This is a genomic window from Enterococcus sp. AZ079, assembly GCF_050547255.1.
Lineage (GTDB): Bacteria > Bacillota > Bacilli > Lactobacillales > Enterococcaceae > Enterococcus_D > Enterococcus_D casseliflavus.
On sequence record NZ_CP172955.1, the window covers coordinates 2011541 to 2068547 of the forward strand.

At 43.5% G+C, this 57007-nt stretch carries 55 protein-coding genes, 1 tRNA gene, 2 pseudogenes and 2 other annotated features (1 of these 60 only partly in view); of the genes and pseudogenes, 25 read left to right on the forward strand and 33 right to left on the reverse strand.

The window, feature by feature from the left end; translation table 11 throughout:
- On the reverse strand, positions 1-915 hold the 5' portion of the coding sequence (locus IGJ15_RS09665; RefSeq protein WP_010747979.1) for a 2-isopropylmalate synthase. The gene continues 606 nt to the left of window position 1, outside the view; the window shows 915 of its 1521 coding nt (coding positions 1-915); it begins with the start codon at positions 913-915; the stop codon falls past the left edge of the window.
- A gap of 574 nt (positions 916-1489) precedes the next feature.
- Here IGJ15_RS09665 and IGJ15_RS09670 point away from each other — a divergent pair.
- Together IGJ15_RS09670 and IGJ15_RS09675 are read left to right on the forward strand one after the other, a co-directional pair.
- Entirely contained in the window at positions 1490-2188 is a 699-nt protein-coding gene (locus tag IGJ15_RS09670) for an O-methyltransferase (protein WP_010747978.1), read from the forward strand.
- A 145-nt stretch (positions 2189-2333) separates the two neighbouring features.
- Positions 2334-2407 (forward strand) — tRNA-Arg (locus IGJ15_RS09675).
- Here the strand turns inward: IGJ15_RS09675 and IGJ15_RS09680 are convergent.
- The gene (locus IGJ15_RS09680) at positions 2408-2554 is read right to left on the reverse strand and encodes a hypothetical protein (RefSeq protein ID WP_270792350.1); all 147 of its coding nucleotides are present in this window, start codon (positions 2552-2554) and stop codon (positions 2408-2410) included.
- A 312-nt stretch (positions 2555-2866) separates the two neighbouring features.
- Here IGJ15_RS09680 and IGJ15_RS09685 point away from each other — a divergent pair, with 312 nt between their 5' ends.
- Entirely contained in the window at positions 2867-3115 is a 249-nt protein-coding gene (locus tag IGJ15_RS09685; RefSeq protein ID WP_010747977.1) for a hypothetical protein, read from the forward strand.
- 361 nt (positions 3116-3476) lie between these two features.
- Positions 3477-4333 (forward strand): annotated as a pseudogene (locus IGJ15_RS09690) (PhzF family phenazine biosynthesis protein).
- Positions 4334-4482: 149 nt separating this feature from the next.
- On the opposite strand, the gene trpA reads toward IGJ15_RS09690, so the two are convergent.
- Genes trpA through trpE form a run of 7 tightly spaced genes read right to left on the reverse strand, consistent with a single transcriptional unit; the run spans position 4483 to position 10891 of the window.
- Positions 4483-5259 carry a tryptophan synthase subunit alpha gene (trpA, locus tag IGJ15_RS09695; protein ID WP_010747975.1) on the reverse strand — a complete coding sequence of 259 codons (777 nt, stop codon included), beginning with the start codon at positions 5257-5259 and terminating at the stop codon, positions 4483-4485.
- The gene (gene trpB / locus IGJ15_RS09700) at positions 5256-6449 is read right to left on the reverse strand and encodes a tryptophan synthase subunit beta (RefSeq protein WP_010747974.1); all 1194 of its coding nucleotides are present in this window, start codon (positions 6447-6449) and stop codon (positions 5256-5258) included. The genes trpA and trpB overlap by 4 nt, the downstream gene beginning before the upstream one ends.
- The gene (locus IGJ15_RS09705) at positions 6446-7093 is read right to left on the reverse strand and encodes a phosphoribosylanthranilate isomerase (RefSeq protein WP_010747973.1); all 648 of its coding nucleotides are present in this window, start codon (positions 7091-7093) and stop codon (positions 6446-6448) included. The genes trpB and IGJ15_RS09705 overlap by 4 nt, the downstream gene beginning before the upstream one ends.
- Entirely contained in the window at positions 7090-7848 is a 759-nt protein-coding gene (gene trpC / locus IGJ15_RS09710; RefSeq protein WP_010747972.1) for an indole-3-glycerol phosphate synthase TrpC, read from the reverse strand. Before trpC ends, IGJ15_RS09705 begins: the two co-directional genes overlap by 4 nt.
- 26 nt (positions 7849-7874) lie before the next feature.
- Positions 7875-8909: an anthranilate phosphoribosyltransferase gene (gene trpD, locus IGJ15_RS09715; protein WP_010747971.1), complete on the reverse strand. Its 1035-nt coding sequence runs from the start codon at positions 8907-8909 to the stop codon at positions 7875-7877.
- 16 nt (positions 8910-8925) lie between these two features.
- On the reverse strand, positions 8926-9504 hold the full coding sequence (locus tag IGJ15_RS09720; RefSeq protein ID WP_010747970.1) for an anthranilate synthase component II: 579 nt from the start codon (positions 9502-9504) through the stop codon (positions 8926-8928).
- Complete coding sequence (trpE, locus tag IGJ15_RS09725) at positions 9485-10891, reverse strand: anthranilate synthase component I (protein ID WP_010747969.1); 1407 nt, start codon at positions 10889-10891, stop codon at positions 9485-9487. The genes IGJ15_RS09720 and trpE overlap by 20 nt, the downstream gene beginning before the upstream one ends.
- Before the next feature lie 58 nt (positions 10892-10949).
- Positions 10950-11196: a binding site (T-box leader), on the reverse strand.
- A 66-nt stretch (positions 11197-11262) separates the two neighbouring features.
- Positions 11263-11475 (reverse strand) — a binding site (T-box leader).
- A gap of 862 nt (positions 11476-12337) precedes the next feature.
- Between trpE and IGJ15_RS09730 the strand changes: the two genes are divergently transcribed.
- Entirely contained in the window at positions 12338-13789 is a 1452-nt protein-coding gene (locus IGJ15_RS09730; RefSeq protein ID WP_010747967.1) for a helix-turn-helix domain-containing protein, read from the forward strand.
- 16 nt (positions 13790-13805) lie between these two features.
- Here IGJ15_RS09730 and IGJ15_RS09735 read toward each other — a convergent pair whose 3' ends face one another.
- Positions 13806-16370 carry an HAD-IC family P-type ATPase gene (locus tag IGJ15_RS09735; RefSeq protein WP_430599039.1) on the reverse strand — a complete coding sequence of 855 codons (2565 nt, stop codon included), beginning with the start codon at positions 16368-16370 and terminating at the stop codon, positions 13806-13808.
- A 269-nt stretch (positions 16371-16639) separates the two neighbouring features.
- On the opposite strand from IGJ15_RS09735, the gene IGJ15_RS09740 reads away from it, so the two are divergent.
- Positions 16640-16978, forward strand: a complete 339-nt coding sequence (locus tag IGJ15_RS09740) for a RidA family protein (protein ID WP_010747965.1) — start codon at positions 16640-16642, stop codon at positions 16976-16978.
- 74 nt (positions 16979-17052) lie between these two features.
- On the opposite strand, the gene IGJ15_RS09745 is transcribed toward IGJ15_RS09740, so the two are convergent.
- Positions 17053-18204 carry a glycerate kinase family protein gene (locus tag IGJ15_RS09745; protein WP_010747964.1) on the reverse strand — a complete coding sequence of 384 codons (1152 nt, stop codon included), beginning with the start codon at positions 18202-18204 and terminating at the stop codon, positions 17053-17055.
- A 170-nt stretch (positions 18205-18374) separates the two neighbouring features.
- On the opposite strand from IGJ15_RS09745, the gene IGJ15_RS09750 reads away from it, so the two are divergent.
- Genes IGJ15_RS09750 through IGJ15_RS09765 form a run of 4 tightly spaced genes read left to right on the forward strand, consistent with a single transcriptional unit; the run spans position 18375 to position 21454 of the window.
- A complete protein-coding gene (locus IGJ15_RS09750; protein ID WP_430599040.1) occupies positions 18375-19565 on the forward strand; it encodes a helix-turn-helix domain-containing protein in 1191 nt (396 codons plus the stop codon).
- Positions 19558-19785 (forward strand): PLD nuclease N-terminal domain-containing protein, encoded by a 228-nt coding sequence (locus tag IGJ15_RS09755; protein WP_010747962.1) that lies wholly within the window; start codon positions 19558-19560, stop codon positions 19783-19785. Before IGJ15_RS09750 ends, IGJ15_RS09755 begins: the two co-directional genes overlap by 8 nt.
- Positions 19782-20693: an ABC transporter ATP-binding protein gene (locus IGJ15_RS09760; RefSeq protein WP_010747961.1), complete on the forward strand. Its 912-nt coding sequence runs from the start codon at positions 19782-19784 to the stop codon at positions 20691-20693. Before IGJ15_RS09755 ends, IGJ15_RS09760 begins: the two co-directional genes overlap by 4 nt.
- A complete protein-coding gene (locus IGJ15_RS09765; protein WP_010747960.1) occupies positions 20690-21454 on the forward strand; it encodes an ABC transporter permease in 765 nt (254 codons plus the stop codon). Before IGJ15_RS09760 ends, IGJ15_RS09765 begins: the two co-directional genes overlap by 4 nt.
- A 52-nt stretch (positions 21455-21506) precedes the next feature.
- On the opposite strand, the gene IGJ15_RS09770 is transcribed toward IGJ15_RS09765, so the two are convergent.
- The 4 genes from IGJ15_RS09770 to IGJ15_RS09785 form a co-directional block, all read right to left on the reverse strand.
- Entirely contained in the window at positions 21507-22124 is a 618-nt protein-coding gene (locus tag IGJ15_RS09770) for a YitT family protein (RefSeq protein ID WP_008378566.1), read from the reverse strand.
- Between the two features lie 168 nt (positions 22125-22292).
- Entirely contained in the window at positions 22293-22853 is a 561-nt protein-coding gene (locus IGJ15_RS09775; protein WP_430599042.1) for an NAD(P)H-binding protein, read from the reverse strand.
- Positions 22854-22919: 66 nt separating this feature from the next.
- Positions 22920-23324, reverse strand: a complete 405-nt coding sequence (locus IGJ15_RS09780) for a MerR family transcriptional regulator (protein ID WP_005235261.1) — start codon at positions 23322-23324, stop codon at positions 22920-22922.
- An 88-nt stretch (positions 23325-23412) separates the two neighbouring features.
- The gene (locus IGJ15_RS09785; protein ID WP_005235260.1) at positions 23413-24393 is read right to left on the reverse strand and encodes an aldo/keto reductase; all 981 of its coding nucleotides are present in this window, start codon (positions 24391-24393) and stop codon (positions 23413-23415) included.
- A 209-nt stretch (positions 24394-24602) separates the two neighbouring features.
- On the opposite strand from IGJ15_RS09785, the gene IGJ15_RS09790 reads away from it, so the two are divergent.
- The 3 genes and pseudogenes from IGJ15_RS09790 to IGJ15_RS09800 form a co-directional block, all read left to right on the forward strand.
- A complete protein-coding gene (locus tag IGJ15_RS09790; RefSeq protein WP_430599043.1) occupies positions 24603-24902 on the forward strand; it encodes an HIT family protein in 300 nt (99 codons plus the stop codon).
- Positions 24903-25015: 113 nt separating this feature from the next.
- Entirely contained in the window at positions 25016-26311 is a 1296-nt protein-coding gene (locus IGJ15_RS09795) for an ISL3-like element ISEfa11 family transposase (RefSeq protein WP_275851999.1), read from the forward strand.
- 83 nt (positions 26312-26394) lie between these two features.
- Positions 26395-26490, forward strand: a pseudogene (locus IGJ15_RS09800) (HIT family protein); the annotation flags it as partial.
- A gap of 67 nt (positions 26491-26557) precedes the next feature.
- On the opposite strand, the gene IGJ15_RS09805 reads toward IGJ15_RS09800, so the two are convergent.
- From IGJ15_RS09805 to IGJ15_RS09815, 3 genes are read right to left on the reverse strand one after another with little or no spacing between them, the layout of a single operon-like run.
- Positions 26558-27406: a PRD domain-containing protein gene (locus tag IGJ15_RS09805; protein ID WP_010747958.1), complete on the reverse strand. Its 849-nt coding sequence runs from the start codon at positions 27404-27406 to the stop codon at positions 26558-26560.
- Between the two features lie 20 nt (positions 27407-27426).
- Positions 27427-28890 (reverse strand): glycoside hydrolase family 1 protein, encoded by a 1464-nt coding sequence (locus tag IGJ15_RS09810; RefSeq protein WP_430599044.1) that lies wholly within the window; start codon positions 28888-28890, stop codon positions 27427-27429.
- Between the two features lie 46 nt (positions 28891-28936).
- A complete protein-coding gene (locus IGJ15_RS09815; protein ID WP_010747956.1) occupies positions 28937-30769 on the reverse strand; it encodes a beta-glucoside-specific PTS transporter subunit IIABC in 1833 nt (610 codons plus the stop codon).
- 336 nt (positions 30770-31105) lie between these two features.
- On the opposite strand from IGJ15_RS09815, the gene IGJ15_RS09820 reads away from it, so the two are divergent.
- From IGJ15_RS09820 to IGJ15_RS09855, 8 genes are all read left to right on the forward strand, one after another.
- Complete coding sequence (locus IGJ15_RS09820; protein ID WP_010747955.1) at positions 31106-32029, forward strand: dihydrodipicolinate synthase family protein; 924 nt, start codon at positions 31106-31108, stop codon at positions 32027-32029.
- On the forward strand, positions 32019-32678 hold the full coding sequence (locus IGJ15_RS09825) for an HD domain-containing protein (RefSeq protein ID WP_010747954.1): 660 nt from the start codon (positions 32019-32021) through the stop codon (positions 32676-32678). The genes IGJ15_RS09820 and IGJ15_RS09825 overlap by 11 nt, the downstream gene beginning before the upstream one ends.
- A gap of 314 nt (positions 32679-32992) precedes the next feature.
- A complete protein-coding gene (locus IGJ15_RS09830; protein WP_005235249.1) occupies positions 32993-34057 on the forward strand; it encodes an ABC transporter permease in 1065 nt (354 codons plus the stop codon).
- A gap of 11 nt (positions 34058-34068) precedes the next feature.
- Positions 34069-34785, forward strand: coding sequence for an ABC transporter ATP-binding protein (locus IGJ15_RS09835; RefSeq protein ID WP_005225713.1), 717 nt, complete (start codon positions 34069-34071; stop codon positions 34783-34785).
- Positions 34782-36269 (forward strand): phytoene desaturase family protein, encoded by a 1488-nt coding sequence (locus IGJ15_RS09840; protein ID WP_010747952.1) that lies wholly within the window; start codon positions 34782-34784, stop codon positions 36267-36269. Before IGJ15_RS09835 ends, IGJ15_RS09840 begins: the two co-directional genes overlap by 4 nt.
- On the forward strand, positions 36259-37182 hold the full coding sequence (locus tag IGJ15_RS09845) for a phytoene/squalene synthase family protein (protein ID WP_010747951.1): 924 nt from the start codon (positions 36259-36261) through the stop codon (positions 37180-37182). The genes IGJ15_RS09840 and IGJ15_RS09845 overlap by 11 nt, the downstream gene beginning before the upstream one ends.
- A 2-nt stretch (positions 37183-37184) precedes the next feature.
- Positions 37185-37745 (forward strand): TetR/AcrR family transcriptional regulator, encoded by a 561-nt coding sequence (locus tag IGJ15_RS09850; protein ID WP_010747950.1) that lies wholly within the window; start codon positions 37185-37187, stop codon positions 37743-37745.
- 99 nt (positions 37746-37844) lie between these two features.
- On the forward strand, positions 37845-38423 hold the full coding sequence (locus tag IGJ15_RS09855) for a TMEM175 family protein (RefSeq protein WP_010747949.1): 579 nt from the start codon (positions 37845-37847) through the stop codon (positions 38421-38423).
- 106 nt (positions 38424-38529) lie between these two features.
- On the opposite strand, the gene IGJ15_RS09860 is transcribed toward IGJ15_RS09855, so the two are convergent.
- The 10 genes from IGJ15_RS09860 to IGJ15_RS09905 all read right to left on the reverse strand — a co-directional run bounded on the left by IGJ15_RS09860 (position 38530) and on the right by IGJ15_RS09905 (position 48267).
- On the reverse strand, positions 38530-39534 hold the full coding sequence (locus IGJ15_RS09860) for a sugar kinase (RefSeq protein WP_010747948.1): 1005 nt from the start codon (positions 39532-39534) through the stop codon (positions 38530-38532).
- 9 nt (positions 39535-39543) lie between these two features.
- Positions 39544-40293, reverse strand: a complete 750-nt coding sequence (gene dagF / locus IGJ15_RS09865) for a 2-dehydro-3-deoxy-phosphogluconate aldolase (RefSeq protein ID WP_010747947.1) — start codon at positions 40291-40293, stop codon at positions 39544-39546.
- Positions 40290-41396, reverse strand: coding sequence for a DgaE family pyridoxal phosphate-dependent ammonia lyase (locus tag IGJ15_RS09870; protein WP_010747946.1), 1107 nt, complete (start codon positions 41394-41396; stop codon positions 40290-40292). The genes dagF and IGJ15_RS09870 overlap by 4 nt, the downstream gene beginning before the upstream one ends.
- Entirely contained in the window at positions 41380-42492 is a 1113-nt protein-coding gene (locus IGJ15_RS09875) for an amidohydrolase/deacetylase family metallohydrolase (RefSeq protein WP_010747945.1), read from the reverse strand. The genes IGJ15_RS09870 and IGJ15_RS09875 overlap by 17 nt, the downstream gene beginning before the upstream one ends.
- A 4-nt stretch (positions 42493-42496) precedes the next feature.
- Positions 42497-43591, reverse strand: a complete 1095-nt coding sequence (locus tag IGJ15_RS09880; RefSeq protein ID WP_034695473.1) for a DUF871 domain-containing protein — start codon at positions 43589-43591, stop codon at positions 42497-42499.
- A 1-nt stretch (position 43592) separates the two neighbouring features.
- Positions 43593-43844, reverse strand: a complete 252-nt coding sequence (locus IGJ15_RS09885) for a hypothetical protein (RefSeq protein ID WP_005225703.1) — start codon at positions 43842-43844, stop codon at positions 43593-43595.
- 28 nt (positions 43845-43872) lie between these two features.
- Entirely contained in the window at positions 43873-45171 is a 1299-nt protein-coding gene (locus tag IGJ15_RS09890) for a PTS sugar transporter subunit IIC (RefSeq protein WP_005225702.1), read from the reverse strand.
- 140 nt (positions 45172-45311) lie between these two features.
- A complete protein-coding gene (locus tag IGJ15_RS09895; protein ID WP_010747943.1) occupies positions 45312-45557 on the reverse strand; it encodes a hypothetical protein in 246 nt (81 codons plus the stop codon).
- Between the two features lies 1 nt (position 45558).
- On the reverse strand, positions 45559-46863 hold the full coding sequence (locus tag IGJ15_RS09900; protein ID WP_121261710.1) for a PTS sugar transporter subunit IIC: 1305 nt from the start codon (positions 46861-46863) through the stop codon (positions 45559-45561).
- Between the two features lie 12 nt (positions 46864-46875).
- Complete coding sequence (locus tag IGJ15_RS09905) at positions 46876-48267, reverse strand: glycoside hydrolase family 1 protein (protein ID WP_010747941.1); 1392 nt, start codon at positions 48265-48267, stop codon at positions 46876-46878.
- A 171-nt stretch (positions 48268-48438) separates the two neighbouring features.
- Between IGJ15_RS09905 and IGJ15_RS09910 the strand changes: the two genes are divergently transcribed.
- The gene (locus IGJ15_RS09910) at positions 48439-49209 is read left to right on the forward strand and encodes a MurR/RpiR family transcriptional regulator (protein ID WP_231434968.1); all 771 of its coding nucleotides are present in this window, start codon (positions 48439-48441) and stop codon (positions 49207-49209) included.
- Positions 49210-49232: 23 nt separating this feature from the next.
- On the opposite strand, the gene IGJ15_RS09915 is transcribed toward IGJ15_RS09910, so the two are convergent.
- Together IGJ15_RS09915 and IGJ15_RS09920 are read right to left on the reverse strand one after the other, a co-directional pair.
- A complete protein-coding gene (locus tag IGJ15_RS09915; RefSeq protein ID WP_010747939.1) occupies positions 49233-49970 on the reverse strand; it encodes a MurR/RpiR family transcriptional regulator in 738 nt (245 codons plus the stop codon).
- A 30-nt stretch (positions 49971-50000) separates the two neighbouring features.
- Entirely contained in the window at positions 50001-50489 is a 489-nt protein-coding gene (locus IGJ15_RS09920; protein ID WP_010747938.1) for a GNAT family N-acetyltransferase, read from the reverse strand.
- 168 nt (positions 50490-50657) lie between these two features.
- On the opposite strand from IGJ15_RS09920, the gene IGJ15_RS09925 reads away from it, so the two are divergent.
- Complete coding sequence (locus IGJ15_RS09925) at positions 50658-50921, forward strand: hypothetical protein (protein ID WP_010747937.1); 264 nt, start codon at positions 50658-50660, stop codon at positions 50919-50921.
- 116 nt (positions 50922-51037) lie between these two features.
- Here the strand turns inward: IGJ15_RS09925 and IGJ15_RS09930 are convergent, their stop codons facing one another.
- From IGJ15_RS09930 to IGJ15_RS09940, 3 genes are all read right to left on the reverse strand, one after another.
- Positions 51038-51208 carry a hypothetical protein gene (locus IGJ15_RS09930; protein ID WP_005225698.1) on the reverse strand — a complete coding sequence of 57 codons (171 nt, stop codon included), beginning with the start codon at positions 51206-51208 and terminating at the stop codon, positions 51038-51040.
- Between the two features lie 131 nt (positions 51209-51339).
- Positions 51340-52215, reverse strand: coding sequence for a cation diffusion facilitator family transporter (locus tag IGJ15_RS09935; protein ID WP_005225697.1), 876 nt, complete (start codon positions 52213-52215; stop codon positions 51340-51342).
- 200 nt (positions 52216-52415) lie between these two features.
- Positions 52416-53441, reverse strand: coding sequence for an NAD(P)/FAD-dependent oxidoreductase (locus tag IGJ15_RS09940; RefSeq protein ID WP_010747936.1), 1026 nt, complete (start codon positions 53439-53441; stop codon positions 52416-52418).
- A gap of 266 nt (positions 53442-53707) precedes the next feature.
- On the opposite strand from IGJ15_RS09940, the gene IGJ15_RS09945 reads away from it, so the two are divergent.
- Together IGJ15_RS09945 and mprF are read left to right on the forward strand one after the other, a co-directional pair.
- The gene (locus IGJ15_RS09945) at positions 53708-54433 is read left to right on the forward strand and encodes an alpha/beta fold hydrolase (protein WP_005225694.1); all 726 of its coding nucleotides are present in this window, start codon (positions 53708-53710) and stop codon (positions 54431-54433) included.
- A 2-nt stretch (positions 54434-54435) separates the two neighbouring features.
- On the forward strand, positions 54436-56982 hold the full coding sequence (gene mprF / locus IGJ15_RS09950; protein ID WP_010747935.1) for a bifunctional lysylphosphatidylglycerol flippase/synthetase MprF: 2547 nt from the start codon (positions 54436-54438) through the stop codon (positions 56980-56982).
- Positions 56983-57007: the final 25 nt, after the last annotated feature.

A 57007-nucleotide genomic window follows, 5' to 3' on the forward strand; every position in this document is an offset into this window, starting at 1 on the left:
TTTCAAGACGCCATCTTGATGAATCCCAGATTCATGAGCATAGGCATTGCCGCCGACGATCGCTTTGTTTTTCGGTACCGTGATCCCAGACAAACGTGCCACCAGATCGCTGGTGCGTTTTGTTTCGTTTAACTTGATGTTGGAGGTAGCCTGATAGAAATCATTGCGAATATGCAACGCCAGCGCCACTTCTTCTAGTGCGGTATTGCCCGCTCGTTCGCCGATCCCGTTGATCGTTCCTTCCACCCGATCAGCACCATTTTCGATAGCTGCCAGCGCATTGGCTGTCGCCATTCCCAAGTCATCATGACAATGGGAAGAAAAAATGATCGGCTGCTCACTCTTGATATTGGCGATCAAATAGGCAAAAAGCGCACCATATTCCGTAGGATTGGTAAACCCTACTGTATCGGGCACATTGATGATCGTCGCGCCGGCATCAATTGCTGTTTGAACCGCCTCAAGCAAGAAGGGCTTATCGGTGCGGGTGGCATCTTCTGGCGAGAATTGGACTTTTTCAAAGCGTTCACGGGCATAAGCCACATGTTCTTTGATGGAAGCGAGTACTTCTGCTTTCGTCATATTCAGCTTGTACTGGCGATGTACCTCACTCGTTGCTAAAAAGACATGGATCTGGGGATCGACGGCTTGATGAAGAGCTTCATAGGCACGATCAATGTCTTTTTTCTGACAACGGGCAAGTCCTGCAACGGTCATTTTCGTCACCGCCCCAGCAATCGCTTGGACTGCTTGAAAGTCTCCTTCTGATGCAATCGGAAAGCCTGCTTCGATCGTATCGATCCCCCATTTTTCTAATTGCAGCGCCAGTTGAACCTTCTCTTTTGTATTGAAGTTGACTCCCGGCGTCTGTTCACCGTCTCTCAATGTGGTGTCAAAAAACTGGATTTTTCTCATCACTATTTCCTCCTTGGCAGTGGCAGGGGCACGCTTGGCGCGACCTCATTCAAACAAATTGAAAAAATGGTATAAAAAAAGCACTCCATAAAGGGTTTCCTTCATGCAATGCGAATAGGACTCTTCAAATGATGCCTTAAAAAGGCGGGTCATAGAAAAAGAGTCCTTACGATAATAATAATAAAAATGCAGCTGTTTGTTTCAATCGTTTATCCATCGTCGTCACCTATCACTTTTTTTATCTTGTTATGAAGATACCAAACAGCAGGTTCCTCTGTCAACACTTTTCCCTGAATTTTCTGAATATTTCGACAAAAAGTTCGTTTTCGCCCTGATGATGGGTTGCTTTTCTTCCTTGATGAAAATTTAAGCAGAACCTGACGAGATCTTCACAGGATTTTAACCAAACCTCCACATAACATCGTTATGATAGAAATATCCCAAAAATATTTTTCACCCCTTTATCCTGCCAGTCGTATGACTGGTTTTTTTGTTGTTCCAAAGACTCGAAAAGATTGAACTTAAGGTGAGTTATTCGTATAATAAGGGGCAGCGATAAATGAGGAGGATGAAGATGCGCAACGAAATGATGCATCGTCCAGTAGTCAAACCAGAACTAGTGGCGTTTATGCGTGAAAAACAAAAACAATTACCCGGCGAACTTGGTGAAATCGAGCAAGCCGCTCATGAAAAAGAAGTGCCAATCATCCCACATGAAACTGTGGTCTTTTTGCAGTTTTTATTGGGACAGCTTCAGCCAAAAGAAATCCTTGAGATCGGCACAGCGATCGGTTTTTCTTCAAGCTTAATGGCACAATGTGTGAAAGAGGGTCATGTCACAACGATCGATCGCTTTGACGTCATGATCCGCAAAGCCAAAGAAACCTATGCTCGCTTAGGAAATGAAGACAAAATCACGCTATTAGAAGGACAAGCGGCAGACGTCCTGCCTACATTAAGTGGCCCTTATGATTTTATCTTCATGGATAGTGCCAAATCGAAATACATTGAATTTTTACCAGAATGTCTGCGTCTATTACGCAAAGGCGGTGTGCTGATGGTGGATGACGTGTTTCAAGCTGGAACGATTCTACAACCCATCGAAGAAATCCCGCGCAACCAGCGAGCGATCCATCGCAAGTTGAATCTTTTCTTGGATACCGTGATGAACCATCCTCAATTGACCTCCACCCTCGTCCCTTTAGGAGATGGCGTGATTCTCATTACGAAAGAAGCAGATAGCGTAATCCTTGAGGAACCTGAGAAAGGTTGAGGGCAGCTGCGCTTCCTTTTTTCAAAGAAAAAATAAGAAAAGGGCGAAAAGAGATTGACATTGCTGCGCCCTTTTTCTATAATGTTATTTGTTGCTGATTGATTTCAACAGCTTAGGCGAAGTGAGCATTCGCTGAAATTTATTTGTTCCAGTAGCTCAGCCGGATAGAGCATTCGCCTTCTAAGCGAACGGTCGGGGGTTCGAATCCCTCCTGGAACGTTATTTAACCGTCGAGAACCCTTGTTCTTGGCGGTTTTTGTTTGTTCTTGTGCCAAATTGATCTAATTTTTTTGCCATAGCAATTTGGTGACTAATCAACAGCCTGTTCCCTTCCTCATCAAAAGCAATCAAACGATCGCTTCCCATCCGCTTCAATCTTCAGCAAATTTCTTTCATTGGCATCATCGTTTCCGTATTTATTCTAATTGTCAGCAATTTCTCTCCCTAAAATACTCATTCTCTAGTTAAATGATACCTCGCCGTTTTATTTAGTAGACACTGTTCTAACAAACGAAGACTTGGCTTTGCCTGTATGATCGATGAGATCTATAAATCGTTCCATTTAAACAGCTTAGTTTCTTCAATTTCACAATTCCAAGAAATATCTGATTTACTTAACTCGATGCCGTCATGCTATACTTATTAGCTAATAATCTAATTTATTAAAGGAGACGAACTATGAAAAAAACGAATTTCGTTGTTGTTTTTTGGCTGATTCTTACACTTATTTCTTTCATTGTCTTTCTGTTCAACTTCAATTCCTTCTGGCAATACCTCTCTTCCTTGATTTTTCCCATTGATGGCAGCTACTTAGATAAAAATCGTTATTATCGTCAACTGTTTTCTGTGACCCCTATGTTGATAGTTACAGTCGGATTTTTTTACGCTGGTCTCAAACAAGCATTGAAAGTTTACAATCAAAGTTAAACTATTTCCGCCTCGCAGTAAGGTTATCATTTTTATATGCAGCAATGATTTTAGCATAACCTCAACGCTTTTTACCAAACGATCTAAGTAAATGAGAAAGCAACAGGGATGCTACGTTCTCATTTGCTTTTTTGATAGCTAAAATATTTACTGGTACCTATAAGATAATAGTTGACGAGAAAGGTTGGCATGCTCAAAGGAACGTTTTTGCTATAGTATGCTTACATACCGCACTCTTCGATCACTCATTTTTTTCATTTTATCGTACCTTCAGTATAACACGCTCAACCAATCCGTTTTCTTATCCTCCTCCTGCAAAAATTATGCTATGCTTGACAAGGATTAAGAAAGCAGGTGTCCTATGGAGATAACGGTACATATCGCAAGCGGTTTTAGTAAAAATCAAACAGGTGGCAACAAGGCTGGAGTCGTTTTGCTGGAACAGCCCCTTACACCACAACAAAAGTTAGCCATCGCAAAAGAGTTAGGCTTTTCAGAAACAGCTTTTTTATCGAAATCCCCGGAGGCCGATTTCCGATTTGACTATTTTACACCAAAAGAAGAAGTTGACTTATGCGGACATGCAACAATTGCTTCCTTTGCACTATTATCGTATCTAAACAAACTTTCCAAGCAACAGTATCACATCGACACCAACGCCGGACGTTTGTCGATCACCCTCAAAGATGGTGTCATTTTCATGGAACAGAACAAACCGCTGTTTTCAGATGTCCTTTCACTAGAACAATTAGCTGACTGTTTTGATACCAATGCTATCAATGATCAAATTCCTATTCAAATCGTTTCTACAGGATTAAAAGATATCCTTGTTCCAATCAAAACAACGGCCCAGTTGCAGCATGTTGTACCTGATTTTGAGGAAAAAAAAAAGTAAGCGCGCTGCAACAAGTAGTTGGCATACACTTATATGCAATGGAAAAAGAACGAATCATTTGCCGTAACTTTGCCCCATTGTTTGGCATCAATGAAGAATCTGCTACAGGTACTTCCAATGCCGCTTTGGCTTGCTTCTTGTATCAAAAGTGTTCCCTTGATAAAGAAGTGTATCGCTTTGAACAAGGCAGCAATTTAGGTGAACCTTCTGAAATCTTTGTCAAACTAGCTACGACTTCGCGAAAGGAAATCCAACATGTTTACGTTGGGGGCAGAGGGCATTTTTGCGAGACAGTCACCATCGACACCGATACACTGGCATAATCAAAATAATTTAGGCTGATCTTCCATCAGCCTTTTTTCCTCTTCACACATCGTGTTCTTTTTTCCATAGCAGCCCATCAGTATCTCGAATACTAGTTTTCTCATAAAAAAAAGAACCCAACTCGGGTTCTTTCCTTCACCTTGATTTTCTATGAAATACCAACAAGTTCTGCTAACAGCTCACTGACTTTAGGCAGTGGCTCGTTCTGTAAGGCTGCTACGATTTTTGAACCGATCACTACCCCATCGCACACTCGGGCAAAGCGCTGCACGTCTGCGTGGGTCGAGACCCCGAAACCAGCTAGTACAGGAATCGGACTTTTTTCCGAAATGGCTTGCAAATGCTGATCCAGCTGTTCGTTGTATTGGCGATCTTCTCCAGTGACACCGTTCACTGTCACAGCATAAACGAATCCTTCTGCGTCTTCGATCAGCGTCTGAATTCTGTCTGGAGAACTGGTCAAAGAGACCAGTGTGATCAGCGCGAGATCCGCCGCATCAAAAGTAGGCGTTACTAGTGATCGATGTTCAAAAGGTAAATCTGGAATAATCAACCCTTTCACATTTGTCGCTTTTAACTCATTTGCTAACTGTTCAATCCCATAATGAAAGAATGAATTGGCATACCCCATCAATACCAGTGGAACCTCGGAATGGATTGTTTGCAGCAAAGCAATGATCTTTTTTAAAGTGGTCCTATTGGCTAATGCCTGCATTCCAGCTGCTTGGATGACCGCTCCATCTGCGACTGGGTCTGAAAAGGGCACGCCGATTTCAATGGTGGCTGCGCCATGTGTCGTCAACAGTTCGATTTCTGCTGGCAGGCGTTCCAGTCCGTTGGCACCCGCCATAATATAAGGAACAAATAGTGGCTTGCCTTGTTTTTGGCGCTCCTTTAGTTTCATCGTCAATGTTTTGCTGGTCATTTCGCTGCTCCTTTCCGGTCTTTGATTTGTTGAACATCTTTGTCCCCTCGCCCAGACAAGCAGATCACTAAGCGTTCTTCGGGTGTCATGATTGGGGCTAGCTTTAGGGCATAGGCAACGGCATGAGCACTTTCCAAAGCAGGAATAATGCCTTCGATTTGAGACAAGAGATAAAAGGCGTCAACGGCTTCTTCATCAGTGACAGCGAAATACTCCGCTCGCTCAATCTCCTTCAAGTAAGAATGCTCGGGACCGACCCCTGGATAATCCAAACCAGCTGAAATCGAATAAGGTTCGATCACTTGCCCATCATCGTCTTGCAGCAGATGCATTTTGGTACCATGTAAAATACCGATACTGCCTTTCGTCAAGGTCGCCGCATGCTCAGTAGTATCCACACCTTTCCCAGCTGCTTCAACGCCAATCAAACGAACGGTCTGATCATCGATAAAAGGGTAAAACATTCCCATCGCATTGCTGCCGCCGCCAACACAAGCAACGACTGTCGTCGGTAGTCGACCTTCTTTTTCTAATAGTTGCCGTCGTGTCTCACTGCCAATCACACTTTGAAAATCTCGAACGATCTCTGGAAAAGGATGCGGACCGAGTACGGAACCCATCACGTAATGGGTGTCCTCGACGGTTGCGACCCAGTAGCGTAGCGCTTCATTGACAGCATCTTTCAACGTCTGATTGCCTGAAGTGACTGAAACCACTTTCGCTCCCAACAATTCCATTCGAAAGACGTTTAGTGCTTGCCGCTGAACATCTACCGCACCCATAAAAATCGTGCATTCCATACCGAACAACGCGGCCGCAGTCGCTGTGGCGACGCCATGCTGTCCAGCACCGGTCTCCGCTACCACTTTCTTTTTCCCCATCCGCTTTGCTAATAACACTTGCCCTAGCGCATTATTGATTTTATGGGCGCCCGTATGATTCAAATCTTCTCGCTTCAGATAAATTTTGGCACCGCCTAAGTGTTGTGACAAGCGCTGTGCATGATAAAGGGGGGTCTCTCTTCCTACATACTCTTGCAAATATTCCTGTAATTCTACTTGAAAACTTGCGTCCGCTTGTGCTTCACGATAGACAGTTTCCAATTGCTTGACTGCATACATCAATGTCTCTGGCACAAACTGGCCACCATAGGGACCATAAAATCCTGCTTCTGTGGGGTATTGGGTCATTTTATCTTCTCCTTTACTAAGTAAATAAATTGTTCGATTTTCCGACTGTCTTTCTTGCCCTGGGTTTCCACGCCTGAAGAAACATCGACAGCATAGGGCCTAAAAAATTGGATCGCCTCTTCTACATTTTCCGCGTGCAAACCGCCAGCAATAAAAAAACGCTCAGACAACGGCAACGGTTTTCTCGCCGCTTTTTGCCAATCAAAGGATTGGCCGTTGCCGCCAGCATAAGGGTGATCTCTTACTGGAGCGTCCAATAACCCAAAATCTGCATCGCAGCTTAGGAAATCTTGTTCTAAAGTCTCAGCTTCTCCATCAAAGGCTTGGATCACTGCGATCTTTTGATGCGCAAAAATGCCTGTCTGGATGGCTGTTTGCAAAGATGGCAGAACCTTTCCATGGAGCTGAATCGCTGTCAGCTGGGCGGCTTGAATTGCCGCTTGCACTTCTTCAAAACTTGGAGAAACGAAAACCCCAACTTTCCCTACATTTTGGGGTACTTGCTCCGTTATCTTGCGGACTTGTGTCGGATCGATTCTCCGACGGCTTTCGGCAAAAACAAAGCCAAGGTAATCTGCTCCTGCACTGATGGCAGTTTCGACATGCAGCCGTTCGGTGAGTCCACAAATTTTCACTTTGGTCATCGGCGGCTCACCTGCAAATCTGCAGCTGTTTCAGCAATTCGATTGCTTCTCATCAACGTTTCTCCAACGAGGACTCCATGATAAAACGGTGCAAGCTGCAGCACATCGGAGGCAGTTCGAATACCAGATTCACTGATGTAAACCGCCTCTGACGGCTGAGGTGCTAAAGCAACACTGACATCCAAGGAAACGTCAAAGGTTTTTAGGTCACGATTGTTGACGCCGATGATTTTGGCCCCTAAGGCTTGGGCTTGTTGAAATTCAGCCGCATTATGAGTCTCAACGAGTACTTCCAACCCTAGTGCTATTGCCTCTTGATGAAGTATGGCTAAGCGTTCTGGTTTTAAAGCGGCCACGATCAATAAAACAATACTGGCACCCGCATTCTTGGCGCGAATCAATTGTTTTCTGTCGATAATAAAGTCTTTGCATAGTATAGGCACCGAAACGGCATTACTGACTGCTTCAAGATCTGCCAGCGAGCCTTTAAAAAACTGCTGGTCGGTCAAAACGGAAATCCCGCTGACACCCGCGGCTTCATAAGCTTGCGCTTGTGTGACTGGGTCAATCCCTTGGTTGATATCTCCTTTTGAGGGTGAAGCACGCTTGATTTCAGCAATGAGGTGCATCTTTTGTGGTTGGTCCTTGACTTGCTGATAAAATGATGGACGTTTCGCTACGACCTTTTCGATTTCTTGTGGCATCGCGGCAACTTCTTCAACTTTTTTCTGGATGATCGTTTCTAAAAAATCCATGATTCTCCTCCTTACAGCTTTCGTAGTTAATGGCTATTTGACTGACGAATCAGCATCTGCAGTTTGTCGTAGGCCGCGCCCGAAGCGATACACGCTCGTGCCATCGCAAAGCCTTCCGCTAGGGTGGCGGCTTTGCCGTTGGTATAAAAGCCTAACCCTGCATTTAAGACCACTGTCTCTAGATAAACGGAAGGGTGATTTTTCAAAACTGCTGTTAAGATCGCGGCGTTTTGAGCCGCATCTCCGCCGACGATCGCCTCGATCGGTGCTGGCGTAAAGCCATACGCTTGCGGATCAAAAGAAAAATTCGTCACCTTTCCTTCGTGATAAAAACTGATCGCCGTTTCACCAGCCAAATTGGCTTCATCCATCCCATTACATCCATGGATCACCATTGCTCGTTGCCGACCAAGACTGCCTAACGCCTGAGCGGTGTCTACCAAGCTCTCGCCAGCGTAAGTACCGATCAGTTGCGTAGTCAACGGAACAGGATTGATCAAAGGGCCTAATAGATTAAAAATCGTTGGTGTCGCTAATTCTTGCCGTATTTTCATCACTGCTTTCATGCCCGGATGCAACGACGGGGCGAAGAGAAAAGCGATGCCGACTGTCGCTAATAGATCGGCGATTTTTTCTGGTGATGCTTGGATCGATACCCCCAAGCAGGCTAAGACATCGGCACTGCCTGAACGACTAGAAATACTGCGATTGCCGTGTTTTGCCATCGTGATTCCCCCGGCTGCTAAAACGAAGGCAGCCGTAGTGGAGACATTAAAACTATTGGAGTGGTCGCCGCCAGTGCCGCAATTGTCCATGGCGTCTCCTCCTTCATAAGGAATGGTCACGGCATGCTCTAACATAATTTCTGCTAAAGCAGTCAATTCGGCAGCTGTGATGCCGTTGATCTTCATCGCAACTAATGCTGCGCCCAATTGACTTTCTGAAAACACCCCGCTTAAAATTCCTTGAGCAAAGTGACGCATCTCCTGATAACTTAAATGACGGCCATTAAAAAGCTGCTGGGTGATTTGCTGCGGCTGCTGTATTTTGACTGCTTCCATAAATGTTCCTCCTTTTTCATTTGCTGCTTTTTGCTGAGTTTTCTGGAATGAGTTCAAGAAACCGTTGGATAAAAAATGCCCCTTCGTTTGTCCCCATTGACTCAGGGTGGAATTGAAGTCCTACGATCGGCTTTTGTCGATGCTGGATCGCCATGATGATCCCTTTTGTTTCAGCCAACACCTCAAATTGTGTAGGAAGGGTCGCTGGCTCAATGACCAGCGAGTGATAGCGCATGACAGTCATGTCTCCTAGGTAGGTTTCGAATACGCCTTTTTTCTGATACGTAAGGCTCGATTGCTTGCCGTGCATAATGGCTGGTGCTTGGACCACTTTGGCACCAAACGCTTCTCCAATGGCTTGATGACCTAAGCAGATCCCTAGAAGCGGCTTGCTATTGTGATATGTTTTGATCAAAGGAATCATAAATCCTGCCTCTGCGGGACGTCCTGGTCCTGGAGAAAAAATGATGGCTTCTGCTTCTTCAGCAACAAGGAAAAGGTCTGGATCATCATTTCGCAAGACGACTGTTTCTTCTGGACAGAGCTGGAGAAGATTGTAAGTAAACGAATCATAGTTATCGACGAGTAAGATCATTGGCTGACACCTCCAATAGTGCTTTGGCTTTGTGTAAGGTTTCGTGGTATTCAGATGAGGGATCAGAATCATAAACGACACCCGCCCCTGCCTGGACATAAGCGATCGCGTCTTTCAAAACCATTGTCCGAATCCCGATGGCAAAATCCGCTTGATCGTTTCGAGAAAAATACCCAACGGCTCCCGCATAGACCCCTCTTCGAACAGCTTCCCATTGATAGATGCGAGTCATGGCACGAATCTTTGGTGCCCCGCTGACCGTGCCTGCTGGCAGGGTTGCTTTCAAAGCATCCATTGCCGTCACACCTGCTCTGCGCTTGGCAGCCACCACCGAAACGATATGCATGACATAGCGGTATTTCTCGATCACCATGTATAAAGGAACATGAACCGTGCCATGTTCAGCGATTCGTCCCAAATCATTGCGCCCCAGATCGATCAGCATTTGGTGCTCTGCACGTTCTTTTTCATCTGCTAATAGTTCCGCCGCCAAAGCTTCGTCTTCTGCTTTGGTTGCCCCTCGTTTGCGGGTACCAGCGATTGGATTTGTGGTGATCGTTGTTCCTTGAACCCGAATCAAGCTTTCAGGTGAACTGCCGATCACTTTGAATCCGTGATCGAAATCAAGATAATAGAGGTAGGCAGACGGATTCGTCACTCGCAGTTTTCGGTAATAGTCAAAAGGATCTTGTGTAAATGCTGCTTGCAGACGTTGGGAAGGAACCACTTGAAACATATCCCCTGCCGTAATTCGGGCTTTTGCCTCACGAACGATCGTTTCATAGGCATGTTGGGTAACATTACTTGTAAAATGCAGCTTTTCATTCGATAACCCACGGGTCTCAGCTGCGACCGGTGTCCTTAATTGCTGCTGCACCGCTTGGAGTACCTGCTTCATCTCGGCGGTCCCCCTTTGGCTGTAGCAATTTTCAAGGATGATCGTCAAGGTTTCCCTTTGATGGTCCAAAACGAGAAAGGTTTCAAAAAGCCAAAAGGCCATATCAGGCACTTGTAATTCATCTGCGGGCAGTTGTCCAATGTCTTCATAGCAAGCAGCGATATCGTAACCCGCATACCCGATAGCCCCACTTTGCAACGGCAGATCAGATAAAGCGGTGGTTTCTTTTTTGACTACATACCGTTCCATTTCTTTTAAAGGGTCCTGACAGGGATACTTGTTGACCGTTTTTTCCAAAAGATCCTCCACTTGAAAAACACCATCTTTAAATGTCAGTTTCTGAACAGGATCAAAGGTGAGGATCGAATAGCGTCCGGTATCTTCTTCTCTGGGAATACTTTCCAGTAAACATTTATGCGCCCCTTGAATCCGTAAAAACACTGAGACAGGTGTCAAACAATCGCTGTTGATTCGTTCCATTCGATACATAAGCTGCTCCTTTCTTTGTAAACAAAAAGCCCTCAAGCAAACATCATAAAAACGTCTGCTTGAGGGCGAATGACCGCGGTACCACCTCAATTGAAAGTTGCCGAAAGAAACAACTTCTTCTCTATCAACCGTCTAACAACGGTCTTCCTCTATAACGGGAGTTCCCGCATTTTCCTACTGCCAAAAAAGGGTTCAAAAAATGATCGGCTAAGGCCATTTCCTTGATTTCTTGGTATCGGACTCTCATCACCGCCGACTTTCTGTAACCAAAAAAGACTCAAGTACTTCTCTTAGTTTGATTTTACGTTTATTTTTCTATTGGTTGAAGGGCAAGAAAAACAAAAAAGCCCTCATGCAAACAAACTCGTCTGCATGAGGGCGATTACTCACGGTGCCACCTCAATTGGTTCTCTAGATCGTCTATCAACGATCGTTCTCTGTAACGGGAGATCCCGAAAAAAGCCTACTGATTTCAGCCTTTCGACACAAAAGTCCATTTCTGAAGCGTCAATCTGCTGATTTGCACCACCATCAGCTCTCTGCAAGACGAACGTCCTCATACTTCTCTTTTGTTTGGTCTTTACTAGTTATTGGTAGCTATATTACGTGGCTTTTGCTGATCTGTCAACAGGAAAAAGCGAATTTTATTTTTTTGACTCCTTTTGACAATACAAGAAAACAACCTACAATGGGTTGCCTTAACCAAAATAAAAAGACATTCTTTAGGACAAAAATCTCCTTCACTTCTTTCAGCGTACTTTATTATAGCTGCCACTCTATTTAAATAATATTTGTTTTTTTATAACCCTTGCGTGAAGATCAAAGAGTGAAAACTTTGCTATAATTTTGCCAAAAAATCGACATTTATCCAAAATTTTCATAACATCATGAAAAAACAAAATTGTTATTTGAAATATTCTTCTATATGATTGAACCGAATGTAAGAAAGGGTGATTAAATGCACATAGACAAATTATATTTTTCCACCTTTATTTATAAAATGAGCTGCTTAGAATTTACTTACTCTCTCATTCAATCCAATGAGAAAAAAGTCGAATTATCCGAGGAAGAACAAGCAGAAATTGAATGGATCATCAATTCAGCGCTCCATCGAAAACTCTACGCCTCTCGCAAAAAGAGTCTTTTTTCCTCAAAAATAAAATTGTCGAAAGAAAGTTATTCTATGTATTTGTGAATGAAGAAATACGAACACATGATAGACCTCTAACCGTTAAAACACATAAAACAAACGCATTCCTTTAGACAGTTACTCAGAAGGTTGCCGATCCCATCTTTTTTAATAAAAAAAACATCATCCAGTGAATTGGAAATAGCAAAACTTGCCTTTTTCGTATAAAATCAAAAAGAACACGAAAGAGTTGTCTTTCATCAAAACAGTCAATGTGACTCTTTTGACCTTCAAGACTCGGAAAGGAAGTTTTTGTCATGGATGGGATGATGAAAAAAATCATTACGGAGAAGGATTTATTACGTCAGATCCTTCTCTTGGAACAACTGGCGAATCACAAAATGATCACTGCCAAGCAACTAGCAAAATTGATCGATACGACGGAGCGAACCGTTTTTTCCGATCTAACCTATATTCGCCAACAATTGCCTGATGGTTGGCAGATCGAAGCTGCCAGTAGTGGCTTTGCTCTGACCCATGATGGGCCATTGTTGATGAGTCAGCTCTGGGAAACGTTTTTCCCTCAATCGATCGGTGTTTCTTTGATGAAAGCATTGCTTTTTTCCAGCGAACTCCGTACGCAAGATATTCTTAGCCAAACAGGGACATCTTATGAGACCTTGCGACGACATGTGACAAAATTAAACAAAAGCCTTACTGATTTTTCGTTGCGGATTCGGATCACCAATCGCATGATCCGCTTTGAAGGAAGTGAGATCAACATCCGTGTTTTTTTTCATCGCCTGTTACTGCCATACACCCATAACAATTACTTTTTTGAGGAATATACGATTCATGAGTCCCACTATTATCATTTCTTGGATCGCTTAGCAAAAGCCAAGCTGCAGATCGAAGTGGAACAAATCTACGGTACCTGCTGGTTTTTTATCAATACGATTCGCATCAAAGCCAATTGCCGTATCGATTCCTTTGAATTTCAGGGGGACGATCCCCTTTATAGCCTTTTCCAACAGCCATTAAGCCAGCTGTATCAAAAAGAAGGCGTTTATTTAGAACGCAGCGAACACTTCTTTAGCTTCTACTGCTTCTTAGAAAGTTGGAACTACAATAACGACTGGTCCGCTACGATCCAAGCAACCCTTGAATCCTACCAAACTATTTATCAGAAAACGACCCATTTTGTTGGAAAACTAGACCGCTTGTTGCAGTTGTCTTTAGCTAGTGATACACAACTGATTGAGAATCTACTGTTGCTTTTAATCAAATCGCAAGAGTCAGCCAAGCTCTCAGAATTGTTCGGGCTAGAATTTCACGAGATCCAACGGTTAAATCAACCCTATTCGCTATCGATCGAAGCGACGATCCATGACTTTTTAGAAGAGCAAACAGCCAGTCAATCGGAAATGAGTTTTCCATTATGGTCAACCACCACCTTACTGATCCAACAAGCGATTTTACAAATCAATCCCATTCGCGCAAAAGGATATTTTGTTTTCCAAGGTGAGCCTGCCTGGAAAGCTTATCTCCTGCAAGAATTGAATGACTTCCTCGGTGCCCGCATCCTTTTATCGGCGATCGAGCCTGGTCAACTAGAAGCGTTGGCGAAAATCGAGGTTGATTTTATTCTCTCAAATTTCCCTTTAGAGGAAGTATCTGTTCCAGTTTTTTACTTATCGATGGTACCAACGAAAAATGAGCTCAATCAAGTGACTGAGCTCATCCAAAGCTATTATTTAAGTTATCACTAGAATCATCAAGCTGCCTTTATTGTTTCACTGGGGCGGCTTTTTGCCGTCCTTGCAACTTATTTGTAATAAATTTCTCACCTTCGACGACTGCGAAAAGGAGTGCGCCGTTAGCAGCGATACTCAACTGCTGCATCAAGGTCAAAGAACCGATCCCTAAAAGCTGGTGCCCAAGAGGGGTTAGGAAAATCGCTGCCTGCAATACGATCAGCAGTGCCAGGGAGACTAAGAGTGCTTTATTGGCAAAGAGTTGGCGATTCAAGGCTGGCTTGACCAGCTCACGACAGTTCAACAAGTAGACTGCTTGAGCAAAGACGATACTTTGCAGTAGCATGCTTTGCTGAAGGACCGTTCCTTCAAACTGAATCGCTAAGACGTAGGAAGGAATCATGATCAACAGCGAGACGTAGAAGATGCGGAACAGACTGTACCAAGATAAGATACCTTCTTTGATTGGCCGTGGTGGTCGATTCATGACATCCGCACTTGCCTTTTCAAAACCGAGTGCGTAAGAAAGCGTGATGGTTGTCACCATATTTACCCATAAAATTTGGACAGGTGTTAGTGGCAGTGGTCGGTTCAACAAGAGTGCCGCAATAACGATCAATCCTTGGGCAACCGCAGTTGGTAAGAAGAAGTTGATTGTTTTCTTCAAATTATCGTAGATTCGACGACCCACTCGGACGGCATTGGCGATCGTATGAAAATTATCGTCTGCCAAAACCATATCGGCTGCTTGCTTGGTTACTTCACTGCCTTTGATCCCCATAGCGATCCCAATATCGGCTTTTTTCAGCGCTGGTGCATCGTTGACGCCATCACCGGTCATTCCGACGATCTCTTCATTCACCTGCAAGGCACTAACGATCCGTAATTTATGCTCTGGGGTCGTTCGAGCAAAGATATCTGTCTTTTGGACTGCTTGCTGCAATTCTTCCTCCGACAGCAGATCGATTTCTAACCCTTTCAACACGTGATTCGTGTGCTTCAAGCCAATTTGCTTGCCGATGGCTTGAGCCGTCTTGCCATGGTCTCCTGTGATCATTTTGACTTGGATGCCCGCTTGCAAGCACTCTTTTACCGCTTTGATGGCACTGTCTTTCGGAGGATCAATGATACCAGCGATCCCGACAAAGGTTAAATTGGTTAGCCCTTCGTGGGACAAGGCCTCCTGTGCCGACAGCGTCAGATGCGCAAAGCCGATCAGCCGCTGCCCTTTCGCTGCTAATTTTGCACTTTCATCTAACCACCATTGCTTTTGATCTGAAGTCAGTTGGCTTTTCTCAAGCAACACTTCGGGCGCACCTTTGACAAAAACTACCGAGGCATTCGGCTCTTCTTGATTTTGATGGCGTGTTGCCATGTACTTGTAAGAGGAACTAAAAGGAATCTTATCGACTGTTTTACGCAATGGTTGCTGCGCTGATTCTGCGTATTGCAACAAGGCTTTTTCGGTTGGGTTCCCAACGAGATCCGCAGCCTTTTGTCCTTCGTCTTGCTTCAAGTCTTGACAATTTGCCATGATATCAAGCACCGTTTCTTTATCCATGTTTGACTCAACTAAAACATCGACGACCGTCATTTCATTTTTGGTCAAGGTTCCTGTTTTGTCTGAACAAATCACCGTCATGGCACCTAGTGTCTCCACTGATGGCATCGTTTTGATGATTGCTTGCTCCTCAGACATTTCCTTGACACCCATCGATAAAATCATGGTCAGCACGGCTGGCAAGCCCTCAGGAATCATCGCTACTACTAAGGCGATACCTGATGAGAACAAGAGATCAAGATCAAAGCCGTAGCGGAAGGTAGTAAAGAAGATCAAGAAAACCACTAATCCGATAATGCCTTTAAAGATTTGGTGATTCAATTGCTTCATTTTTTTGATCAACGGGGTTTCTTGCGCTTTCACAGACTGAATCGCTTGATTGATCTGGCCGATTTGCGTATCGTCGCCTGTTTCAACGACGATCCCGCTGGCAGTTCCGCTTTCTACATAGGTACCAGAAAACGCCATGTTCCGCTGGTCACCAATCGTACTTTCTTGAGTAATAGGCTCGGTCATTTTTTGAACAGGCTCAGATTCGCCAGTTAAAATCGACTCTTCAATCACAAGATCATGGGTTTCGATCAAGCGCATATCTGCTGGTACGACATCTCCTGGTCCTAAAACGACTAAATCTCCATTTACTAAGGAAGAAACAGAAATTTTCTTTTTGCAGCCGTGAACATAAATCGTTGCTTCTTGCCCCATGAACTGCTTCAATCCATCCAGTGATTCTTGGGCTTTGCGCTCTTGCCAGTAGCCGACGAATCCATTGATGACGACGACCGCCATAATAATGCCGCTTTCGATATAATCACCAGAAATCCCTTTTAAGACGGCTGCGACGATCAAGACCAACATCAGTAAGTCGGTAAAGTGCTTGCCGACTTTCTTCCATGTGGGGATCTGCGCTGCCTCAGTAATTTTATTTTCACCTTGCTTTGCTAAACGCTGGTTGCGTTCTTCGGAGGAAAGGCCCTGCCGTGATGTTTGCAACGTGTGTAATAGTTCTTCTGTTGTGTTTTTGTACCAATTCATATTTTTTTCCTCCTTGTTTATTTATTTGATCTGAACATAGTATAAGACATTGAAACCATAAAATTCTGGCGATAATTTCAGCCGAGCCTGAAAAAAATGATTGTTTTTATTAAAGGGGAAGAGCGGCTTGGTCGCGCGGTTTTATACAACTAAATGAAAACGTAAGTTGATTGTTTTTGCAGGTGGAATCAAGTAAACTAGGACACACCCAATCAATTGCTATCTGCCCCCATCATCCAAAGGCAAGATAGACGAAAGGAGCCAAAGAAATGGCAATCTATACCGATACAAAAATCGCTCAAGGACCTTTTCTTTTCATTTCTGGTCAAACGCCGTCGCAAGACGGAGCCACACCTGAGGACCCGCAAGAGCAAACAACCATCGTTTTGAAAAAGATCGAACAGCTTCTATCAGCCAATCAACTGTCCTGGTCATCAGTGGTCAAAATGACCGTCTTTTTAACAGATGCTGCCTACTTAGCTGCTGTCCGTACGGCGTTTACAACTATTTTGGCAGAAAACAAACCAGCCATGAGTCTCGTCATCGTTGCCGGCTTGGTTGCCCCTGAATTTAAAGTAGAGATTGAAGCACAAGCTACCATGGCTTAAGCACAGAGAAAAACACCAAAAAAACTTCGTACAAAAGGCAGTAGCCAATACGAAGTTTTTTTGGTGTTATCTTCTTATTCAGTCCTATGTGAAGTGTCTGATTCAGTCTTTTTTTGCCACTGCTCCACAAAACTAGCGATGGCTTGAGCAGTCTGTTGAGCATTCACTAAGGTTCGCTTTTTCTCCATCGCTTCTGTCAACGAAATCGGACCTTGCTGGATACAAAAGACGGCAGATAATAGTTGCGGCAGTTTTCCTAGATCGTCATTTCGAGAGCCGCAGATGGCAACAACCGGGACCTGATGTTCGTGGGCGAGCAACGCGACACCATAGGGTACTTTTCCCCCAGCGGTTTGCCCATCGATGCGTCCTTCGCCGGTGATCAATAAATCTGCTCCTTTGATTTTTTCCTCAAATCCAACCAATGAAGCGATCGTCGCAAATCCTGGAACCAATTGTCCACCTGCCAAACGAATAGCACCACCAAGCCCACCTGCCGCACCAGCGCCAGGGACTTCCAGATCGATCCCCGCGGTCCGCTTGATGTGCTCAGCCAAGCGCTTTGCCTGCTGATCCAACTGCTGGATCGTTTCTTGGGATGCCCCTTTTTGCGGACCAAAAACCGGCGCAAATCCCTGATTGCCAAAATAGGGATTCGTTACATCGGCCAATGCAAACAGGTCAATTTGTGCAAGCAGAGGGTTCAACTGGCTGAGCGCCAGAGATTCTGCTTGCAGCAAAGGATTGTTTTCCATCCGCTCGTTTCTTTGAATGGTTGCTCCTAGCGCAAGTAAAAAGCCTACGCCCCCATCAGAAGTGCCGCTACCGCCAAGGGTCAGGTAAATTTTTTTCACACCTCGCCTGCAAGCTGCTAAGACCATTTGGCCTAAACCAAAAGAAGAGCTATTGCGGGTGGTCTCGTCACTAGGTTCCACGAGTTGCAACCCAATCACTTCTGCAGATTCAATCAGGGCAATTTTTTCTTCCTTGATTTTTGTGACCAACATACGGGCTTGCAACTTACCGCCTAATGGAGCGGTCACTGAAACCGTTTCGTAATTGCCTCCCAGCGCAGCAATGACTGCTGCCATTGACCCTTCTCCCCCATCAGCGATTGGGATACTGCGTGTTTCCCACTGGTCTGAAAACCCGCTTAAGACCGCTTGATTTAGTTCTGCGGAAGTGGCACTTCCTTTGAAGGAATCGATCGCTGCTACAACTTTCATTTTTCTACCTCTCATTTACGATCATCTCTTTCCCAAAGATTGGAATACTTCGCCTTATAATCAACTTTTAGTTAATTAAATCAACCAAAAATTAACTAGCAATCCATTGTAAGTCATCTCTTCTCCTCTTATGATAGAAGTATACCAAACAAACCTATCGGAGGTGCACTATGGACTTACCAATTGGCGAGGAAATCGCTCGGAGAAGAAAACAACGAGGTATTACCCAGCAAGAATTAGCAGTGTTTATGAATGTGTCCAAAGCATCCGTTTCGAAATGGGAAACGGGACAGTCTTATCCAGATATCACCTCGCTGCCCTTATTAGCAGCGTATTTTGATTGCAGCGTCGATGAATTATTGATTTTGGACTCGCAGCTATCACCTAAAGAGATCCAGCGAATCTATCAATTATTAAAAGACGCCTTCCAAACAAAAACACCAACGGAAGTTCTCGCTCTTGCTCAAAGTTTTACCAAACGGTATTACTCTTGTTATCCATTCTTATTACAAATGGGGTCCTTTTACTTGAATCATTGGGATCTGTTGCCGGATGTCCCCGTAGAATGCGTCCCGAAAGGGCAAACTTACGAAGACGCTTTGATGGAAGCAAAGAAAAATACCTATTTGAAGGAAGCAGAAACCCTGTACCAACGGATCATGGACCAAGGAGACAGTGAGCTGGCACAACAAGCGAAACAGATCGATGCTTATTGTCTTCTGATGAGAAACAAGCCAGAAGAAGTCTTGGCGATCCTTGGCACGAAAACTCTCTCTTTTTTACCTAGCGAACCGTTGATTGCCGCAGCATTTCAGCAAAAAAATCAGTTGCAACAAGCTGAGATCGTTACGCAAAGTGCGATTTACCAGTACTTAATTATTTTTATGAGTTTGCTAACGAATTATTTAGCAATGCTCACACAAGACGAGGAGCAACTGGAAAAAACCTATGCACGTGGACTGGCACTCAGCGAGAGCTTCCAACTGGCCAGGCTACATCCTATTTCTGTGCTGAACTTTTTAGCCGCTGGAATGGTTTCGTTTGCAGCTTTAGGAAAAGAGGACTTACTAGCAGATGCATTAGCAAAGTACGTCAAAACAATAGCAACAACACCTGAAGAAATCGTTTTAAAAGGGGATGATTATTTTCACGATATCGATGAGTGGATCAGCGAATTAGAATTAGGCAGTCAGATCCCTCGAGACTCCAGCAGTGTCAAAAAACAATTTCTTGAGTTAGCACAGTTGACACCATTTTTCGAACCGTATCAAGAAAAACCGCCATTTAAAGAATTATTTCAGCAGCTGCAAAAACTGTCCGAACAAGAAAATGAGCCACAAAGGAGGGCTTCACATGAATAGTGTTTCACTAAATATACCAGAAAATATGTCTGATTATTTGCCCGTACTGATCCCCTTGATTGTTTTGCAATTGGTCTTGATCATCTTGGCGGTTCGCGATATTTTAAAACAAGAACAATTTAAATTCGGCTCCCGCATTCTTTGGCTTTTCATCGCCTGTTTTGTTAGCCTGATCGGTCCTATCCTTTATTTTGCTTTCGGAAAAGAGGACCAACAATGAAGATGATCGAGATCAACCATTTATCCAAGCGTTTTGGGCGCAAACAAGTGCTGCAAGACCTAACCTTTTCGGTTCCAAAGGGCAGCGTTGTGGGGTTTGTCGGGGAAAATGGTGCTGGCAAAACAACGACCATGAAGGCGATTTTAGGATTGCTCCCCATTGATGAAGGCGAAATCACCGTTTGCGGCGAAGTGGTGCAATTCGGCTCAGCCAAGACCAATCGCTGGATCGGCTATTTACCAGATGTACCGCAGTTTTACTCGTTTATGACAGCTGTAGAATATTTGACTTTCTGCGGAAAAATTCAGCCAAATAAAGAATCTTTTCAGCCTCAGCGAGTGATGGAAGTCTTAGAGTTGGTAGGCCTGAAAGCTTCGAAACAAAAAATCGCTGGCTTTTCTCGCGGCATGAAGCAACGTCTAGGGTTAGCCCAAGCTCTGATCAACCGCCCCGCCATCTTGATTTGTGATGAACCAACATCCGCACTAGACCCTCTAGGACGCAAAGCATTTCTTGATGTATTGGAAAAAATCAAAGAAGAAACGACAGTGCTTTTTTCCTCTCATATTCTCGCAGATGTCGAACAGCTGTCAGATTATATTGCGATTTTGCACAAAGGTCAGATCCGTGCGTTCGAAACGATGGATTCCTTAAAAAACCGTTATCGAAAAACCGTCTTTGGGATTGTCTTTACCGACGAAGGTGACCATTTAAAATTTGCCAAAGTGTTAGCAATCCACGGCATATCGGCAAAAAGAAAGAACAATCAATTACTGATCGATGAACAAACTGGAACCAATATCGGTTCACAGCTGCTACAATTGCTGAACGAACAACACATTGTCCCAGAATCCTTTCAAAGAATCGAACCATCGTTAGAGTCGATTTATTTGGAGGTGATCAAATGAATGCGTTTCTTGTTTTCTTAAAAAAAGAGTTTCTCGGCGGTATTCGCAGCAAAAAACTACTGATTTGCTTGATCCTGTTTGCCCTGATTGGTATGCTTTCTCCCTTTACTGCCAAAATCATGCCAGAACTGATGGCCAGTATGATGCCGGAATCGATTGAAATCACGATTGCTGATCCGACATCGATCGATGCGTGGCTTCAGTTTTACAGCAACATCGGCACGATTGGCCTGCTAGTATTTGTGATTCTTTTTACCGATACGCTCTCAGCCGAAATAAATCAGGGTACCTTTATTCAGCTGATCACCAGAGGCTTACCAAAAACCACGATCGTCTGTGCCAAAGCTTGCTATTTAATGATTCTTTGGTCTTTGAGTTACCTCCTAAGTGCCAGTGTCAGTGCTTTTTATACGATGATTTATTTCGATGATTCCAGCGCTGCTCAAGTCCCTAGCGCTTTGGTCAGCTATTGGCTTTTCGGTTTACTAGCAATCAGCATCCTGCTGCTAGGTTCCAGCTTTGCTAAAAGTATCTATCAAGGTTTGTTGTTTATTGGCGTCTGTTATCTGATGGGCATGTTAGGCAACCTATGGAGTCAAGTAACAAACTGGAATCCATATTCCCTTTCCAGCCAATTTCCTAACTACTTAACCGACCAAATCAAACTAGGGGAACTGCTGCCAGCACTGTTGTTAACTTGCTTTTTGATCATCGCTTGTTTGACTGGTTCCATAGCTGTTCTAAGAAAAAGAAAATATTAAAAAACATCGGTGCAGATTTTTTGCACCGATGTTTTGCTTCTGAAATGTTACTCTATTTTGCTGTTCCTTGGACTTTCACAGATTTCTTGGCCTGCATTTTTTGTTCGATTCTCATGAAGAGCCGCATGAAGAAGGCAATCAAGTAGATTGAAAAGGCAGAAATAAGTGCTTCTTGCCAAGAAAAGATCAGAAGGTTCAATAAGATGATGATCAAATTGGTTAAGAAAACCCCACTAGATCTGCGAATGCCATAGTATTTTTCCAAAATTAGTGGCGGAATCGTCACGCCGCCATTAGACGCACCAATTTTGTAGAGCGAAAAGATGCCGAAGCTAAAGAAGAAACTACCTAAAATCAATGAGATGGAATAAAAGCGCAGCAGCATAATTTCTGGTAAAAGTGCTAGAAGAACGGGAAATGCCAAACTACCGATAACCGTATTGACAAAGACCTCTCGTTTCAAAAGTAAAAACGCAAGGGCCAGCATCAATAAATTTATACCCCAGACAACGATATGGCGATTGATCGACCAGCCAGTTTCGATGAGGTAGCCAATCGACCCGACGCCGGCAGAAGCAATGCTGTGAGGTAAAAGGAAGAAGTTTAATGCGATGCAGATCCATAGCACCCCAAGCAATAAAGCAAGATTTTTTTTGATAAGTGTTTCCATCAACGTTCTCCTTTCGATCTGGCAACTATTTTTATGTATAAAAGCTTCTGTCTATTCTATCAAAAAATTTGTAAAAGAAAGAACCAATTTTTTCATGAAAACATGAAAAAATTGATTCTGACCTTCAAGAAAGTATTCTGCTATTTTTTCATTCCTTTAAGATTGCTGTTAAGCTGCACAGCAATCACAAGCGGAAAGGATTTCTTCTACAATAGATTCCCGCCATGCTCTTCTATTCGCCATACATTTCTTCTCTGACGGCAAATGAACAAAGTAAACCGACAATTCTGATCCTTTAATAAATTGATAGGACATCAAGCGATTTTTTTGCTGCAAAAGCAGCTGATGCTTTTTCGGGGAAAGGGAAAGATCAGTTGCGGACACCAATTGCTTTAATACATCTGGATGACAAAGGTTTCTTTCTGGTGCGACACTGATCAATTGGCTGACCTCTGCTAATTTCATCGCCTCGATCACCCGCAGCGTTGCCCGCGGATCATGGATATCCGTCAAAAAAACCGACTGGCAACCCTGCAATGCCCGTACGAGTCGTCCTAAATCGAGAAAGTCACCATCAATGATCGTCTCACGCGCAGCATCAATCTGTTGCAAACGCTCCGTTGCCTGGCGGGCATAGAGTACTAGGGAGAAATTGGTTCTTTCTAAAAGTGTTTGGCGTGTCAGCTGCCCAATCGTTCCAGCAGCACCTAAAATCGCAACTCGTTTCATAAGCTTCCTTTCTATTGGATTCCATTGAGCAGAACGTTTCAATTTCCATAGTAGCGAATTCAGTCATTAAGACTTAGTGACCAAATTGGCTTTTCGTTGACGCAATCGTTCTTCTGTCGGCAGAACATGCTCGTCGTAATGTTCTAGTTTGTATTCTAAACGTTCAACAGCTTCCGTCATATCTGAGATTTTCTCCCTGAGTACCGCAATTTGTTCTGCTAAGAGCTGCTTGCGCTCAGGAACCGTCCCTCGCCCTTCTTCAAATAAAGCCAGGTAATGACTCAACCCATCAATCGATAGTCCAGCGTTTCGCATTTGTCTGGTAAAGGTGATCCATTTTAAGTCGTCATCATCAAATTCACGAACACCGTTTTTATTGCGTTTGACCGGCGGAATCAGCCCAATTTTTTCATAGTAACGGATGGTATCAGCTGAGACACCGCTCAGTTCACTGACTTTTTTGATATTCATGGCTTCACTCCCTTTGTTTCGCGTTTTTTCTTCCTCATTCGCGGTGTATTCCCTCTTTAATCAAGGAGCCGCTTTTGACTGTGTCTGATTATTCCGCTCCTACCACTGCATGAGGCAAGTAAGGCTCTTCCAAATAAGCAATCTCTTCGGCAGTCAGCTTTAGATCAAGGGCAGGTAAAGCATCCAATAAGTGGCTTTCTTTTGTTGCGCCAATAATTGGTGCGACCACTTGTTCTTTTTGCAATAACCAAGCCAAGGCGATTTGCGACCGTTTGCTTTGGTGATTATCAGCGATCTTTGCGACTCGTGCCACGATCTCCCGGTCTTGTTCCATCGTTTTGTCGTACTTTTGATTGGCGGTTTTATCCGTTAAGTACCGTTTGGTCTCTGCACCCCAATCTCTTGTTAAACGTCCAGCAGCCAAAGGACTATATGGCGTCACGGCAATTTTTTGATCGGCACACAAGGGCATCATTTCTCGCTCTTCTTCTCGATAAAGCAAGTTTAAGTGATTTTGCATCGAAACAAATTTGGTCCAGCCATTTTTCTCTGCAACTGCTTGTGCTTTGGCAAATTGCCAAGCATACATCGCGGATGCACCAATATAGCGCACTTTTCCAGAAACCACCAAATCATGTAATGCCTTCATGGTTTCTTCAATTGGCGTGTGGTAATCCCAACGATGGATGATATACAAATCAATGTAGTCCATTTGTAGGCGTTTTAAGCTTTGTTCGACTTGATAAAAGATCGCTTTTCGAGACAGCCCTCCACTGTTTGGCCGTTGCTTCATTTTTGAATACAGTTTTGTGGCAACCACGATCTCATCCCGCGGAGCAAAATCATTCAATGCTCGACCGACGATTTCTTCGCTCGCTCCATAAGAATAGACATTTGCCGTATCAAAAAAGTTAATGCCTAGATCCAAGGCTTTTTTGATGACTTCGCGACTATCCGCTTCTTCTAACACCCACTCATGAAAGCCACTATTGGGATCGCCAAATCCCATTGTCCCTAAACATAATGGTGACACATCAAGTCCCGTATTGCCAAATTTTACATAGTTCATTTGCTCGTCCTCCTGTTTTTTAAGTTACACTAAGCATACAGGTTGAAGTGCACTCTAAGTCAAGCGAATCAGCAAACTTTTTTTCATTTTACTCGCAAATGACTCAAAAGGACATGCTTTTTGTCGTGCGTTTCATTTCGAATCAGCTTTTGGTACATTAAAGATAAGTATCGATACGCTATCTAGCTGAGAAAAAGGAGCGGAAGATTTTGACTTGTATTTTTTGTACTGCCTCAAAACATGCGATCATTGAAAACGAACGCTTTTATGCGATCTTTGATAAGTTTCCCGTCACCCCTGGACACCTGCTATTGATCCCCAAAGAACATCGAAGGGATTATTTTGCCCTCACCCAAGAGGAATTACAAGACTTGCAGGCTTTGTTGCAGGAAGGCAAAGCCTATTTGTTGGAAACCTATCGACCAGACGGCTTCAACATCGGCTTCAATTGCGGGGAGGCTGCCGGACAGACGGTCTTTCATTGCCGGCTCTATAATTTATGGGACTGATGAATCAGAATTGATTCTTCAGCCCCATTTTCATTTTAGGTATTAAAAAACATATCGTTCTCTAGTATGATTAAATCACCACAAAATAAACAACTGAGAGGACGATATGCTATATGAATGATTCTATCAAAAAAATGCTGAGAATAATAGAGAAAGATTTGATGATTACAGAGGTCTCTTACGAGACCCTTCAGAAGAAAAAGACGTTGGTCGTCGATGCTGTTCTCTCGCCTACTCCTCGTGCTTGTAGAAGTTGTGGTTCTACTGTGGTAGATGGAAACGGGAAAGCAATTATAGTGAAAAATGGGAAGAAGGAAACGATTGTCCGTTTTGAACAATACAATCATATGCCTTTGATTATGCGCCTAAAAAAGCAGCGCTATACCTGTAAAAACTGTCGCACCCATTGGACTGCTCAAAGTTATTTTGTCCAACCCAGACATTCAATCGCAAATCATGTTAGATATAAAATTGCTTCTTTACTGACTGAAAAAGTATCTTTATCTTTTATTGCGAAAAGCTGTCAGGTATCTTTGACCACCGTTATTCGTACATTGAAAGAGTTTAAAAGCTATTTACCAAAGCAATCTAAGAAGATTCTCCCAAGAGTATTGATGGTTGATGAATTTCGTTCGCATGCTTCCATAGAAGATAAAATGAGCTTTATTTGCGCAGATGGCGAAACAGGAAAACTAATAGATGTTTTGCCTACGCGTAAATTACCCCGATTAACAAGTTATTTTTTAGGTTGTACCAATCCGGAAGAAGTAGAATTCTTGGTGACAGACATGAACGCCGCCTACTTCCAGCTCACCAAACGTGTTCTGCCAAATGCGAAAGTAGTGATTGATCGGTTTCATATTGTCAAACACATGAATCAAGCGTTCAATGAGTTGCGTATCCGTGAAATGAATGAACTTCGTAAAGCCGGACAGAAAAGCCAGGCAGAAAAACTGAAAAAGAACTGGCGCTTTTTGCTAAAAAATCGTGCAAACATCAACCATTATGAATACAAAACATGGAAAAGTTTCCGAGCACCAAAATACCCATTTCTTACTGAAGCAATGATGATTGATCGATTGCTTGAGTTTTCTCCGCCCCTAAAGGAGGCGTATCCCTTTTTTCATGAATTAGTTGAAGCCTTTCGAGACAAAGACCCTGACTTATTTTTCTCCTTATTGGCAGAACTTCCCGAAACGTTAGATGACAGCTTTCGGGAAAAGCTTCAAAACCTTCTTACTCATGAAGAAGGCATCACCAACGCAATGATCTATCCTTATTCCAATGGAAAAATAGAAGCGAAGAATACCCACATAAAGACAATGAAACGAGTATCCTACGGATTTAAATCATTCGAGAACATGAGAATTAGAATCTTTTTGATCAATCAATTAATCAATGTAAGATAACAAAAAATCTGAGCCAGAATGTGGTTCATTCTGACCCAGATTTGATTTTGCACAACTCATCAGTCCTTATTGACAAAGAGCCTCATTGCCATTGTCATTTGATCCCACGCTACCAAGGCGACGTGGAGGAACCAAAAGGCGGCGTTCGAGGCGTGATTCCTGACAAGCAAGCCTACTAAATACAAACAAGCCGTTTCTTCCAGCAAAGGGAAACGGCTTGTTTGTGTTTGTTAAAAATGAGGACGCTTAGGAATTGATCGCTGAATGGTTCATCAACCGATTGATATGAACGCCTAGATAGACGATTTCATTGACAGGGATCTTCGTTTGATATTCTTTATCGATATAGGCTTTGACTTTTGTCGCAATCTCCATAGCATTCGGATAAAGAGCCCACATTTGACGGTATAGTCCTTCATCTTCTTCTTGCAGCAGACCATCCAAAAAGAATCGGTCAACGAAGAAACGCACGTGGGTGATAAAGCGATTGTAATGGATCGAATTGGTGTTGACGTCTTGCTGGATCGAGTAGCGCACCATATTGACGATCAACCCGATCAATTTGGCCTTTTTCAACCCATCTTGATTTTCCTCGGTGTTCGACTGGGCATTGATCAAATGAAACGCGATATTGGAGGCTTCTTCTTCTGGCAGCTCAATCTGATACTTCTCTTTCAGTAAGCGCAGTGCCTGTTCGGCGGCTCGAAATTCCTCTGTATAGTAATTCTTGATTTCCCAATAGAGCCGATTCGTCACACTCAAGCCTTTTTGCTGACGTTCTACAGCAAAGTGCAAGTGATCCGATAAGGTGAGGTAAATCGTTGAATTTAGCGGATATGGCAGCATTTTTTGCGCCAGCTGGACGATTTCTTTGGTCATTTCAAAATAGTACAACGGAATCTCATCCACTAAATCGGCAAACTGACCTGATTTTTTTTCATCGATTGGCAGAAAAACTTGATCGATCTGGGTATCGGCTATGCTGTCGCCGACTTTCTTTCCATAGCCGATGCCTTTCCCAAGTGCAATCATTTCTTGGCCTTCCTTATCAACAAGTACGACACTTGAATTTAAGACTTTCTTGATGTAAATCATGCACTCTCGCTCCTCACTGTTTATTCTGCCAAACTTGCGCCATTGGTGGCGATCACTTCTTTGTACCAGTCGAAGGAATCTTTTTTCAAACGGTTATAACTGCCGTTTCCTTCATCATCGGCATCCACATAAATGAAGCCATAGCGTTTCGTCACTTGTGACGTCCCAGCACTGACCAGATCGATCGGTGCCCAAGAAGTATAACCAATCAAATCGACCCCTTCATCGATGGCTTCCTTCATTTGTTTGAAGTGTGCCTTGAAATAATCGACCCGATACGGATCATGCACTTGGCCGTCTTCAAGGACATCCACGGCGCCCATACCATTTTCAACGATCATTAATGGCACTTGATACCGATCATACAATGAAAGCAAGGAGATTTTCAAGCCTTTAGGATCGATCTGCCAGCCCCATTCAGTTGATGGCAGCTTGGGATTTTTTACCCCTAAAACCGTATTGCCCGGTGTCCGTTCGGCATTTGGATCACCTGATTCGGCCATAGACATATAATAACTAAAGGAAAGAAAATCAACGGTGTGATCTTTTAAGATTTGGCGGTCTTCTGGTGCCATTTCAATTTTGATGCCGCGTTTTTCCAGATCTTTTTCAATCATTCGCGGATAAGCCCCCTTGACTTGAACGTCCGCATAAAAATCATTTTCCAAGTTTTTCTTTAAGGTCAATTCAACATCCAATGGGTCACAAGTCAATGGATATGTCATTAGCTTCGTTAACATGCAGCCAACTTTATTGTTTGGGTTTTTCTCATGAGCGATTTTGGTCACTAATGAGCTGGCAACAAATTGGTGATGGAGCGCTTGATACACATCCTGTTCTTCTTTGCCTGCTTCTGATTGTTCTGGAATGATGCCCGCTGTTGTAAAGGGATGACGATGGATACTGTCGATTTCGTTAAAGGTCAGCCAATACTCCACATACTCCCCAAATTCTTCAAAACAGACGGTTGCAAAGCGGACAAAGTCATCGATCACTTTGCGTTCCACCCAGCCATTGTACTTCAAGCTAAGCGCTAGCGGCATTTCATAGTGAGACAACGTTACGATCGGTTTGATCCCCAAGCGCTGCATTTCTTGAAAGACATTGCGGTAAAAAGCGATCCCTTCTTGATTGGGTGTCGTTTCTTCCCCGGTTGGGAACAAACGGGTCCACGCAATCGACAATCGCAACACTTTAAAGCCCATTTCCGCAAACAAAGCCAAATCTTCTGGATAGCGGTGATAGAAATCGATTCCTCGCCGTTTTGGATAAATGGTATCTGTTGGATCTGCCATCGCTTCTTTGACGGCTTCTACGGTCACGTTCATGTGCGCCGCATAATCTTTGTTATCGACATGAGGTTTGTAGGTCGCCACATCTGCCACCGACAAGCCTTTGCCGCCAAGATTCCAACCTCCTTCTACTTGATTTGCGGCGATTGCGCCACCCCATAAGAAGTCCTTTGGAAAAGTTGTTTCAGTCATTTTTTCAATCCCCTTTTACATTGTTTTTGTTGCTTTGCTCATTTGTTTAGACGAGCGGTGCGATCGATAGAACGCCTTGGTCGCTTTGCTCATCGGTTGATTCGATCGTTTTGACCGTAAAGTTTTCTTGATTGGTGACCACACAGATCACGATTGGATCAAAACCAGCTGCTTTGATGGCATCCAAATCAAATTGGATCAGCGGTTGCCCTTGTTTCACTTGATCCCCCGCTTTTACGTAAGGGGTAAAGTGTTTGCCTACTAGTTGAACGGTATCCAAGCCGATATGAAAGAGCAATTCTGCGCCATTGCGGGTTTTTAACCCGATCGCATGGTTGGTTTCAAACAACATCGTGATCTCGCCATCTTCTGGTGCGATCAATTCGCCAGACGTCGGAATGATCCCGAACCCTTCTCCGATCATGCCGCTTGAAAAGACTTCATCGTTGACTTCAGATAAAGCTACCACTTGCCCATCTACTGGTTTGCTCAATACTTCGGCTTTGGGATCGGCAACAGTCGTCTTATTTTCTACCACTTTGTCTTTGAATAAGAAAAGGACAAGGACAAAAGAAACAGCAAAGGATACCCCTAACGTGACCAATGCCCACACAAGATTCATCGGGTTGGCTTCATCCACGAACATAGTGATACTTGCTAGACCAGGGCCAACTAATGCGAAGGCCTTGATGGCAAACAAACCAGCCACCGCTCCACCAACTAGGCTGGAAGCCATCACGCCGTAAAGCACTCGTTTATGCAGGATCGTCACCCCATACAAAGCAGGCTCGGTGATGCCAAAAAGGGCGGAGATGCCTGCAGAAACAGCGGTTGAACGAAGTTTTTGGTCTTTGGTCCGAACACTCACCGCAAAACAAGCACCAGCTTCTGCAATGTTATGTGCCAATGAGGCAGGCAAGTATAACAGCTCTGCCCCCATCTCACTCATGGACGAAACAGCATAGGGAATCATGGCTTTGTGCATACCAGTAACCACCATCAATGGTAAAACAGCGGCTAAAATCCCTGTTGCCACCCAACCTAAATGGGCATACAGCCAAATGATCGCTGCTGAAAAAATCGTTCCGACTTCAAAGCCTAATGGGCCTAAAATCAATAAAGCAACTGGAACCGTAATAACTAAGCTCATCATCGGAACAAAGAAGATACGGATCGGTTTTGGTGAGATTCGGGTAAATAGCTTTTCAATTTGAGCGTAAAATAAAACCGTTAAAATTGCTGGAAATACTTGTGACGCATAGGCGATATTTTGTAAACCGAAGCCCATGAACGCTGCGCCATCTGTCAATAGTGTCGTTAGTTCAGGCAAAATCAAGGCACCGACAGCGGAAACCGCCACCAATTGGTTGACCTTTAATTTATTTGCCGTGGTGATCGCCACTAAAATCGGTAAGAAATACAATGGTGCGCCACCGATCAGATTCAAAATTTGATACGTCTGGCTCGTATTGTCCATCAATCCAGTGACAGAAGCAAGTAACAGTAAGGATTTCAAGACGCCCCCTCCAGCGACTGCTGGAATCAACGGTTGAAAAATCGAGATAATAAAATCAAGCAGGACCGCACCCCACGATTGTTTTTGTTTGCCTTCACTTCCTCCATCAGCTGTTAGCTCATGACCTAACACGTTCATAACCTCATCATACACTTCAACGACATCATTGCCGATGATGACTTGGCATTGAACATTTTGTCGCACCCCAATCACGCCAGCGACTTTTTCCAAGGCATCTTTTTGTACGAGGCTATTGTCTTTTAAGGTAAAGCGCAAGCGTGTGGAGCAATGTTCCAAATGTGCGATATTTTCTTTTCCGCCAATCAACTCAACGATGGCAGTTGCCGTTTCTTTTACATTCATAATTTTCTTCTCCTTTAATTAGTTTTCCTTTGTTGGCCAAACAAAGAAAAAAGCAGGCAGCACCTACAAAAACATTGAACGGAATCCAACGATCCCTTCCATGTTTTTTATAGGTCCTGCCTGCATTACCAGTCACATGCCTGTTTTATTACTTGCATAATACCATGCTTTATTTGAAAACGCAACCACCGTTTTAAAAATATTTTGCTAAGCCTTTTGCTGAAACGAGAAGTTTGCTACACTTAGTGGATAATTAGTTGTTTCGTCTTCCTTGGCTTGCACCAGAAGCAAGAAGAACATCGCTGGCTAAACGTATCACAAGAAAGGATGAATCGGATGACTTCATTGAATCACTCATTGCATGTTGCCGTCCCAACAGCATTTGATCATGCAGAAAGACTTGACACGAAAAGAACGATCGCTCATATCTTGCAACTGCAAAAGCAAGGGATCAAATCGGTTTTGGTGTGCGGCTCCACCGGTGAACAGCACTCATTGACCTTGACAGAAAAAAAACAGCTTCTACATGCCTTAGCGCAAGAAACCAGCTGGGCAGCCGATTTCGAAGTCCTCTTCGGTTTAGCTGGCATCGTATTTCATGAAACGCTCGCGTTGGCAGAAGCAGTCAGCAAAAATCCCCGAATCGATGGTGTGGTTTTAGGCTTTCCCCCTTATCTTTGCCTGACGCAAAAGGAAGCCGTGCTCTATGCTCAGGGATTGATCCATACTTGCGAAAAACCAGTTATTTTATACAACAATCCCCGCCGCACGGGCTTTGATTTATCTGAAGAAAGTATCTTGACCTTGATCGCTGACCCTCGGGTGATCGGCTTAAAAGAAGCTGGCAGGAAGGAGCGAGTGCCTCAACTAAAAACAAAGACGGCTGCCGATTTTCGCTTTTATGCTGGTGGTGAAGCGGACTTGGCGGAAAAGGTCGCACTAGGGTTTAACGGGCTGTCATCAATGGCAGGAAACCTTTGTCCCAAGGAGATCCAGGTGATTTGGCAGGGCTTATTGAAAGGTGATGCAACGATTTCTACGTCGAATGAATGGCAGAATATGGAACAAGCAGCTGCTGGCGATCCAACCAATACCATCAGTTACCTTCCGTGGCTCAAGCAGCAAATCACCATTGATGGACAGCCCTTTGGCTTTTGTCGTCAGCCGCTAGGTCTAGAAACAATTGATCGGTTTGGCACTGGCTCAATTCCCCCTCATCTAGCACATGAAAGGCAGGAGAACCAGACAAATGAAGATTGATGCACCGATTGATCCACAACTAAAGCACTATATTGAAAGCTCCATCATCCCGCAATACAACCAATTGGATAGCAGTCACTCCCCAGCGCACGTCCACCAAGTGATCCAAAATAGTTTTGAAATTGCTGAAACATTGCCCGTTGACCTGAATATCGTCTATACGGTAGCTGCCTACCATGATATCGGCTTGCTCTATGGCCGCAAAAACCACGAAAGCAATTCCCGCAAGATCGTTGAACAAGATGCTGTGTTGCCACGCTTTTTCTCTCCTCCAGTCATTTCAATGATCGGCGAAGCTGTAGAAGATCATCGCGCCTCGCTGCCCTATGAGCCTCGCTCGCTTTATGGCAAAATTATTTCCGAAGCCGATCGCGACTTAGATTTTGAGCGAATCCTCAAGCGTACCTTGCTTTTTGCTTATGAGAAAAAGCAGCTGACAGATTTAGAACAATTGCATCATGAAGCGTATCAGTACATTTCAAAGAAATACGGTCCTCAAAGTAAGCTGAAGGTTTGGTTGGATTATCGCAAAAACCAAGACGGTTTGGCGATCATCTATCAAAAATTAGCACAACCTGAAAGCTTCCGTCACTCCTTTGAAAAAATCGTGCCGTTAGTTATCGCTACAAGCAAAGAAACTGACGATTGACACTTTGATCCAGCACCAAACTTCAAATAGGAACCCTCTGATTCAGCGCCGCAGTTGTGCCTGCAATGAATCAGAGGGCTTTTACTGTTATTCTAAACGTTCTTTCTCCACTAAAATCCCCCGCCCCTTCGCTGCTCCTACGCGCCTATTCAAATCAAAGGGCAGCAAGTGGTTTTCTTCAATCAACAGACACCCCTTCTAAATAACCTTCCTTTCTTCACCGAATTTACTCTTTGTAAGCAAGATAGTTTGCTGAAAATAAAAAAAATGGTATTTTTATTTTATCAAGTGATAAAATATTAGGAGGAATCGTTATGTTTTTGGCAATCAATGAAATACGCCATTCCAAATTGCGTTACGCCCTAGTCACAGGGGTCATGTTTTTAATCGCCTATTTGGTCTTTTTTTTAACTGGGTTAGCTTATGGGTTGGCTCAAGATAATCGGATGGCGGTCGACAAATGGGAGGCAGATCAAATTTTGTTGACCGAAGAAGCAAATGATAATTTAAACATGTCGATGCTTCCTCGCAGTCTTTATGATGAAGTCGATGCACCAGAAAAAGCAGTTTTGGCGCAAACCGCTGGAGTTGTGACCAAAGAAGACAACGGTGAAAAAGTCGATGTCACCTTTTTCGGCATTGATCCAGATCAATTTTTAGCACCCAATATTACCGATGGCGAGATGTTTGCGTCAGATGATGAAGCGGTCGCCGACAGCAGTATTGAGGAAGAATACGGGATTTCCATTGGTGACACCATCAAATTAGCAGGCAGTGACAAAAAATTAAAAATCGTCGGTTTTACAGATAACGCCCGCTTCAGTGTCGCTCCGGTCCTCTACACCTCGATCGGTGCCTATCAAGAAATTCGTTTTGAAAAAGAAGATGATTCTGAAAATGCCCGTATCAACGCGATCGTGACTCGTGGCAAAATCAAAGAAGTGCCAGATGATCTGGTCGCTACGGATATCAGCAAATTTATTAATGAATTGCCTGGTTACAACGCGCAAGTGCTGACCTTTGGCTTTATGATCGGGTTCTTGATCGTGATCGCTGCCATCGTTATCGGAATTTTCATCTATGTGCTAACGATGCAAAAATCAGAAATTTTTGGTGTCATGAAAGCTCAAGGGATCTCTAGCCGCTACATTGCTTTTTCGGTGATCGCCCAAACGTTCTTATTGGCAACCTCGGGTGTTTTGATCGGTGGTTTGGCAACGATCGGTACCGCCCTCGTGTTACCTGCGGCAGTGCCATTCCAAATCAATCTATTATTCTTTGCTAGTATCAGTGTCATGATGATTCTGATCGCGATGCTAGGTGCTTTCTTCTCGGTGCGAACGATTGTAAAAATCGACCCATTGAAAGCAATCGGATAGGAGGAAAAAACATGAGTGCCATTGAATTCAAACAAGTCAAAAAATCATTTAAAGATGGGGACGCGACAATTGAAGCCTTGAAAGAAACCAACTTTTCGGTAGAAAAAGGCGAATTTGTCGCCATCATCGGTCCTTCTGGCTCTGGGAAAAGTACCTTTCTAACGATCGCCGGTGGTCTGCAAGCCCCCTCTGAAGGCGAAGTATTTATCAATGACGAACCCTTCAGTAAACAAAAAGAAAAGCAACGGGCAAAAACTCGTTTCAAAAAGATCGGCTTTATTTTACAAGCTTCCAACCTTGTCCCTTTTTTGACGGTCAAAAAGCAACTCCAATTAGTGGATAAGGTCAGCAAAGAAACCCAAGAGCAATCAGCAACTGAATTGTTTGAACAACTTGGGATCGAAAAGCTGCAGAACAAATACCCCGATGAACTTTCTGGTGGCGAAAGACAGCGTGTGGCTATTGCCCGAGCGCTCTATCATGATCCCACCATCATATTGGCAGATGAACCAACGGCGAGTCTTGATTCAAAAAAAGCCGTCGAAGTCGTCAAAATCTTAGCAAAAGAAACCAAAGAAAAACAAAAAGCCACCATTATGGTGACCCATGATACCCGTTTAACAGATTATTGTGATCGGGTTCTCGTCATGAAAGATGGCGTTTTAGAAGAAAAAGAACACACGAAAAAAGAAGCCGAATCAGATGATTCGCAGAAGGAGCAAGCATGAAAAAAATTATTGTTGTCGGTGCGGGCGTGTCAGGATTAGCTGCTGCTGTCCGTTTGCAAAAACTTGGCTATGACGTCACCCTCTACGAAAAAGAAGGTCAACCTGGGGGCAAAATGAATCAGATCAAGGAAAACGGCTTTACCTTTGATGTGGGCCCCACCATCGTGATGATGCCTGAAATTTATCGTGAAGTGTTTGAATTTGCTGGCGTTGATCCGAATGACTATATTCCTATGGAGAAAGTCGATCCGATGCTGCAGCTGTATTTTGCCCAAGACGAACCGCTGACCTTCTCAAATGACTTAGTAGAATTGACCAAAACGCTAGAAGCGATCTCAGAAGAAGATGCTCAAGGCTATTTTGCCTTTTTAGCAGATATTTACAAACGCTATGTGATCGCCAAAGAGTCCTTCATCACCAAGTCGTTTCGGACATGGCGAGATTTTTACAATCCCAAATCATTATGGGCAGGGTTAAAGCTGCGAACGTTTAGTGACGCCTACTCTTCCATTTCTAAATTTGTCAAAGATGATCGCCTGCGTAAATCATTGGCGTTTCAAACCTTGTATATCGGTGTCTCCCCTTACCAAGGGCCGTCCCTTTATACGATCATCCCTATGATCGAGTTGATGTATGGGGTCTATTTCATCAAAGGCGGCATGTATACGTTAGCCACTGGTATGGCACGTTTGTTCCAAGAATTAGGCGGTACGATCCATTACAATACGCCGATCGATGAATTATTGATCGAAAACAAGCAAACCAAAGGCGTTCGTGTCAATGGAGAAACGATCACCGCAGATGCCGTGATTTGTGCGGCTGATTTTCCTTATGCTATGGAAAGCTTGATTCCTGATGAATCAAAACGCGGCAAATACACCAATCAAAAAATCTCTTCGATGGATTATTCTTGTTCTTGTTTCTTGCTTTATTTAGGTCTGGACAAAAAATATGAGGATAGCGCACTCCACAGCATTTATTTTGCCAATGATTTCAAACGCAATGTAGATGATCTTTTCGAGGCTGGTAAGCTGCCAGAAGATCCTTCCTTCTACTTGTATCGCCCAACCCTGAAAGATGCTTCCTTAGCACCTGATGGTCAAGAAGGTCTTTATGTTTTAGTCCCAGTACCTGAATTATCTAAATTTGATCAATGGACGGATGAAACGATCCAAAGCTACCGCCAGCAGATCATTGGATTATTAAAAGAAAAAACGATCTTTACGGATATCGATGAACACATCGTGTATGAAAAAATGTATACGCCAGATACGTTCAATGATCGGTTCAATGCCTACAACGGTGCGACATTTGGCTTGAAACCGACCTTAGCCCAAAGCAATTACTATCGTCCCCATAATAAATTTGATTATGCAGAAGGCCTATACTTCTGCGGCAGCAGTACGCATCCAGGAGCGGGTGTGCCAATCGTGATGCAAAGTGCCAAGTTAGCTGTGGAGGAGTTGTTAAAAGATGACCGTTAAATCATTAAGCGTCTTTGATGAATACGACAACGATTTTTTATACTGTGAGGCCATCATAAAAAAGCATTCGAAAAATTTTCATACCGCCTTTTCTCAATTGCCAAAAGACAAAGCCCGCGCCGTCTATGCCGTCTACGCCTTTTGCCGACGTGCCGATGATGCCGTCGATGAAAAGCAAGACCCATTGTTGATCGAAGCCATGAAAAAACGCTTGGAAGAAATGCAAAAACAAGTATCAGACGATACGATCGACTTGCCGCAAGCCGTCAAGGAAGAAGATCCTGATGAAGCCATTTGGCGGGCATTGACCCTTTCTTTCCAACAGTTTGATCTGCAATTTCAACCCTTTTTCGATCTATTGGTGGGGCAAAAACAAGACCTTGACTTCCAGCAGCCCACCTCTGAAAAAGAGCTTTCTGACTATAGTTACTACGTAGCTGGCAGTGTAGGTCTGATGCTCTTGCCGATTCTCTCGCAAGCAGCCGCTGCGATTCAAGAGCCTGCCATCAAATTGGGTGAAGCGATGCAGCGCACCAATATTTTACGTGATATTGGCGAGGATCTGCGGATGGGCCGCATCTATTTGCCGCAAACGGTCTTGGCGCAATACAACCTTTCGCGAGAGGCTTTAGCAGCTGGCAATCAAAACCCGCAGTTTATCGAGATGTGGGAACACGAGGCGCAACTGGCAGAGACGCTTTATCAAGAATCTTTTGTCATGATGCCGCAAATCGATGAAGATTGCCGTGAAGCTCTATTAGCAGCTGCTTTGATCTATCGGGAAATCTTGACTGTGATTCGCAAAAACAACTATCAAGTATTTGCTGAAAAAACAGCGGTACCGAAACAACGGAAAATCCAACTTTTGTTTACCGCGAAAAAAATGCTTCGTCAGGAACGTTGGGAGGGCTGACTTTGAACTTGCGAGAAAAAATATTACGAGTGGCAGAGAACCTGTTTATGCAGCAGGGGTATCAAGCAACTTCTACTAGACAGATCGCAGAAGCCGTCGGCATCACCCAACCCAATCTTTATTATCACTTCAAAGGCAAAGAAGCCATCTATTATGAAGTGATGGTCTCTTTGGCACAAGAGGTTTCTGGAAAGCTAAATCAGACCGTTGAAGATACTTCCTTGACGATCTCTGAAAAAATCTTGAACATGTTTCTTTTTTTAAGAAGTCGGCATCGGATCAATTTTTATATGATGATGCACGACATTCAGCATACCGTTTCTGAGGACACTTCTAAAAAACTGTACTTGCTTTGGCGGAAAAATTACAAAGAACCGTTTCTTGACTTGTTTCGTCGCAGTGATTCCAATCTCCGTTCGGATGTCGACCCGGAATTTGTCACCAGTCAATTGTTAGTACTGATGGCGGCTCATTTGGACTCACCAGAAAAAGAAGACAAGATGCCAGAAGCGATCGATTTGTTTTTATTCGGTGCACTAGGCAATGGGCCAATTGCGAAATAGCTGGAACGTTGGCTTTTGTCCCGAGAATAATCATTCGACGAATTTCTGACAATCGCGTACACTGATCCAGTAAACAGAAACTTAAAAGGATGGATGTACATGTCAAAAAATCGAATCGAAGCCTTTACCGATGCGGTCATTGCGATCGTAATGACCTTATTAGTATTGGAATTGCACCAGCCCGAAGGCGATACCTTTGCTTCTTTTTTAGGAGTGGAACAGCAATTTATTATTTATTTGATCAGCTTTGTGATGTTAGCGATCTACTGGAACAATCACCATCATCTATTTCAAGTAGTGTCTAAAATCGACGGTTGGACCTTGTGGGCGAATCATTTGTTGATCCTGGCACTGACCCTCTTTCCTTTTGTAACGTCATGGGTCAGTCGTTATCCAGTCGCTCTTGCCCCACAGCTGCTATACGGGGCTGTCATTTTATTGACGGATTTCAGCTATTTCCTAGTTGGAAAATCCTTGGTTCGTGCCAATCCTGACAATCAAGCCATCGTGGAACTGTTTCGCGGATACAAGAAACTCTACTTTACGTTGTTTATCAACGTGCTGGCATTGCTCCTCGGCTGGCTGATCCATCCCCTATTTATCATCACACTGGATAGTCTTGTACTATTGTTGTGGGTGATCCCTGAGAAAAAAGTAGAAACCTTTTTAAAACAATAAAAACACTTGCGTCCTTCTCCTAAAAGCGGTGAATGATTGCGCACAAGCAGCCGATTGGTCTACTTTTGCGCAGTCATCCATCAAGAGAAGGACGCAAGTGTTTTTTCTAACGAATCAAGTCTTTCCCTGGTGCCTGTAAGACTTGTTCAACTTGTTCTTTGGTGGTTAAGGGGACATCTCCCAGCATCGTATGAGCCAAAACTGCATTCGTGATAGCAAAATCAGCGGTGCGTTGGAGCGACCATTTTTCGGCATAGCCTAATAATACGCCAGCAGCATAGGCATCCCCTGCCCCGATCCGATCCAACACTTGCAGCAGCTGCGGTGCCGTTTCATAGGTATCTTGTGCCGTAATGATCCTTCCGCTGATAAACTGCTTGTCTTCCACGGCTAGACGCCGTGTCCCGCAGAACCATTCTAGTTGATACTGGTCAATAAAGGATTGGATCAATGCAAGCTCGGCGCCTTCTGTTTCCTCTAAGGGATAAGCCAATAGCTCCTCCAAGTCACGGACAGACCCGAAAACTAGGTCACAATAGGGTAGGATCGTTTCATACCGTTGTTTCAGTACCTCCCGATTTAATTCTTCATTCAAGCTTGGACGGAAGTTGAAATCAAAGCAGACGCGAATCTGCTTGGCATGGGCCTGTTTCGCCAAAGCCAAAGCTGTTTGCCAGGTTTTCTCAGTCAAACTAAGAGAGATCCCGCAAATATGAATGAGATCGATCGTTTCTAAAAAACCATCGATAGCATATTCTTCTGGACCTGAAACGCCAAAGGAACTATGATGTCGATTTTGATACGTCACATAGGTCGGACGAGCGCCGTAGCCGATCTCGGCGAAATAACTGCCGATATGACTATATTTTTTGCCAACAAATGCCGTTTGAATCCCATAGGAACGCAAGCTGGCTTTTGCCGTATCTCCTAATCGGTTGGCTGGCACCTGCGTCAGCATCGACGTCGTCAAGCCGAAATGCGCCAAATTGCCTAACAGATTGACCCCTGTTCCCGTAAAATCCATTCGCAAAGAGTGGGTCTGTTCCAACGTTCGATATTCTGGTGGCGTCAACCGCATCATTACCTCACCGTAAGCACCGATCCGCATCATTGATCCCCCCTATTTGGCTGCTGCCAACACCTTTTTCGTCATTTCTGCTAATGTCTGTACATCTCCAGGGCGTGTGTCCCCTGTTTCGCCATCGATGATCGAGCTGTAAATATGTGGAATGATTTTTTTCACGCCTGCATCAACAGCGATCTGCAAGATTTCTTCAAAGTTTTCTAAATCGATACCGCCGGTCGGTTCCAAATAAAAATCATTCGCGGCACAAGCCTCGGCTACCGCTTGATATTCTGCTTTATGAGCCAACCCTTTCATTGGAAAATACTTGATAGAACTAGCGCCCATGTCTTTTAATAAAGCGATCGCTGTTTCAACTGGGACTTCTGCAGATGGAGTTTGTGAACTCAATGGACCAGTCGCAATATTGACATAGCCGACTTTTCCCGTTGGTGAAACCAGGGCATTGACGATCGTTTCAGATTGTCCTAGCAAAGCTCGTGAGGTCCCCGCTCCCGTGAACACTTGGTTAACATGCTGTGGTTGAAGAACAGCGGAAATTCGGGAGACCATTTCACTTTGATTGGGGTCGCCAGCACCAAGCCCTACAGAAAGGGCATTATTTGTTGCCACTTGATAGTTCTTCATGTCAGCGATAGCCGCCTCGTCACTATCATAGTTTTTTGATAAAACACCTAGGACGATGTTGCCCTCTGCTGCTTCGTAACAAGCTTTCGCATTGTCGATGGAGTTTGCTAACACATTTAGACAGACACGGTCAGCGAAATAATTGGGTGAAGTTTTCATTTTTGGGTTGCTCCTAACATAATTTCTTGTAAGCGATCAGTGATCACTGCCATTTCTTGTTCATTGACTGCTCGAATATCAAATTCAATAATGCCGTTATTGGCTTGGTACTCACGGGTATAAATCGCTGGTTCTCCTGCTTTTAGCGCGTCGATCACTGCTTTGGCACTTGGTTCTTTCACTTTAACACTCGCCCGATAAATGTCTCTGCCAGCGCTGTCTTGAACGATTTTTGCTTCGAAACCAGTGATTTCATTGATTGCCGCAATAAATGGTTGCAGACGCTCTTGCATCGAAGCGCCAGATTCTGTTCCCTCCGCTAGATAATCCGTCACGGCTTGGGTAAATCCGAGAATATTGTCTTTACCGATTTTCATTGCTCGACCTATCCCTTTGGATTGCAGGCGCACCCAAGAGACATAGGGCTGCTTGCCGATCACTAAGCCAGCACTCGGTCCTGAAAATGCTTTGGCACCTGAATAGATCACTAAATCAGCACCAGCTTGGGTATAGGCAAACAAATCTTCCTCAGCAGCCGCATCAACGATCAATGGAAGATCGTGTGCCTTGGCAACTTGGGCCGTTTCTGCTACCGTCAGCATACTTTTTTGAACGGTGTGATGACTCTTTATGTAGAGGATTGCTGCCGTTTCGGGTGTGATCATCTGTTCAATGTGCTCGGGTGTACACATATTGGCATAGCCTGCTTCCACTACCTTCCCACCACCTTGTGTCACCATCACTTCCACTGGTGTGCCATAATCTACGTTGTGGCCTTTGGGCAAAATGATCTCCCGCTTACTGATTTTCTCACTATATGGATGATACAAATGATAGCTGTCGCCTTGACCGATGAGTGCCGCCACTGATTGGGCGATCCCCGCTGAAGCGGAAGAAACGATCTGTGCATCTTCCGTTTTCAACAATTCTGCTAAATAGGCTCCGGTTTTTTCTGCTAGATCTGCCATTTCAAAGAAATGCTCCCCGCCGTAGCGCTGGGCTGCAAGCACACTTTCGCTGACTTTCGAGACACCTAGAATCGTCATTTTGCCAGAAGCATTGATGACTTCTTTCAAGCCTAATTCTTCAATATTCAGTGTCAAAAAGTTCCCCTCCTATCACCGCTTTTTGCGGCACGATCTGTTGTGTCGTGATTCGGCGATTGCCGTTAGAATCCGTCAATTCCTTTTCGCCCGCTTCAAAGCGGAAAATCGTAAAATCAGCATCATATCCCAATGCGATCTCGCCTTTGTTCTGTAAATGAAATTGCTTCGCAGGGGCACTGGTCACCTTCTCGATGATCTCACGCCAATCATACCCTACGACCGCTAATTTTTCCATAGTCGTCGCTAAATCAAAGACTGGTCCATTGGTACGATTGCGAATGTAGATATCTGTACTAATGGAAGAAGCCTTCAGCTGATTGGCAAAGGCTGTCTCCGCCACGTCAAAATTGAAACTGTCTGTCCCATGACCAATATCGAAGACCAAGCCTTTTTCATAGGCAGCAAAGACGAAAGGCTTGATGGTTTGGTTTGTCTGATCCAAAATCCCATTGGCTTTGCCGTTAAAGCAATGGGTCACCACATCGCCTGTTTCCAATTCAGCGAGAATCTCTGCTAAATTCGGTGGTGCTGAACCAATATGGACCATCAAAGGCAGCGGTTGATTTTCAGCTTGGATCGTTTTCGCTAATTTCAACGGCGTGATGCCATTTTCGCCGATCACCGTTTTGCTCATTCGGGCTTTGATCCCGACGATAAAGTCAGGAAACTTCTGCAGTGCTTCTTTGACCAATTCTTTTTTGACTTTTGACAGATCCGCAAGTTCATCCTGCTCTACGATCCCCCATTTGGAAATGTTGACTAAAGCAAAGACATTGGTTTTGGCTTCTTTGGCTAAATCATAAAACCGATGGATATTTTCAGCGCCCGTCGTCCCCGCATCGATAACGGTCGTGACGCCTTGTTTGACACCGATCTCGTCTGGATAATCATAATAGAGCGTCATTTCCTCGAAACAATGGACATGGTCATCGATCCAACCAGCTGACAAGAACTCCCCTTCTGCTAAGGTCAGCTCTTGTTTCGCCTGCTCCTGCAATGTGGGTGCCAGAGCAGTGATTTTGCCGTCTTGAATCCCAATATCAAATACTTCTTCATCGATCGTGCGGGCTTGACGAATAATCAAATCAAACATTTCGTTACACCTTCCTCTCTGTGAAAGTGAATTTCGACCAAGGATGGATAAAGGGCAGCAGAACTAACTCTTGTTCGACGATCGAACCGATTTTATTTTTTCGTGGATCTGAGTGAGGCTCTAGCACGACTTGCAGCTCGTTTTTGTACTTGCCAAAACGATCGTTGCCGATCACAACGTCCCCTCGTTGAAAGACGCCTTCGTGGTCATGGACAGGATTGTCATGGTTCTTATACTTTTTACGAACTTCTGTGGAACGGATCATCCGATCGGTGATGTCGCCTCGACGGTAATGCTGCTCGTCCAGGGCGATTTGGCGTTCAACTTCATTGATTTCAGGCACAAATTCAATAGCAAATGCAGTCTGGTAGCGATCAATCGCTCCTAGCGCTGCCAATTCTGCTTCAGAAGCATAAGCATTTCCGATAATGACATCGTCGATCAAGCCTGTGGCAAACAAATGCTTTGCGGCTGTTTCTACAGGCATTTTCCGGTGCATTTCTAAGGTCGGTAAGCCATCATTGATATCCCAAGGTCCGATCGTTCCCGTTTGAGAAGAGATAAATGCGGCGGTTCGAATGCCTTTTTCCTTGAAACGACGACTGCATTTTTCAAAGAAATCATAGGGCAAGGCAGTCCCTTCTTGCGGATAGAAATTGTGGCAGCCATATAAGTAAGGAATGTTGGCTTGATAGGTCAAAATATTGTCTAAATACGCCACATCATTGCTCATATTCAATTCAACAGCTAAGCCAAAGGGATTGTAGGTCAACATCGCTTCTTTATTGCCGTCAAAGCCTAAATCTAAACGAATCCCATCGGCACCTAGTTCATGGAAAAAGGTCAAGTCATCATAGGAGATGCCTAGTTCCGAAAAGATGGCTGGTGCCACGTCTAAAATCGTTTCATAGCCTAATCCTTTGGCAAAATCAATCAACGCTTTAAACTTTTTCTGCACATTTTCTTTGCCGTCACTCACTTCCAGCATACTCATAAAAATGCGGCTAAAGCCATAATCATGGGCTAATTGCAGATAGGCTTTGTCTGTTTCAAAATCACTGTGATCGGGATACACCGATACTCCTAGTTGTCTTTTCAACTTATCTCATCCTCATTTCTTCATAAAAAGCAGTAAAACGTGTCAGTAAAAGCGAACTGCAAACAATCGTCGCCGTTATCGTCAAAAATGGTCCCCACGGAAACTGACGGCTCAGTAGGATCGCTGCAGCAACGCCAAGAATCCCGAACAAAAGCATCCGCCAAAACGGCACTTCTTGAATTTTTTTCCCTTGTGCTGATTTTGTTAACCAAATTTGACAACCAAAAAATAAACAAATGGCATAAATCCCCATGTTTGCACCTCACTCTTTTTTGTCTTGCTTAAGCGGCTGTTTCTTCTTCTTGTTCGCGGGCAATCTGCTGTTTCTCAAAGACTTTAAAGAATGGGTAGTAGATTGCGAGTGTGATAAAGAAGTTGACGATCACTAAAATCGCTGCTGCGATACTCCAGTCCGTACTCATCCAGGCGGCGATTGGTGCTGGAATGGCAAACCCAAGTCTGGCAGCCATCATCGGTACGACACCCGTAATAGTCGCGAAGTAAGAAATCGTTGTCGTAATCAATGGTGCCACCAAGAACGGAATGCCTAAGATCGGGTTCATTACGATCGGTGCACCGAAAATCACTGGTTCATTGATATTGAATAAGCCTGGCAAGATGGACAAACGGCCCAATTGTTTCAAGTATTTTGATTTGGAGAAGAAGAACAAAACGACCAACGCTAAGGTCGTACCGGCTCCACCGATCCAGACGAACCATTGTAAAAATTGTTCCGTAAAAATATTAGGCAATTCATGCGCATTGCCAGATGCTTGGAACGCTTCCATATTTTCAGCGATGGAAATATCCCAGAATGGACGAATGACAGGACCCATGATGGCTGGTCCATGAATCCCCAGTACCCAGAAGAAACAGATCAAGAAGACAGTCAATAAGCCACCAAACAAGCTGTTACCAGCTAGTACGTCTTTTAACGGCATCAACAAGTTACTTAAAAAGCCATTGATATCAAAGCCTAACATATGACGGATCACCCAGAACAAAATCAGGATCGCTCCTCCAGGAATCAACGCCATAAATGAATTCGTTACTTCTGGTGGCACACCATCTGGCATTTTGATGGTAATGTTTTTTACGATAAAGAAACGATAGATTTCAACGGACAAGATCGCCGTGACGATCGCGCCAAACAAAGAGCCTGAGCCTAAGTTTGCCACATTGATATAGCGTCCCGCATCAATGATGCCTTCCACAGAATCAAAGACGCGCAACGGTGGTGCAGCGGTTACAAGAAAGGACATCGTTGCTAAGATACCCGCAGTCAATGAATCCAGCTTGTAGCTTTTTGCTAGCGATGAAGCAATCCCATATGTTGCATACAATGCCAATAATCCGACTGTATAACGAAAGGGAATATCCAAAACTTCCCGATACGGTTCGATCACCGCAGCGACTGATTCGATGGGAAAATTCAGTAAGATCGTGAAGAAAGACCCAACGATCGTTAATGGTAACGTAGCGATGATCCCCTTACGAATCGCTACCATGTGCCGTTGCATCCCCACTTTATTTGCAATCGGCATCAACTTCTGTTCAATAAATTCTACAAACCCTTTCATAATTGCCTCCTTAGTTTATAACATTATAATGTTTATACAAGGATAATAGCACAGAGGATCTGGGTTCGTAAATAGTTTTTTAAACAGTAGATAGAATAATCTTTTCGCAATAACATTTCCTACAGTAACCATCAAGCGTCCTATCGTTGTCCTTTCGGTCGATACTGATACATAAAACGATTTTGGATGACGGTACAATTGATAATAAGTAACAAAATGAAAACTGGTGCCAAAGGAGTGCGGATCAACAAGAAAAACAAACTGAGTAAGAAAAGTAAGGAAACAAGTAATAGTTTCCAAAAAGCCAGCGTGATTTTGGCATTATTTTTTTCTAAAAGAAGATGGGTCAGAAAAATCAAAAGCAAACAACTCACTACTAGAACCATTCTACTCACCTTCTTTAGCTGTTTCTAGCTCTTGCGCCACTTGAAGTTTCTCAAATGCTTTAAAGAATGGATAGTAAATCGCTAATGAAACGAAGAAACAGACGAAGACCATCAAACAAGCAACCCAATTCCAATTTGAGGTAATCAATGCGCCAAGAGGTGCGGGAATCGAAAATGGTGGTTTGACCATCATCTTAGGCATCCAATCTAAAGCGGTAACGATATAGACTAAGATAGTATTAGCGATTGGCACAAGAATAAACGGAATTGCCAACAGTGGATTCATCACAATTGGCGTCCCAAAGATCATCGGTTCATTAATATTAAAAATCCCTGGTAAAATGGAAAGACGACCCAATTGTTTTAAATAGTTTGAACGAGAGAACATAAACAAAACAACCAATGCAAGCGTTGATCCAGTACCACCCATTTGCGCATACCATTGATAAAATTGTTCGGTAAAAAGATTTGGTAGATCAAAGGCAGACATACCGTTTTGGAATAATTCCGCATTTTCTAAAATTGCTTGATCCCAAAATGGACGAATGATGGGTCCTAAAACGGCATGGCCATGAATACCCAATACCCAGAAAACGCAGATAACAAATTGTGTGATGATTCCGCCAACCAAATTATTGCCTGTTAAGAAACCTTTTAAAGGAGAGATGGCGATCGTCAGTAATCCATTTAAATCGAAGCCGAAAAAGTGGCGCGGAATCCAAAAGACTAAGATAACCAGCAAGGTTGGTAGGAGTGCCGCAAAGGATTCGCCTACAACAGGCGGTACGCCTTCTGGCATCTTGATTTCCAAATTTTTTGCTTTTGTAAAATGATAAATCTCTACTGAAACTAGCGCCGCAATGATCGCACCGAATAATCCTTGTGATCCAAGTGAAGCGATGGGTAAATACCTTCCTGCAAGTACGGCATCTCCTGTCGTGCTGATGCCTTCCGCCAAATTGATCGGAACGACCATTAAAATCGTCGCTAACATGGATAAAAACCCACTTGTTATTCGATCGAGTTTGTAACTGGCACCTAAGTTGGAGCCAATCGTAAATGAGGCATAAAGAGACATTAACCCCACCGTAAATCGAAAAGGAATGTCAAGTGCCGGTAAATAAGGAGCGACCCATTCGGTATAGCCAGGAATCGGCAAATTTAAAATAATGGTGAAAAAAGAGCCAACGATCGTGAGCGGCAAAATAGAAATCAACCCATTTCGAATTGCCTGCAAGTGCCGCTGCTGTCCAATAGCATTGGCAACCGGTAATAACTTCATTGCAACCGAGTCTAAAACTTTCATTATAAAACCCTCCTAAAATTCGTTTGAAAAACCATTTTTTTGAATCACTTCTTTAAACCATAGACCAGACTTTTTCATCGTTTTTTCTCCCGTTTCTAAATCCAGACGATAAAAGCCATAGCGGTTTTTGAACGCATTCTGCCAACTCCAACAGTCCACAAATGTCCACATGTGATACCCCAGACAGTTACTCCCCTCCATCATTGCTTGATGAAGCTCAATTAAATGCTCTTTTAAAAAAGCAATTCGGTAGTTGTCTTGCACTTGCCCCCCTTCGATAAATGTTTCTTCTCCCTGGATTCCGATGCCATTTTCTGAAACAAACCAATCAATATTCCCATATTCTAACTGGATTTTTTTAGCGATATCATACAAGCCATGAGGATAAATCTCAATCCCCCTTGAAGTATTCATTCTTCTGCCAGGCATCTCGTAATCATCGTAAAACCATTCTGGTGAGAAAACTCCCTCGGGATTAGGCAAAGATTCTTTGGCTTTCACTCGCCGTGGACGGTAATAATTGATTCCTAACAGATCAATCGTTGTTTCAGCAATCAAGGCAAGATCTTGTTCTTCCACTCGTGGCATTTGGTTGTAGCGCGTTAAAATAGCCTTTAACTCCTGCGGGTAACGACCTTTTAAAATCGCTTCATTAAGCGAGCGAGTATAGAAGAGGTCTGCCATTTCCGCTGCTTTTAAGTCGGCAGGATGCTGGCTTCTTGGGTAAACTGGAATCACATCCATAATGATACCGATTTTTCCTTGATATGTTCCTTGTCGAAAGACCTTAACTGCCTCACAGTGAGCAAGGATGATATGGTGAAGTACTTGCGCCGCTCGTTTAAAATCAACTACATAAGGATAGTGTCGGTCATGCAAATAGCCGGCTTCTGCTGGAATCATCGGCTCATTAAAGGTAAACCAGTAAGCAACTTTCTCATGAAATAGATCAAAACAAATTTTTGCATACGCCCGATACGCTTCGATGACCTCACGATTTTCAAATCCGCCGATTTCTTGTAATTTCATTGGCATGTCAAAGTGATAAAGATTGATAAACGGTTTGATGCCTCTTTGATTTAACCCATCAAGCATTCTGGTATAAAAGTCAACAGCTTCTGGATTAACTTCCCCTGTACCTTCGGGAATAAGACGTGACCAAGAGATCGAAGTCCGAAAAGAATTAAAAGAAAGTGCCGCCATTCGATCCAAATCCGCTTCCATTTCCTGATAAAACCTTGATGTATGTTCTGTTGTAACTCCTTCAAAAAACCGATGGTTATAGTTTTTTGATGCATAATCCCAAATGTTTTCTCCTTTATTGTCTCCAGCAATCGTTCCTTCTGATTGTGTCGCACTTGTTGCTGCACCCCAGAAAAAGTCCTTCGAAAAATTATACGCCATGTCGCCCTCCTACAATTCCTTTTTTACTAAGCGAAGCATCCGCTTACATTATTGAACAACGAAAGTATAGCATGAAGTAAAATCAATATAATGTTATAATCCAAAATAGAAAACGTATTCATCCCTTGTCATTTGTTCCACAAAAAAAACACTTTGTTACGGAGGTGCATCATGCTTTTTCTTGACTACAATCCTGAACTTACTGCACTAGAATACGAGGTTTACCGATTTGTATCAAAAAACTTGGCTTCAGTGTCTAAAATGAAGATGAAAGAACTTGCCAAAGAGACCCATACCAGTACTGCTAGTATTAGCCGCTTTTGCAAGAAATTTGAATGTAATACGTTTACTGAATTTAAGATCAATTTGCGCTTTTACTTAGATTCTCTCGTAAAATCTAAAATATCCGATAGTGATGAATCCCAAACAATTGATTTCTTGAAGCGAGTAAACCAGCCCTTTTTATCTGAAAGAATCGATCGAGCAACAGAGATTCTTAAGAACAAAAGCTTCGTGCTATTTATTGGATCAGGCTTATCTGAAACGATTGCGGAATATGGCGCACTCTATTTTACTGACTTTGGAAAAACGGCATTAAAAGTTGACGATCCCTCAAATTATCCTATCGACTGGTTTCCAGAAGACATATTGTGCAAAACCGGTATCATTGTTTTGTCTATTTCTGGAGAAACACAAGAAATGATTCGATACTTACAAAAGTTAAATCAAAAAGATTGTCAGATTATTGCCATCACGAATACCGAAGATTCAACCATCAGCCAGTTATCCGACTTAACGGTGCCTTATTACATCGAAAGAGAGACCATTTTTAAAGCCAGTCAGAAAAAAGAGAAAACCATTGAACTGACTTCTCAACTACCAGCAATCTATTTAATTGAAAAAATTGCCAAAAGAATACGCCTATCAGAAGAACTTCTCTGATAGGCGCAGGTAGTTTCATTTATTCAGCGATCTTCACAATCTGTAACTAAATCAAATAAAAGTTCCACCAAATAAATGGCTGGAATTTGTGAGGACAATGAATCAGCTGCTTGATTATCGGAAAAATAATAAGCAAAATTTCGCTCAGATAGTTTAGCAATTGACGTTGTTGAACGATTTGTCAGTGAAATGGTCGAAATTCCAGCGGTGGTACATTCAGTAATCAAGGATTCAAGGAATGGATCGGCGCCTTTATTAGAAAAAACCAGCAACGTGGCTTCGCTACTTAAGGTTCGCCAAACAGATTTAATCGGTGCTGCTTCTTCCTCTACGCTCACGATCTTATCTAAACGTGCAAACTTTTGTTGGGCATAGCTCAAAGCAAGTGTTGATTCCCTGTCACTGGCTAAGATCAAAAGTTTTGCTTTACTTATTCGGTAGGCGATCGTTAATAATGTTTCTCGATAGAAGGATTCATCCATACGTTCAAAAAAATAGTGCAGGGCTTTTTTATCTTGTTTGAATAATCGATCAGTCTTTCCTTGTTTCTGTAACGTCTTTTTCAGCTTGATTTTAAATTCTGAAAAACCTTCGCAATCAAATTTTCGACAAAACCGTAGAACAGTCGTTGAGCTAGTTTTTGTTGCATCCGCCAACTCACGAATAGACATCGAACAGACTTCTGCTTGCTGATTTAATACGTACTGAAATAGTTGCCATTCTTTCTTACTAAATGACTTATTCTCGGCAGTGAGTTCCATCAGTTTTCTCCTTGCTGCGCACCTTCGCCTTCAAACCATCTTCTTCTCATAAATAAAATCATCCATCACAAACCCCGAACCAATCGTAACAGTACGTTCAGAAACACGCGTAAAGCCGCGATGCTCATAAACAGCGATCGCTTGCTGGTTTTGTTTGTTGACGTTTAAATGCAGTGTTTTTCCTGAGGCGATCTCCTCATACCAATCAAAGACTTGGCTGGCATAGCCTTTGCCTCTAGTGGATTGATGGAGATACAATTTACTTAAATAAATCTGCTGCTGCGTTTCTTCATACGCTGTATATCCTACTGCTCGGTCTCCTTCTAATAACAAAAGATAGACTGCTCCTTGCTGGACTTCGTTTTGAATCGCTGCTGGTGATTGGTAATGAGCCAGCATATACGCGACTTGATCGGACCCAATGATAGGTGTAAACACTTCTGGCCAGATTTCTTTGATCAAACGATCCAACGTTTGGAAATCTTCAGGTGATTGAATGATTTTTTTTGTGATTGCCATAAGAACACCTTCTTTCTGCTGCACGAAACAAAAACTCGTTTATAAATATCTCTATTATAAGGGATAGGGAAAAAAAAGAAAGGGCACGTGGAACAAAGACCCCAAAACGTCTCAAAAGGTGGTAAACTAGAAGTGAAAAAATGGTGACGAAAAGGAGGTAGCAACACCATGCAGCTCTTGCAACTACTTTTACTGGCAATCATTTTTGTTTCGTTCTTCATGACGTTGATTGGATGGGTTTTATCGATGACCAATGGCTTGATCTTTTCTCGTTCTCCTCAGCAATTTAAAGCACACGCTCATGATCCTAACTATGAAAAAGAACGACAAGCAGGCAAGCGCTTGAAAGAGATTATATTCCGACGCATTGTTCCTCTAGGAATAGCCTCTTTGATCGTCTATGGATTAATCGCACTATTAAACGTCCTTTAAAAGTTTTTAAAAAGACTCAAACAAATCAAAAAATAACCGGCATCTTTTCCTGTTGATCAATGCGCCTTTCGCTTTCGCTGAGGGGAACATCAATACATAAGATGCCGGTTTGTTTTTTATTTACTTACTGCTGCTTTTGAGGCTTGAACTTTTTTCAGTAAAGCGAAGAGGACTTGGCTATCATCAATAGCCGCAATATATTGTTGGCAAAGTGCCATCATTTCTGTTTCATCCATTTTATCTAAAGAAATAACTAATTCATTTTCTACTACCTGCTTATTATTCATAGGGCTCCCTACTTTCTTCCTTTGTTACCTCTAGTTTGCCATGAATGAGCAGGTTCCGTAAGAACTTTTCAGTTTACAAACAGGAAACGGGTAGTTTACATCCTTGTCCTATCAAGGTTTTGCCAGAAAATTTATTCGGTAGCAGGCTCGATGTGGATGTCAGTATCAAACACCTGAAAACGATCAGCTAAGAGATCTTCAATAGCATCTGCCACGTTATGACTCTTTTCAACCGTCAAAGATTTGTCCATCGTCACGACGACATCGAGAAAAACATTGGCGCCATACATCCTTCCTCGAATCGATTTGACAGATTTCACTTCAGAAAAACCAGCGATTGCCGCTTCATACTCCACGACTAACGATTCATCAAACCCATCAGAAAGTGAAAAGGCACTCTCACGAAAAATATCGACGGCGGTTTTGATAATCAAAAGAGCTACCACGATCGCAGTCAAACTGTCCAACCAACCGATACCAAATGAAGCGGCAAAAATAGCGATCGCCGTTCCAATACTCGTCCACGCATCGCTGCGGTTGTCTTTAGCAGCTGCTAGCAGAGCGGAGCTTTTTACGCGAGCGGATAATCGCTTATTATAGTAATACATGCCATACATCAAAATAGCTGAAATGATACCGACGACTGCCGCGATCATATCGGGACTTTGCGTTTCTCCGAGTAGAATCGTTTGAATGGAAGACCATAAGACCTGCAGACCGACTGCCAGCATAATCAAGGATGTTACGAGACTCGCCACATTTTCTGCTTTCCAATGACCATATTTATGGTCTTCATCTGCTGGCTTTTGAGCCAAACGCAAACCAATCAAGACAGCGATCGACGCTACGATATCCGTCGCATTGTTCAACCCATCTGCCCATAGTCCTTCAGAGTTTGCCAAACGACCGATGGCAAGTTTTGCGATCGAAACCAAAATATAAGCAACGATACTTAAGATGGCGCCTCTTTCTGCTTGTTTTAATTCTGCGTATCTTGTTTGATTCATGTCATCCCCTCCAAATAGTCAACTTGAAAATAATAGCTGAAATTTTCACAGTTTGCATCATTTATTTGAGAGATTTTATTTTTTAGGAGCGGCAAACATTCACTTCTAGTGAAACGAATTTCTGTTCTGAGGCCACCAAAAAAGCAGGACCCACAAGGGACTCCTGCTTTTTCTACTATTTCTTTCACAAAGAAGTATGGCTACTCATTCACCAACAACTGGCGATTTCTTTCACTGAATTTCTCGTTGTGGGAGGAAACCATCGCCTGTGGGACACTGGTCGGCTCTAAATAGTGTTTGATTTGGTTGACTGCTTGCGCAGCATCTTGAAAGGCTCCCGCCAATAGATTCACTTTGCCTTTGAAATAATGAATGTCGCCAGCTGCAAAAACACCAGGATGGCTAGTTTTTGTAGGAATCTCGCAATTGAGGTAAAAGTCTTCATGGCGTGCCAGATCAAAGGAAACTTTATCTAACAAGCCACTGTCACGGTCATACCCGTGTTGGATCAGTAGATGATCGCATAAAAAATCGATCGTCTCATGGTTGGCACTGTTTTTTAGTCGTAGAACCATATTGAATGTTTCTGCTTGATTCACCCCATCGATGGTGTGATTCATCAGCACTTGAATCCCTTCTGCTTTCATCTTCTTTACTTGTGCTTCATGGGCTTTCAATTTTTCTCCTCGGTAACACAGGGTGACTTTAGCACCATAAGACACTGCTTCGATCGCATAATCCACTGCCGCATCACCGCCGCCAGAGATCACTAGATGCTTGCCTTGGATCGCTTGCTGGTCAGGAAACTGATAGTGGATATAGTTGTCGACATTATTATGGATGAAACATGGCAATTTTTGCGGAGAAACGACACCGCCTCCGATACAGACTAAAACGGTGCGTCCAACGTGGGTCCTCCCTTGGTCATCCACTGCATAAAAAAGATCGTCTTCCTTGGTCAATGCGATGATTTTCGTTTTCAGATAGACCGTTGGATCAAACAACTTGGCCTGATCAATCAAGTGTTCTTTGACTTTCTTCCCCTTGGTTGGCGGCAATGCACCCACATCCCAGACCATTTTTTCAGGATAGAAATTGATCTTCCCGCCTAATTCGGCTTGTGCTTCAAACAATACGACCGATAGATCACGTAATCCAGCATAAAAACTCGCATAGAGTCCAGTGGGTCCTCCGCCGATAATCAGAACATCTGCTATAGTGGTCATTGGCTAGCCTCTCTTTCGTAAATGAAAATCATTCTCAATTAGTTAGTTCGATTATAGACAACGATCGTCCATTTGTAAAGAATTTTCTGAAAACAAATTAATTATGTTTACCAATTATTTTTCTTTACATTGTAAAGAAAAAAGCCTTTTCCTGAACTTCTGGTAAAAAAAAGATGAGCAGAATGTTATTTTTTCTCATTTTATCTAGTGATATGTTTGTGATAGTCCCTGACTTCAAGGTATACTCTTAGAAAGTAGGTGAAAAAATGGAAGTTGAAAAATGTTACGCGCCCTTACCGGACGGGTCTGTCCTCTATTACGAGAAAACCGGTTCAGGACGCCCTCTTTTTTTACTGCACGGAAATGGCGGCAGCAGTGCCTATTTCTCAAAGCAGGTCGACGCCTTGCGTCAAAAACATCAACTGTATTTAATCGATAGTCGAGGGCATGGCAAATCCACTAATACGCAGAAGAAAATCGATTTTTTTAAAATGGCAACAGATCTTTTAGCAATTATTCAGCAAGAAAAGCTAACGAAAATCGCCTTACTAGGATTTAGCGATGGTGCCAATCTAGCGATGGTCTTTTGCCATCTCTACCCAGAGCATGTCAGCTGCATGATTTTAAACTCTGGCAACACGGAACCGCGAGGTGTGAGGCTCTTTTCTCGAATCGGCAGTGTCTTGCAATATCTGATCGTTTGGCTTTGTTCCCCATTCTCCAAAGGCATGCGGGGCTTTCTGCCTATTTTGGGTTTGTTGTTTCGTCCAATCGGTTTATCTACAGCCGATTTGAATCACCTCAGTGTGCCGACATTGATTTTGGTCGGCAAACGTGATTCGATCAAGCTTTCCCATTCTTTTTATATTGCAAACAGTATCCCTCAGTCCAATTTTATCGTCGTCAAAGGACAAGGACATAGTTTTGCACGAAAGAATCCAGAGGTATTTAACACGAAAGTATTATCTTTTTTAGAAAAGGTCGGTGAATAACTATGAGAATCTTTACTTGGCTCCGCGACCACCGCTCACTGTTTAAAACACTCTTCTTAATTGCAGTCGCCGTGATCGTGTTCGGCGAGCTGCTTTCGTTAAGCAAGACGATCTCGATTGATCAACTAAAACAATTGTTTGCGCAGCTATCCCTTTGGCGAGTGGCTTTAATGGCTGTCATTGGCTTACTGTGTGTCTTTCCCATGGTCTTATATGATATCGTCTTGAATCGCTTGCTAGGGGACAAACCTGATCGCCGTTATTTACTAGAAACCAGCTGGATCATCAATACCATGAACAATTTGATCGGCTTTGGCGGTTTCATCAGTATCGGGTTACGGTCGGAATTTTATGGCAAAGGAAAAAAAGGCAAAGACGTTGCCCAAGCAATATCGAAGATTTTTATCTACTTGATGTCTGGTCTTTCGATTTTATCGCTTGCAGCGCTGGCATTCGTCCTCTTCGGTCCCACGACCGATTATCTCCAACAGTATTGGATCTGGCTTTTAGGCGGCAGTCTTTATTTTCCAATCGTCTATGCGCTTAGTTTTTCCAAAAAAAATGCCTACTTAGGTGGGCTGCAACGACGTGATCGTCTGCAGCTGATCGCCGCTTCCTTATTGGAATGGCTAGGTGTTTTTGCCGCCTTCTTTACGACGGGTCTGTTGATGGGTCTCTCGGTCGATGTGTTTCAACTGTTGCCGCTTTTCATCGCTGCTTCCGTGATTGGGATCGTCTCGATGATTCCTGGCGAACTGGGAACCTTTGATATCATGATGATTATGGGAATGGGTTCACTACAGATTCCCCGTGAAAGTGTCATTGCCTGGCTCTTGCTGTTCCGTCTGTTTTATTACATCATTCCCTTTTTGATCGGTTTGCTTTTTTTCTCAAAAAATGTCGGTGTCTCCCTCAACCAGCGCTTTTCTGGTATTCCAAAAAGCTTGTTGTTGGAAGTGTTCCACAAGATCGAAGTGTTGCTGCTTTATCTGACTGGAACGATGTTGGTGCTTTCCGCCACGATCCCAGAAGCCTTTGATCAAATCAAATGGTTAGCCCACCTCAATCCGATTCGCTTGAATTTTGTGATGCAGTACCCGAGTATCTTTCTCGGCTATCTCTTTTTGATCGCCGGTCGCGGCATCTCTGCCCGTGTCAGTCGCGCGTATATGCCGACGCTTTTGTTGATTGCAGCAACGATCGGCTATGCTATTTTTGCGGGTTTCCGCTTTTCGACCATGCTGTTTCTTCTATTATTACTGGCGATCATGATTTTTTCAAAAAGCGAGTTATTCCGAAAACAACTGGTTTTCGCTTGGGAATGGCTAACGATCGATGGGTTGCTGATTGGTTCGTTGACGATCCTCTATGTCATTATCGGGGTCTACAATATGCCCCATATCAATCGGCATCCGACACATCACCATTCGATGGATTTTTTGCTTTTCCCTTCTGAAAAATTATGGCTCCAAGGCTTCGTTGCGATTTTATTCGTCGCCGTTGCGATGCTGTTGTTTGCACGCTACTTGATGGGACCAAAGCACCAACTCGGCGTCAGTGCCGCCACCGATAAAGTGAAGCATGTTTTGAACACTTATGGCGGCAATAGCGACAGCCATCTTGTCTATTTAAAAGACAAGCAAGTGTACGTTTATCCAGAAATCGGCGAGCCGACGGTCTTTTTTCAATTTACGACCTTTAATAATAAATGCTTAGTCATGGGGGATCCTTCTGGGAAGCAAGCAGACTTTCCCCAGGCACTGGAAACCTTCCTAACAGAGATGGATCAGTGGAATTACTTGCCAGTCTTTTATGAAAGTAGTGAAGAAATGGTGATGCTGCTGCATGAATTTGGGTATGACTTTATCAAATTCGGTGAGAAAGCCTATGTGGATCTGCCTAGTTTCACCCTCTCAGGAAAGAAAATGAAGGGACAGCGGGCTTTGAACAACAAGATCACCAAAGAAGGCTTTACCTTTGATGTGCTCACCCCACCCTTTTCAGCCGAAACCTTTGCAACACTTAAGGAAATTTCTGACAACTGGCTAGATGGACGGAAAGAAAAAGGGTTCTCCCTTGGATTCTTTTCAGAATCCTATCTGAGTACCGCACCAATTGCAGTCGTCCGTAATCAGCAACAAGAAATCGTCGCGTTTGCCTCCTTTATGCCAACCTATCAGACAGGCTTAGCTTCCATTGATCTGATGCGTCACGATCCTGAAAAAGCCCCGAACGGAACGATGGATTTCTTGTTTATTCAGCTGTTTGACTATTTTAAAGAACAAGGCTACCAACAATTCGATTTAGGTATGGCACCATTAGCCAATGTTGGTACTTTCCGCAGTAGTTTCTTACAAGAGCGGATCGCCTATCTCGTTTACACCTTCGGGTCTCGCTTCTATTCTTTTGAAGGATTGCGGGAGTACAAACAGAAATATGCCGCTTCTTGGTCCCCTCGCTACATCTTATATTCTCGGGACAGTTGGATCGGTTATGTCATGATTGCTCTGTTGATCGTCGATAATCAAGCGGCGGACAAAACGAAGTAAAAAAAGCTCAATTGCGCCGGTTTGT

What these genes read in the sequence shown, in the direction of transcription:
- IGJ15_RS09740 (WP_010747965.1), top strand. Translation starts at nt 16,640, where the DNA reads ATGGCAATCTATACCGATACAAAAATCGCTCAAGGACCTTTTCTTTTC.
- trpA (WP_010747975.1), bottom strand. Translation starts at nt 5,259, where the DNA reads ATGACCAGCAAAACATTGACGATGAAACTAAAGGAGCGCCAAAAACAA.
- IGJ15_RS09905 (WP_010747941.1), bottom strand. Translation starts at nt 48,267, where the DNA reads ATGGCGTATAATTTTTCGAAGGACTTTTTCTGGGGTGCAGCAACAAGT.
- IGJ15_RS09840 (WP_010747952.1), top strand. Translation starts at nt 34,782, where the DNA reads ATGAAAAAAATTATTGTTGTCGGTGCGGGCGTGTCAGGATTAGCTGCT.
- trpB (WP_010747974.1), bottom strand. Translation starts at nt 6,449, where the DNA reads ATGACCCAATACCCCACAGAAGCAGGATTTTATGGTCCCTATGGTGGC.
- IGJ15_RS09735 (WP_430599039.1), bottom strand. Translation starts at nt 16,370, where the DNA reads ATGAATTGGTACAAAAACACAACAGAAGAACTATTACACACGTTGCAA.
- trpE (WP_010747969.1), bottom strand. Translation starts at nt 10,891, where the DNA reads ATGTATCGAATGGAACGAATCAACAGCGATTGTTTGACACCTGTCTCA.
- trpD (WP_010747971.1), bottom strand. Translation starts at nt 8,909, where the DNA reads ATGGAAGCAGTCAAAATACAGCAGCCGCAGCAAATCACCCAGCAGCTT.
- trpC (WP_010747972.1), bottom strand. Translation starts at nt 7,848, where the DNA reads ATGGATTTTTTAGAAACGATCATCCAGAAAAAAGTTGAAGAAGTTGCC.
- IGJ15_RS09875 (WP_010747945.1), bottom strand. Translation starts at nt 42,492, where the DNA reads ATGTTTGATTTGATTATTCGTCAAGCCCGCACGATCGATGAAGAAGTA.
- IGJ15_RS09680 (WP_270792350.1), bottom strand. Translation starts at nt 2,554, where the DNA reads ATGGGAAGCGATCGTTTGATTGCTTTTGATGAGGAAGGGAACAGGCTG.
- IGJ15_RS09805 (WP_010747958.1), bottom strand. Translation starts at nt 27,406, where the DNA reads ATGATTTACATCAAGAAAGTCTTAAATTCAAGTGTCGTACTTGTTGAT.
- IGJ15_RS09900 (WP_121261710.1), bottom strand. Translation starts at nt 46,863, where the DNA reads ATGAAAGTTTTAGACTCGGTTGCAATGAAGTTATTACCGGTTGCCAAT.
- IGJ15_RS09930 (WP_005225698.1), bottom strand. Translation starts at nt 51,208, where the DNA reads ATGAATAATAAGCAGGTAGTAGAAAATGAATTAGTTATTTCTTTAGAT.
- IGJ15_RS09730 (WP_010747967.1), top strand. Translation starts at nt 12,338, where the DNA reads ATGGATGGGATGATGAAAAAAATCATTACGGAGAAGGATTTATTACGT.
- IGJ15_RS09825 (WP_010747954.1), top strand. Translation starts at nt 32,019, where the DNA reads ATGAAGATTGATGCACCGATTGATCCACAACTAAAGCACTATATTGAA.
- IGJ15_RS09720 (WP_010747970.1), bottom strand. Translation starts at nt 9,504, where the DNA reads ATGATCTTACTCGTCGATAACTATGATTCGTTTACTTACAATCTTCTC.
- IGJ15_RS09745 (WP_010747964.1), bottom strand. Translation starts at nt 18,204, where the DNA reads ATGAAAGTTGTAGCAGCGATCGATTCCTTCAAAGGAAGTGCCACTTCC.
- IGJ15_RS09830 (WP_005235249.1), top strand. Translation starts at nt 32,993, where the DNA reads ATGTTTTTGGCAATCAATGAAATACGCCATTCCAAATTGCGTTACGCC.
- IGJ15_RS09915 (WP_010747939.1), bottom strand. Translation starts at nt 49,970, where the DNA reads ATGGAACTCACTGCCGAGAATAAGTCATTTAGTAAGAAAGAATGGCAA.
- IGJ15_RS09780 (WP_005235261.1), bottom strand. Translation starts at nt 23,324, where the DNA reads ATGAATATCAAAAAAGTCAGTGAACTGAGCGGTGTCTCAGCTGATACC.
- IGJ15_RS09885 (WP_005225703.1), bottom strand. Translation starts at nt 43,844, where the DNA reads ATGGGGATTTATGCCATTTGTTTATTTTTTGGTTGTCAAATTTGGTTA.
- IGJ15_RS09810 (WP_430599044.1), bottom strand. Translation starts at nt 28,890, where the DNA reads ATGACTGAAACAACTTTTCCAAAGGACTTCTTATGGGGTGGCGCAATC.
- IGJ15_RS09785 (WP_005235260.1), bottom strand. Translation starts at nt 24,393, where the DNA reads ATGAACTATGTAAAATTTGGCAATACGGGACTTGATGTGTCACCATTA.
- IGJ15_RS09670 (WP_010747978.1), top strand. Translation starts at nt 1,490, where the DNA reads ATGCGCAACGAAATGATGCATCGTCCAGTAGTCAAACCAGAACTAGTG.
- IGJ15_RS09685 (WP_010747977.1), top strand. Translation starts at nt 2,867, where the DNA reads ATGAAAAAAACGAATTTCGTTGTTGTTTTTTGGCTGATTCTTACACTT.
- IGJ15_RS09890 (WP_005225702.1), bottom strand. Translation starts at nt 45,171, where the DNA reads ATGAAAGGGTTTGTAGAATTTATTGAACAGAAGTTGATGCCGATTGCA.
- IGJ15_RS09925 (WP_010747937.1), top strand. Translation starts at nt 50,658, where the DNA reads ATGCAGCTCTTGCAACTACTTTTACTGGCAATCATTTTTGTTTCGTTC.
- IGJ15_RS09945 (WP_005225694.1), top strand. Translation starts at nt 53,708, where the DNA reads ATGGAAGTTGAAAAATGTTACGCGCCCTTACCGGACGGGTCTGTCCTC.
- IGJ15_RS09855 (WP_010747949.1), top strand. Translation starts at nt 37,845, where the DNA reads ATGTCAAAAAATCGAATCGAAGCCTTTACCGATGCGGTCATTGCGATC.
- IGJ15_RS09815 (WP_010747956.1), bottom strand. Translation starts at nt 30,769, where the DNA reads ATGAATGTAAAAGAAACGGCAACTGCCATCGTTGAGTTGATTGGCGGA.
- IGJ15_RS09910 (WP_231434968.1), top strand. Translation starts at nt 48,439, where the DNA reads ATGCTTTTTCTTGACTACAATCCTGAACTTACTGCACTAGAATACGAG.
- mprF (WP_010747935.1), top strand. Translation starts at nt 54,436, where the DNA reads ATGAGAATCTTTACTTGGCTCCGCGACCACCGCTCACTGTTTAAAACA.
- IGJ15_RS09760 (WP_010747961.1), top strand. Translation starts at nt 19,782, where the DNA reads ATGAAGATGATCGAGATCAACCATTTATCCAAGCGTTTTGGGCGCAAA.
- IGJ15_RS09940 (WP_010747936.1), bottom strand. Translation starts at nt 53,441, where the DNA reads ATGACCACTATAGCAGATGTTCTGATTATCGGCGGAGGACCCACTGGA.
- IGJ15_RS09845 (WP_010747951.1), top strand. Translation starts at nt 36,259, where the DNA reads ATGACCGTTAAATCATTAAGCGTCTTTGATGAATACGACAACGATTTT.
- IGJ15_RS09750 (WP_430599040.1), top strand. Translation starts at nt 18,375, where the DNA reads ATGGACTTACCAATTGGCGAGGAAATCGCTCGGAGAAGAAAACAACGA.
- IGJ15_RS09895 (WP_010747943.1), bottom strand. Translation starts at nt 45,557, where the DNA reads ATGGTTCTAGTAGTGAGTTGTTTGCTTTTGATTTTTCTGACCCATCTT.
- IGJ15_RS09775 (WP_430599042.1), bottom strand. Translation starts at nt 22,853, where the DNA reads ATGAAACGAGTTGCGATTTTAGGTGCTGCTGGAACGATTGGGCAGCTG.
- IGJ15_RS09835 (WP_005225713.1), top strand. Translation starts at nt 34,069, where the DNA reads ATGAGTGCCATTGAATTCAAACAAGTCAAAAAATCATTTAAAGATGGG.
- IGJ15_RS09820 (WP_010747955.1), top strand. Translation starts at nt 31,106, where the DNA reads ATGACTTCATTGAATCACTCATTGCATGTTGCCGTCCCAACAGCATTT.
- IGJ15_RS09755 (WP_010747962.1), top strand. Translation starts at nt 19,558, where the DNA reads ATGAATAGTGTTTCACTAAATATACCAGAAAATATGTCTGATTATTTG.
- IGJ15_RS09860 (WP_010747948.1), bottom strand. Translation starts at nt 39,534, where the DNA reads ATGATGCGGATCGGTGCTTACGGTGAGGTAATGATGCGGTTGACGCCA.
- dagF (WP_010747947.1), bottom strand. Translation starts at nt 40,293, where the DNA reads ATGAAAACTTCACCCAATTATTTCGCTGACCGTGTCTGTCTAAATGTG.
- IGJ15_RS09765 (WP_010747960.1), top strand. Translation starts at nt 20,690, where the DNA reads ATGAATGCGTTTCTTGTTTTCTTAAAAAAAGAGTTTCTCGGCGGTATT.
- IGJ15_RS09705 (WP_010747973.1), bottom strand. Translation starts at nt 7,093, where the DNA reads ATGACCAAAGTGAAAATTTGTGGACTCACCGAACGGCTGCATGTCGAA.
- IGJ15_RS09795 (WP_275851999.1), top strand. Translation starts at nt 25,016, where the DNA reads ATGAATGATTCTATCAAAAAAATGCTGAGAATAATAGAGAAAGATTTG.
- IGJ15_RS09935 (WP_005225697.1), bottom strand. Translation starts at nt 52,215, where the DNA reads ATGAATCAAACAAGATACGCAGAATTAAAACAAGCAGAAAGAGGCGCC.
- IGJ15_RS09920 (WP_010747938.1), bottom strand. Translation starts at nt 50,489, where the DNA reads ATGGCAATCACAAAAAAAATCATTCAATCACCTGAAGATTTCCAAACG.
- IGJ15_RS09770 (WP_008378566.1), bottom strand. Translation starts at nt 22,124, where the DNA reads ATGGAAACACTTATCAAAAAAAATCTTGCTTTATTGCTTGGGGTGCTA.